The 51,597-nt window shown below is 55.7% G+C and carries 40 protein-coding genes, 4 tRNA genes, 1 pseudogene and 1 riboswitch; of the genes and pseudogenes, 16 read left to right on the forward strand and 29 right to left on the reverse strand.

The genetic code is table 11. The features are described from left to right. Positions 1 to 417: 417 nt before the first annotated feature. Positions 418 to 624, reverse strand: a complete 207-nt coding sequence (locus GIW79_RS20875; RefSeq protein ID WP_236455996.1) for a hypothetical protein — start codon at positions 622 to 624, stop codon at positions 418 to 420. A 13-nt stretch (positions 625 to 637) separates the two neighbouring features. Then, entirely contained in the window at positions 638 to 1,045 is a 408-nt protein-coding gene (locus GIW79_RS20880; protein ID WP_236455994.1) for a hypothetical protein, read from the reverse strand. A gap of 493 nt (positions 1,046 to 1,538) precedes the next feature. Here GIW79_RS20880 and GIW79_RS20885 point away from each other — a divergent pair. Beyond that, positions 1,539 to 1,734, forward strand: a pseudogene (locus GIW79_RS20885) (DUF7740 domain-containing protein). A 338-nt stretch (positions 1,735 to 2,072) separates the two neighbouring features. Next, a complete protein-coding gene (locus GIW79_RS20890) occupies positions 2,073 to 2,405 on the forward strand; it encodes a hypothetical protein (RefSeq protein WP_236455991.1) in 333 nt (110 codons plus the stop codon). A gap of 66 nt (positions 2,406 to 2,471) precedes the next feature. Here the strand turns inward: GIW79_RS20890 and GIW79_RS20895 are convergent, their stop codons facing one another. Next, on the reverse strand, positions 2,472 to 2,945 hold the full coding sequence (locus tag GIW79_RS20895) for a hypothetical protein (protein ID WP_236455981.1): 474 nt from the start codon (positions 2,943 to 2,945) through the stop codon (positions 2,472 to 2,474). 288 nt (positions 2,946 to 3,233) lie between these two features. Here GIW79_RS20895 and GIW79_RS20900 point away from each other — a divergent pair, with 288 nt between their 5' ends. The 7 genes from GIW79_RS20900 to GIW79_RS20930 all read left to right on the forward strand — a co-directional run bounded on the left by GIW79_RS20900 (position 3,234) and on the right by GIW79_RS20930 (position 17,126). Then, on the forward strand, positions 3,234 to 5,567 hold the full coding sequence (locus GIW79_RS20900; protein WP_236455980.1) for a type I restriction-modification system subunit M: 2,334 nt from the start codon (positions 3,234 to 3,236) through the stop codon (positions 5,565 to 5,567). Positions 5,568 to 5,722: 155 nt separating this feature from the next. Then, entirely contained in the window at positions 5,723 to 6,889 is a 1,167-nt protein-coding gene (locus tag GIW79_RS20905; RefSeq protein WP_236455978.1) for a restriction endonuclease subunit S, read from the forward strand. Beyond that, the gene (locus GIW79_RS20910) at positions 6,886 to 7,224 is read left to right on the forward strand and encodes a hypothetical protein (protein ID WP_236455968.1); all 339 of its coding nucleotides are present in this window, start codon (positions 6,886 to 6,888) and stop codon (positions 7,222 to 7,224) included. Before GIW79_RS20905 ends, GIW79_RS20910 begins: the two co-directional genes overlap by 4 nt. Then, a complete protein-coding gene (locus GIW79_RS20915; RefSeq protein ID WP_236455966.1) occupies positions 7,221 to 8,819 on the forward strand; it encodes a DUF262 domain-containing protein in 1,599 nt (532 codons plus the stop codon). Before GIW79_RS20910 ends, GIW79_RS20915 begins: the two co-directional genes overlap by 4 nt. Further along, complete coding sequence (locus GIW79_RS20920) at positions 8,812 to 10,902, forward strand: DUF262 domain-containing protein (protein WP_236455957.1); 2,091 nt, start codon at positions 8,812 to 8,814, stop codon at positions 10,900 to 10,902. The genes GIW79_RS20915 and GIW79_RS20920 overlap by 8 nt, the downstream gene beginning before the upstream one ends. Continuing rightward, positions 10,899 to 14,147 (forward strand): type I restriction endonuclease subunit R, encoded by a 3,249-nt coding sequence (locus tag GIW79_RS20925; protein WP_236455955.1) that lies wholly within the window; start codon positions 10,899 to 10,901, stop codon positions 14,145 to 14,147. The genes GIW79_RS20920 and GIW79_RS20925 overlap by 4 nt, the downstream gene beginning before the upstream one ends. A gap of 129 nt (positions 14,148 to 14,276) precedes the next feature. Continuing rightward, positions 14,277 to 17,126: a UvrD-helicase domain-containing protein gene (locus GIW79_RS20930; protein WP_236477410.1), complete on the forward strand. Its 2,850-nt coding sequence runs from the start codon at positions 14,277 to 14,279 to the stop codon at positions 17,124 to 17,126. 610 nt (positions 17,127 to 17,736) lie between these two features. Here the strand turns inward: GIW79_RS20930 and GIW79_RS20935 are convergent. The 3 genes from GIW79_RS20935 to GIW79_RS20945 all read right to left on the reverse strand — a co-directional run bounded on the left by GIW79_RS20935 (position 17,737) and on the right by GIW79_RS20945 (position 19,102). Next, positions 17,737 to 18,117, reverse strand: coding sequence for a hypothetical protein (locus GIW79_RS20935; protein ID WP_236454974.1), 381 nt, complete (start codon positions 18,115 to 18,117; stop codon positions 17,737 to 17,739). A gap of 88 nt (positions 18,118 to 18,205) precedes the next feature. Further along, positions 18,206 to 18,652: a hypothetical protein gene (locus GIW79_RS20940; protein ID WP_329605977.1), complete on the reverse strand. Its 447-nt coding sequence runs from the start codon at positions 18,650 to 18,652 to the stop codon at positions 18,206 to 18,208. Positions 18,653 to 18,706: 54 nt separating this feature from the next. Next, positions 18,707 to 19,102, reverse strand: a complete 396-nt coding sequence (locus GIW79_RS20945; protein WP_236454978.1) for a DUF6957 family protein — start codon at positions 19,100 to 19,102, stop codon at positions 18,707 to 18,709. A gap of 186 nt (positions 19,103 to 19,288) precedes the next feature. Here GIW79_RS20945 and GIW79_RS20950 point away from each other — a divergent pair, with 186 nt between their 5' ends. After that, positions 19,289 to 19,786, forward strand: a complete 498-nt coding sequence (locus GIW79_RS20950; protein ID WP_236454980.1) for a helix-turn-helix domain-containing protein — start codon at positions 19,289 to 19,291, stop codon at positions 19,784 to 19,786. A 339-nt stretch (positions 19,787 to 20,125) separates the two neighbouring features. Here GIW79_RS20950 and GIW79_RS20955 read toward each other — a convergent pair. Further along, a tRNA-Arg gene (locus GIW79_RS20955) sits at positions 20,126 to 20,197 on the reverse strand. A 547-nt stretch (positions 20,198 to 20,744) separates the two neighbouring features. Between GIW79_RS20955 and GIW79_RS20960 the strand changes: the two genes are divergently transcribed. Continuing rightward, positions 20,745 to 20,972 carry a hypothetical protein gene (locus tag GIW79_RS20960; RefSeq protein WP_236454981.1) on the forward strand — a complete coding sequence of 76 codons (228 nt, stop codon included), beginning with the start codon at positions 20,745 to 20,747 and terminating at the stop codon, positions 20,970 to 20,972. 10 nt (positions 20,973 to 20,982) lie between these two features. Then, the gene (locus GIW79_RS20965) at positions 20,983 to 21,162 is read left to right on the forward strand and encodes a PA3371 family protein (RefSeq protein WP_034128463.1); all 180 of its coding nucleotides are present in this window, start codon (positions 20,983 to 20,985) and stop codon (positions 21,160 to 21,162) included. Positions 21,163 to 21,283: 121 nt separating this feature from the next. Here the strand turns inward: GIW79_RS20965 and GIW79_RS20970 are convergent, their stop codons facing one another. Further along, positions 21,284 to 21,508: a hypothetical protein gene (locus GIW79_RS20970; RefSeq protein WP_106117681.1), complete on the reverse strand. Its 225-nt coding sequence runs from the start codon at positions 21,506 to 21,508 to the stop codon at positions 21,284 to 21,286. A gap of 49 nt (positions 21,509 to 21,557) precedes the next feature. Here GIW79_RS20970 and GIW79_RS20975 point away from each other — a divergent pair, with 49 nt between their 5' ends. Further along, complete coding sequence (locus tag GIW79_RS20975; RefSeq protein ID WP_003193592.1) at positions 21,558 to 21,884, forward strand: Arc family DNA-binding protein; 327 nt, start codon at positions 21,558 to 21,560, stop codon at positions 21,882 to 21,884. A 101-nt stretch (positions 21,885 to 21,985) separates the two neighbouring features. Here GIW79_RS20975 and mgtE read toward each other — a convergent pair whose 3' ends face one another. The 8 genes from mgtE to ltaE form a co-directional block, all read right to left on the reverse strand. After that, positions 21,986 to 23,428 carry a magnesium transporter gene (gene mgtE, locus GIW79_RS20980; protein WP_003193593.1) on the reverse strand — a complete coding sequence of 481 codons (1,443 nt, stop codon included), beginning with the start codon at positions 23,426 to 23,428 and terminating at the stop codon, positions 21,986 to 21,988. Between the two features lie 348 nt (positions 23,429 to 23,776). Beyond that, positions 23,777 to 23,853 (reverse strand) — tRNA-Arg (locus GIW79_RS20985). A gap of 72 nt (positions 23,854 to 23,925) precedes the next feature. Beyond that, positions 23,926 to 24,002, reverse strand: a tRNA-Arg gene (locus GIW79_RS20990). A 108-nt stretch (positions 24,003 to 24,110) separates the two neighbouring features. After that, a tRNA-Ser gene (locus GIW79_RS20995) sits at positions 24,111 to 24,201 on the reverse strand. A gap of 62 nt (positions 24,202 to 24,263) precedes the next feature. Next, a complete protein-coding gene (gene csrA, locus GIW79_RS21000) occupies positions 24,264 to 24,452 on the reverse strand; it encodes a carbon storage regulator CsrA (protein WP_003175645.1) in 189 nt (62 codons plus the stop codon). 174 nt (positions 24,453 to 24,626) lie between these two features. Then, complete coding sequence (locus GIW79_RS21005) at positions 24,627 to 25,868, reverse strand: aspartate kinase (RefSeq protein ID WP_236454982.1); 1,242 nt, start codon at positions 25,866 to 25,868, stop codon at positions 24,627 to 24,629. A gap of 99 nt (positions 25,869 to 25,967) precedes the next feature. Continuing rightward, a complete protein-coding gene (gene alaS, locus GIW79_RS21010; RefSeq protein ID WP_014719590.1) occupies positions 25,968 to 28,586 on the reverse strand; it encodes an alanine--tRNA ligase in 2,619 nt (872 codons plus the stop codon). A gap of 146 nt (positions 28,587 to 28,732) precedes the next feature. Then, a complete protein-coding gene (gene ltaE / locus GIW79_RS21015; protein WP_057975159.1) occupies positions 28,733 to 29,737 on the reverse strand; it encodes a low-specificity L-threonine aldolase in 1,005 nt (334 codons plus the stop codon). Between the two features lie 190 nt (positions 29,738 to 29,927). Beyond that, positions 29,928 to 30,097: riboswitch (FMN riboswitch) on the forward strand. A 97-nt stretch (positions 30,098 to 30,194) separates the two neighbouring features. On the opposite strand from ltaE, the gene GIW79_RS21020 reads away from it, so the two are divergent. Further along, positions 30,195 to 30,704 (forward strand): 6,7-dimethyl-8-ribityllumazine synthase, encoded by a 510-nt coding sequence (locus GIW79_RS21020; RefSeq protein ID WP_054922336.1) that lies wholly within the window; start codon positions 30,195 to 30,197, stop codon positions 30,702 to 30,704. A 138-nt stretch (positions 30,705 to 30,842) separates the two neighbouring features. Beyond that, a complete protein-coding gene (locus GIW79_RS21025) occupies positions 30,843 to 32,345 on the forward strand; it encodes a M91 family zinc metallopeptidase (protein WP_236454983.1) in 1,503 nt (500 codons plus the stop codon). Here the strand turns inward: GIW79_RS21025 and astE are convergent. From astE to GIW79_RS21060, 7 genes are all read right to left on the reverse strand, one after another. Then, on the reverse strand, positions 32,332 to 33,348 hold the full coding sequence (gene astE / locus GIW79_RS21030; protein ID WP_054922329.1) for a succinylglutamate desuccinylase: 1,017 nt from the start codon (positions 33,346 to 33,348) through the stop codon (positions 32,332 to 32,334). The genes GIW79_RS21025 and astE overlap by 14 nt on opposite strands. Positions 33,349 to 33,359: 11 nt before the next feature. Then, complete coding sequence (locus GIW79_RS21035; protein WP_003175651.1) at positions 33,360 to 33,647, reverse strand: hypothetical protein; 288 nt, start codon at positions 33,645 to 33,647, stop codon at positions 33,360 to 33,362. Positions 33,648 to 33,673: 26 nt separating this feature from the next. After that, the gene (gene astB, locus GIW79_RS21040) at positions 33,674 to 35,020 is read right to left on the reverse strand and encodes an N-succinylarginine dihydrolase (protein WP_034128466.1); all 1,347 of its coding nucleotides are present in this window, start codon (positions 35,018 to 35,020) and stop codon (positions 33,674 to 33,676) included. Positions 35,021 to 35,176: 156 nt separating this feature from the next. After that, entirely contained in the window at positions 35,177 to 36,646 is a 1,470-nt protein-coding gene (astD, locus tag GIW79_RS21045; protein WP_161793223.1) for a succinylglutamate-semialdehyde dehydrogenase, read from the reverse strand. After that, on the reverse strand, positions 36,643 to 37,668 hold the full coding sequence (gene astA, locus GIW79_RS21050) for an arginine N-succinyltransferase (RefSeq protein WP_003193612.1): 1,026 nt from the start codon (positions 37,666 to 37,668) through the stop codon (positions 36,643 to 36,645). Before astA ends, astD begins: the two co-directional genes overlap by 4 nt. Positions 37,669 to 37,719: 51 nt before the next feature. Next, entirely contained in the window at positions 37,720 to 38,739 is a 1,020-nt protein-coding gene (gene aruF / locus GIW79_RS21055) for an arginine/ornithine succinyltransferase subunit alpha (protein WP_015885475.1), read from the reverse strand. A 212-nt stretch (positions 38,740 to 38,951) separates the two neighbouring features. Then, on the reverse strand, positions 38,952 to 40,172 hold the full coding sequence (locus GIW79_RS21060; RefSeq protein ID WP_034128468.1) for an aspartate aminotransferase family protein: 1,221 nt from the start codon (positions 40,170 to 40,172) through the stop codon (positions 38,952 to 38,954). A gap of 388 nt (positions 40,173 to 40,560) precedes the next feature. Here GIW79_RS21060 and GIW79_RS21065 point away from each other — a divergent pair, with 388 nt between their 5' ends. Further along, complete coding sequence (locus GIW79_RS21065) at positions 40,561 to 45,588, forward strand: leucine-rich repeat domain-containing protein (RefSeq protein ID WP_236477411.1); 5,028 nt, start codon at positions 40,561 to 40,563, stop codon at positions 45,586 to 45,588. A gap of 8 nt (positions 45,589 to 45,596) precedes the next feature. On the opposite strand, the gene argR is transcribed toward GIW79_RS21065, so the two are convergent. The 6 genes from argR to GIW79_RS21100 all read right to left on the reverse strand — a co-directional run bounded on the left by argR (position 45,597) and on the right by GIW79_RS21100 (position 50,963). After that, positions 45,597 to 46,577: a transcriptional regulator ArgR gene (gene argR / locus GIW79_RS21070; protein WP_034128470.1), complete on the reverse strand. Its 981-nt coding sequence runs from the start codon at positions 46,575 to 46,577 to the stop codon at positions 45,597 to 45,599. Positions 46,578 to 46,795: 218 nt separating this feature from the next. After that, on the reverse strand, positions 46,796 to 47,560 hold the full coding sequence (locus tag GIW79_RS21080; protein WP_014719598.1) for an ABC transporter ATP-binding protein: 765 nt from the start codon (positions 47,558 to 47,560) through the stop codon (positions 46,796 to 46,798). Between the two features lie 27 nt (positions 47,561 to 47,587). Next, positions 47,588 to 48,700 carry a succinylglutamate desuccinylase/aspartoacylase family protein gene (locus tag GIW79_RS21085; protein ID WP_236454985.1) on the reverse strand — a complete coding sequence of 371 codons (1,113 nt, stop codon included), beginning with the start codon at positions 48,698 to 48,700 and terminating at the stop codon, positions 47,588 to 47,590. Position 48,701: 1 nt separating this feature from the next. Beyond that, positions 48,702 to 49,400 carry an ABC transporter permease gene (locus GIW79_RS21090; protein ID WP_003193625.1) on the reverse strand — a complete coding sequence of 233 codons (699 nt, stop codon included), beginning with the start codon at positions 49,398 to 49,400 and terminating at the stop codon, positions 48,702 to 48,704. Next, positions 49,397 to 50,086: an ABC transporter permease gene (locus GIW79_RS21095; protein ID WP_003193627.1), complete on the reverse strand. Its 690-nt coding sequence runs from the start codon at positions 50,084 to 50,086 to the stop codon at positions 49,397 to 49,399. The genes GIW79_RS21090 and GIW79_RS21095 overlap by 4 nt, the downstream gene beginning before the upstream one ends. Positions 50,087 to 50,177: 91 nt before the next feature. After that, positions 50,178 to 50,963 carry an ABC transporter substrate-binding protein gene (locus GIW79_RS21100; protein WP_034128472.1) on the reverse strand — a complete coding sequence of 262 codons (786 nt, stop codon included), beginning with the start codon at positions 50,961 to 50,963 and terminating at the stop codon, positions 50,178 to 50,180. Between the last annotated feature and the right edge of the window lie 634 nt (positions 50,964 to 51,597).

A 51,597-nucleotide genomic window follows, 5' to 3' on the forward strand; every position in this document is an offset into this window, starting at 1 on the left:
ATAGGAACCGAGTGTTGGCTGCATGAAATACCCGTTTAAAAGGCTAGATCTGGTGCTCACTTAAATTTGAGTGCACACGATGTCTTGGCTTTGCGGGGCTGGGTAGATGACATGGCCGGACGGTTACAATCAGGAGCGATAAAGTACGCGACAGCGCACGGTATTGCGCTTGTATCGATAATCGACGGTTTAGCTACCTATGAAACTCGCTCGGCGTATCCAGTTGCGCCGAAGCCTCCGACTTGGCTCAACCTTCCGAAATTTGCACTCTGGCACGTTGGCGAAAATGACGCTGGAAGCATCTCGATGAAGTCGCTAGGCCGTGCTGATACGGAAATCAACGAGATGTTCGGTGACTAGACCTATCTCGATCAAGGATTCTTGGGATGCAGAGCTCTGAAGGCTCTACTGATGTCCTTATTGGCACCAAGGGCCCCAAGATGGTGGATTCTCGATGATGTCAATGGATGTACTGAGTTCGTGCTGCATGTGCTGGAAGACCCTACCGAGACTTGGGTGAGCTTTCGACTCTCGCAGTGCGTTCACTAGCTCCAGCAGCTCTCGGCCTTGGGCCACCGGCATTTGAATGTCGCAGTACACAGTGTAATCGTCGTCTTCTGCCATGCCCGTCGACTCCTCAATCTGCTCCAGGTTTGTTTCTCACAGCCCTATGCTGCTCCAAGTGGCGCATCTCTGCTTCCCACCTGACCAGGAATTTATCCCAGTCCGTGGCGTAAGGCCCCTCGACCACCCGTGTCGAACCGATGCTCGCCTGCTGGAAACGCTCCCTCCATGGCTGAGGAATGGTTAGTTCCAAGACTATGTCGATTCCGCAGTTGTGATGCTGCACTGGGACAGAGTCACGAACCTCTTTCAGCTCGAGTGGTTCAGCGGTTGAGGGCATCCCGGTTCGCTCTTGGGCGTCGAGGTCGTCAAGGATGGCCAAGGTATCGGCTGCCTTTGGGTCACCTGGAAGGAGTCTGGCAATTTCCCAGAGGGCACTCCGTCTGGTGCGCTCAAGCTTTCGGAGTTCAACGTGGGTCATTCCAGCCTCTTTCAGGTTGGTTGAAGCTGGCCTACGGTCGTGGCGTGCCGCCGCTGGCGGAGGGCTGTCGTGAACCGAGCCGTAGCAAGTCAAGTCTCGGCCCTTCGGGCTGACATCCTGCACGCCCGCGCGCTTCGCTTGCTTGGTGCTCGCATGGACAGGGTAGTCTGGCGCAGCGAATTTGGATTCGCGCTGCGCTTTCTAGTGGGTGGGGCAAGCTGCACTCAGGTCGCAGGAAGCCCACTTTTGCTACAATCTGATGCGTTAGATCCAGTCTTCTTCACGTAGACACATGTGCTCTCTCCAGTGAACGCAGTCGTTGGTACTAACTTAGCGCAAGGGTGTGTCCCAATCCAGCCCTTGAAGGACTGCCAACACCATAACTGACGTAGTGTCGTCCGACGAGACGCGGTTGACGATCACAGGAATCATTCCGACGCATTCAGCAAGAGCGCGCGGATATACTGCGCTTTACGTTTGATAGGGCCATGTTATGAATCTGACTGATGCCTCGCTCGTACTGCTCCTCGCGGCACGCATCCATGGAACAGACGAAGCCATCAGAGCATCGGCGAAAAGTGTGGTAAAGAAATTGCCACGCGGTAAGCGTGACCTGATCTACAAGGTGATCGACAGCCGGACTCCGCTAGACTTGGTTAACTAATTTGGCGCAGCACCTGGATGACTGACCCAGAATCCACTGGTAGGTCGCCTGCCCTCTGCCACTCGTCGATAGTAGCTTGCGACAGGAGCGCTGAGAAACTCCTTTGCGTTCAGGGCGTGCCCCCTTGGGGTCGGCTGTCGTAAACCCAGCCCGAGCGGTGCCCGCTGCTGTCTGGGCCCTCCGGGCTTCCATCCTCACGCCTGCGCGCTCCGCTTGCTGGAGCAGCCTCACGAAGCGCACCTAGATTCCTGCTGCGCTCAGGTCTCAGCGACTTGGTGGCTGACGCCCCAGGTTTTCCACGCTCTCAAAGGACTGCTCGACTGTTAGAATTAGGTCAGCTCCACATCATCCACCGGAAATCGAATGAACCCAGAATTGAATGAAGAAGAGATGCGCCGAGCTCTCTTTGGCAACCCCACGCCAGTAGAACAGGTGAGCGTCACTCCGGTACAGGCACCTGTTCCGGAGATCGGGCCTGCTCAACCGGTGAAGCCCGCGCAGAAAAAGAAAATCGCAAAGGCGTTCACTCCGAGGCTGAGGGTGACGCTGCGGGTGGGCAATGAATTTGAAGGCAAAACGTACGAGCTGATTCATGAGGCCGACACGCTGAGCACTCTCCTGGCAGAGCAGGAAGCTGTTAAAGCAGCCAAGAAAAAATACAGGTATGTAGAAGTGGTTTCGGTCAATTCGATGTAGCGCAGCGAGCTTGTGACTGATCCATCGCCCCGGAACACATTGAACAAGGGCCATGTTCACTCGGCCTTACCAGTCCGGCTCCGGTTCTGTGCCTAAATGGATCGACTTCACCAGCCCTCTCCGATAATGCAACGGGGTCGCGTAAAGCTCCAGCGACAGAAGCCTTTCGGCTGCACCGATCAATGAGCTCATACGCCCACGGGGCACAGATACGAAGACAGCCAGCCGCTTCCCGCTTGCTGTCATGGATCCGATGCCTCTGGGAGCTTCGGCGTCTTTAAATAGACGCGCGTCAGCATAGAGCTGACACTCGGCCTCTGGGTATTTGAAATGCTCTGGGTACACCACTACGCCTTTGAAGGTGAGGATCATGTGCTCACTGAAATGGCCTTCATTTGCCCTGGAAAAGTCCGGACGCGCCAAGTTGAGCGACCAAGACATATCCCAACCCGATACCTTGATTTGATACAGCACCTGCTGCGACTCAAGCTTCGGACGGCCTCGTCGAGGTTTGGGCTTCGGCTTCGAGGTGTTGGTCATAGTGACCTCTATCTGAAATCGAGCTTTGCGCTGAACACCATCCCGGCTGACCTCAGACCGTAAACTTACAGTCGGGCGGTGCTGATTCAGCTCGCGCAGGCTTGTTGCGGTATGCCAAGCTCGTAGCGCCAGTTATTCCCTCTTTTTCACCAGGAGCCGCTCGGCTTTCATCGAATTTCAGCCTCCGACTCAGCGAAGCGCTGCCGTTGCAGCATAATGCCGCCAAATCTTTTCAATCGTGCGGGTACCGTCAAAACAACTGCACAGCATCGCAAGGAAATTCTACGAATGTCGCAAGCCTCCAACAACCTGGCAGCCTACATCTGGTCTTTAGCCGACTTACTCCGTGGTGACTTTAGGCAAAGCCAGTACGGTCGCATCATTTTGCCGTTCACCTTGTTGCGTCGCCTAGAGTGCGTGTTGGAGGCAAGCAAAGCGGCGGTGCTGGTGGAGCATGCACGCGTCCAGCAACTCAATATCTCCGAAGAAGCCCAGGAAAAACTACTCCTGCGCGCTAGCGGTGGTCTGTCGTTTTTCAATATCTCGAAAATGGATCTGTCCAAGCTCGGTGAATCCGGTATTAAGGCTAACCTTGAGTCGTATCTGCAAGGCTTTTCCAAAGACGCACGAGAAATCTTCGAACACTTCAAATTCACCGAGTTTCTCGGGCAACTGAACGATGCCAACCTGCTCTACAAGGTTGTGCAGAAGGTACAGAAGACGGACTTAAGCCCTGCGGCTGTTTCCAACCACGACATGGGCCTAGTGTTTGAAGAGTTGATTCGCCGATTTGCGGAAAGCTCGAATGACACCGCTGGGGAGCACTTTACCCCCCGCGACATCGTGCGCCTCACCACTTCCCTGGTGTTTATTGAAGACGATGATGCGCTGACCAAGCCCGGCATCATTCGCACCATTTACGACCCTACGGCCGGCACTGGCGGCTTTCTCTCATCGGGCATGGAATACGTGCATGAGTTGAACCCGCAGGCGGTGATGCGCGCCTATGGGCAGGAGCTTAACCCCGAGAGTTATGCAATCTGCAAAGCCGACATGCTGATCAAAGGCCAAGACGTCAGCAACATTAAGCTCGGAAACACCCTGTCGAACGATCAACTGTACGCCACTGAATTTGACTACATGCTTTCCAACCCACCCTTTGGCGTGGACTGGAAAAAGATCGAGCAAGACATCAACGATGAGCACACGCAAAAAGGCTTCAACGGCCGCTTTGGTGCTGGCTTGCCACGGGTTAGCGATGGCTCGTTATTGTTTCTGATGCACTTGATCAGCAAGCTCCGCGACGGCTCTCAGGGCGGCGGTCGAATCGGTATCATACTCAATGGTTCGCCATTGTTTACCGGTGGTGCTGGCTCTGGCGAATCAGAAATTCGCCGCCACATTCTAGAATCCGACTTACTCGAAGCCATCGTCGCGCTGCCCACCGATATGTTCTACAACACTGGTATCTCGACTTATGTCTGGGTGCTGTCGAACAAAAAGTCCGCAGAGCGCAAGGGCAAGGTACAGCTGATCAATGGCGTCAACATGTGCGGAAAAATGCGTAAATCCCTCGGCTCCAAGCGCAATGAAATGGATGAAAGCGATATCGCTACGGTAATCCGCGCCTTCGGTAGTTTTGCCGCCGTCGATGCCTATGAGCTAGACAAACAAGCCGTACAGAAAAGCAATCGCGGCCGCCAGGCTGCCAACCCCAAAGCCGAGGTCGCCAAGACCTTCGCCAGCAAGATCTTCAACAGCTATGAGTTTGGCTACCGCCGCATCAGCATCGAGCGCCCTTTACGGCAGTCCTACCAATTTAGTGACGCACGCATCGCTGAATGCCGCTACGCCTCCGGCGCCCTCAACAGTGCCATGAAATGGCTCTACCAAGAGTACAGCGCCGTAGAGGGTGAGGACTGGAGCGATGATGACACCTGTAAGCGTTACGGTGACCTGAGCGCACATGAAGACGCCATTCGCCGTTATTTCAAACTGCACTTCGCCGACCTGAAAGAGAAGCACATCAAGGATTTGCTCAACAGAACAACATGGCTGGATCAGAAGCGGCTTTTAGCCAAGGCACAAGGCCTGCAGGCCAGCATCGGCACTACCCAGCACGACGACATGAACACCTTTGATGACGCGATCAAGGCCGCCTGCAAGCAACAAGGTATTACTCTGGATGCCAAAGACAAAAAGCAGATTATCGATGCGGTGAGCTGGAAGAACCCATCCGCCGCCAAGGTCATCAAGAAAGTTCACAAAGCGAAAGCCAATCCCCTATATGGCTTGTTCGCCGTCGACGGCGAGGTGCTGGAGTACCAACCAGACAGTGAGCTGCGCGACAACGAGAATGTCGCGCTTGACCCGAGCAAGAGCGTTAACGCCATTAACGAGGCCTACTTCCTAAAGGAGGTGCAGCCGCACGTGCCTGATGCCTGGATCGATGCCAGCAAGAAAGACACGAAGGATCAGGAAGTCGGCATTGTCGGTTATGAAATCCCCTTTAATCGGCATTTCTACCAATATCAACCGCCAAGGGATTTGCTCGAGATTGATGCCGATCTAGATGCCGTGTCAGCAGAAATTATGCAGCTGCTGCAAGAGGTACATTCATAATGGCTGGGAGATATAAGCCGTATGCTGAGTATAAGGATTCGGGAGTTGAGTGGCTGGGGATTATTCCGAAAAGCTGGAGTTGCATCCGACTTAAATATAGCGTTGACTTAAATGGCAACAGAACTGAAGTAGGATCCATGCAGAGATATGTCGGCATGGAAAACATTGAGTCTGGAAATGGTAAGTACCTCGCTAAAGATGATATCGCTCCCGAAGGGCTTTCCTTATCCTTTTTAAAAGGAGATGTTCTTTTTGGAAAGCTTAGGCCGTACCTTGCCAAATCTTGGCTGGCTAACTTCTCGGGCACCTGCTCCTCTGAATTTATTGTTTTAACAGACAAGAAGACTTCTCCCGGCTTTTTGCACTACTACACACTGACTGACGAGTTTATCAATCAAGTTAACGCATCGACCTACGGGTCAAAAATGCCGAGGGCAAGTTGGGACTTCATTGGATTGATGGCTGTACCTATTCCGGCTAACGAATCGGAAAGCATTTCCAACTTCCTCGATCATGAAACCGCAAAAATCGACACTCTGATCGAAAAGCAACAACAGCTAATCCAACTGCTAAAAGAAAAACGTCAGGCCGTGATTAGCCATGCCGTTACCAAAGGTTTGAACCCACACGCCAAAATGCGTGATTCGGGGGTTGAGTGGTTGGGGGAAGTGCCAGAGGAGTGGGATGTATTGATGGTAGGAAAGGCTACAAGAGTTTACCGAGGAAAATTTACCCACCGCCCAAGAAATGATCCTAGATTCTATGATGGGGATTACCCATTTATTCAGACTGGGGACATCGCAAATTCCGAGGTAACAATCAAAGCATATACGCAAACTTTAAATGACGAAGGAATAAAAATAAGTCAAAAATTCCCAGCAGGAACTTTGATGATGGGAATAGTGGGAGCGAAGCTTGGCAGTACGGCGATACTTGAATTTGACAGCTACGGGCCAGACAGTATAGTGGGTTTCTATCCTTGCGCGGAATTAGATATTAATTATCTTCGCTACACTTTCTTAGCAGCCATTCAGGTTCTTGAAAGCACTGCAACTCAAAGTGCTCAGCCAAACTTAAATATTGAAAGAATTTCGGCCATGTACTTCTGCAGGCCAAGTTTTGAGGAGCAAAAAAGAATAGCTTCTTATTTGGCAGAAGTAGAAGGTAGTATAAATTTTGCGGAGAAGAAAATCATTGAAGCTATTTCTTTAATGCAGGAACGCCGCACAGCTCTAATCTCCGCCGCTGTCACCGGTAAAATCGACGTCAGAGGTTGGGTCGCACCAGAATCCAGCCTAACCGACAAGGAAGTAGCTGCATGAATGCATTGGGTGGCTGCAACGCTAACGAGCTAACCTTTCAGAACGATATGCTAAAGCATCTTGTTGCCAAGGGTTGGCTGCTGGGCAAGGCTGCACACTACAACCGTGATCAGACCTTGTCCCCCGAAGACCTGCAGGAGTTTGTGCAAGATATTCAGCCCGAGCAGTGGCAAAAAACCTGCGCGCTATACCCCTGCCCCCCAGAGCTGAACTTTCTCGATAGGGTCGCCAGCAAGCTGAAAAAAAAAGCCCCCAATGTCGGTAGCGTCATGCGAGCTTTTTGTAGTGTACCCGTACTTGACCACTGTGAGCCTGTAAAGGCGCTGACAGCGTGACTGGCCTGAACGCTGTAACAGTTGCCACACACAGGCTACGGGAGTTGGTCGAGCGACCTTTGGCCATCCCAGAGTACCAGCGCCGCTATTGCTGGGGGTCAGGGCAAGTGGCCTCGTTGTTGGCTGACATCGAGCAGCAGCTCCAGCCAGCCGAGACAACCTCCCCTCAAGCTCCACTGTTTCTCGGCACGATAATCCTGCACCAGGAGTCCGCAGAGATTACGGGCATTAAAGACCATCTCGTCGATGGCCAGCAACGCAGTTTGACCTTGGTGTTGTTGCTGCATGCACTGGGGATGAGTGAACCACTGGCAGTCAAACAATTGCTGCAGGCGGAATTCCCTGACAGCCAGTCGCAGCAGAACTTGGCGGCCAACTCTCAGCAAATTAAGCGCTATCTGGCTACTGAGCCAGGCATCAGGTTGCAGAGCAATAAGCTCGCACTGCTGGATAAACTCCAATTTGTGGTAATTAGCATCACCTCGATTGACCAAGCCTTTGCCTTTTTCGATAGTCAAAATACCTCTGGCAAGCGCCTCAGCGATTTTGACTTGCTCAAGGCCCGCCACCTTCGCGCCGTGGTCTCGGACGCCAGCGTGGGTATTGGCTGCTCTAACCTGTGGGAGGCGTATGAGAGGCAAAAGGTCGGTAACGGCCAGCGCCTAGCCTATTTCTTGACCGAACAGATTCTGGCACGCACGCGTCTTCGCCAGCGTGGTAGGAAGGTCGACGACTTGCAACTGGTGAAAGAGTTCGCCGTGCAGACACCGAAGCCCACAGCCGATAGCCCGAAGACCATACAGCTGTCCCCACCGACGGCGGTGAGCTTTTATCGCGACTGGAAGGTCAGCTATGAGGCTAGCCAGGCTGAGGCCGGTGCGTTCACATTCACCACGCAGGTCAATGTCCACGGCAAGCAGATTGCAATCGAAGAGCGCAGCCTCCCCCGCTTACCGTTACAGCTGAATCAGCCGCTATTGGGCGGCGAGCAGTTCTTTTTTTATATCGCCAAATACACCGAGCTGTATAAACAGCATTTCCCGCTGGACATTACGTCAGGCAATTCAACGCTCGTTGAACCAGAGCAGCAGAATGCAACCCTACACGGGCGTTTGCTGCAGCTCCATCGTGCGGTTGAGCAAGGGCAGGATGCCGGCTATTCACGGTTAATCGAAATATGGCTAGCGATGCTAGTGTTTTATCTGGATCGCTTTGCTGAGGATGAACGCTTTGCCTCCTTTGCGACCTTGGCAGATCAATACGTGTTCAGCCTGCGCATTACCGAAGGCTCGTTACGCCGCAGCACCGTAGAAAATCATTTTGCAAAAAATGAAATTTTTGCCGACCTGTTGCAATGCCCATCCTCACTGCAGGCCGTGGCTCTGATCGAAAAACTGAGTGGCAAACAGGCACAAGCGCTACTGAAATTTGAGCCAGCGCAGGTGGAAAAAACCAAAAAAAGGCCAGTGATACGACGTTATCTCAAGGCGTTCGTAAGCACCTACGCGGCGGGTAATAGCCCGCATTTGAATAGCCACACGTCTTTAGCGACTGTCTTGCACGCCAAGTTCTTCAAGGATGAGCAACATGCCTAATCGCCCCCATGAGCTTACGGCGAATAAATACAGTGCACAGCGTATGGTCAGCGGCAGTGAAGAGCACGCAGGACACATTCCTGCGCTGGACACACCCTTTCTGATTCCCATCTACCAGCGCCTGTACACGTGGGAGACGCAGCACGTCGAGTGCTTGCTCCAGGACGTCTGGGAGGCTTACCAGCAGCAGTCAGACACCGAATATTTTATCGGCGCGGTGGTCGTCAGCCCAATTGATGATGGCCGTCTTGAACTCATTGACGGCCAGCAGCGCATGACCACCTTATGGCTTATTGCCTCCGTGCTGGTGACTGCACCGCTAGGTTTAAGCCTTGACTCGTTACCCAAGTGGCGAAGCTTTATGGCTGTCGGCGCCAAGCAACCACCAGTCGCCCGGTTGGATTTCTCTGGTCGCGAGCAAGACAAGCAGGCATTGGCGGCTTTCATGCGCAACTGGGGCTGCGACTGTGGTTGCGCATCGAGCACTGAATGCAATGGCTGGTTAAAAAACGAAGCTATGGTTGTTGCCCGCAAAACGATAATCAACTTCTTCAACAGACTGGCCAACCAGCCTCAGCAAGAGGAAGGTATGACAGGCGCTGGTCGAGTGCAGGCATTCAGTGACTATCTATGGGCCAAGGCCACCTTCGTCGTTACCAAGCTGCATCAAGAGACCGATAAGAATCGATTTTTTGACAGCATGAATAGCCGTGGCGTGCAGCTCGAAAAACATGAAATTCTCAAGGCGCGATTGCTCAACCAACTGCCAGAGGTAGAGCGACGGGTTTATGCTTGGGCGTGGGATCTGTGCGCCGACATTGATGGATATGTTAAAAACAGCTTACAGGCCGAACTCGACTATGGGCGAAGCGCACACCACATTGGAACTCACTTGCTGAGTAAGGTAACTACCCGAAGTGAGGGTGGTACAGACTCTTTAGTAGAGGGTACACGGACATTAGCGCACATACTTAATACCCCAAATGCAAAAACAAACACTGTAGACACTGACGAAGAATTATCCACGAAGTATAAAAGCTTCGTTTCATTTCCAGTTTTTTTGCTGCATGTGTTGAGAGTGTTTGTTGGTGACTCCACACCTAGTAGTGACCATGCGGGTGTTTCGGTCGATCATAAAAAACTGCTTGCTGAGTTTGACAAGCATTTTCCGAGTAACCTCGAGCATCAGCACAAACCGTTTGGTGACAAGACGCAGTGCAAGGCGTTTATCCATTGTTTGCTGCGCTGTCGGCTACTCATGGACAATTTTATGATTAAAGGCCATGTTCATGAGAGCAGTCACGTGGCGACGCGCTGGGAGATTGCCTCACCATTAGCAGAACCTTCCAAAAACAATCAGCGAACTAAGCGTACCGGCCAACACTGGGACTCCATCAGCATGCTGCAAAGCATGATGTATTTCAGTCAAGACTTGACCCGTGTGCCTTGGTTGACGGAAGTGCTGAAAGCATTATATGAGCCAGGTGCCCAACTTGATGACGCCAAGAACGTGCTGAATGGGCTAACACAGCAAGATGCACGTTATGCGCGAACGGTCGCCAGAGGCAAAAGCCTGCAGGAGATTTTGGGCGTGGGTGATACCTTTGCACTGTGTGACGGCCTAGGCACAGATACTCCGCATTATTGGTTTTACAAGCTTGAGTATTTACTCTGGGAGTGCTGGTTCAATGCTGACGATCCCGACAATAAACCTGTGAGACCAGAGATTTTGAAGGGTAGCGCCACTATTTTTCGTATGCGCCATGTTACCTCAGTAGAACATGTCAGCCCTCAAAGTAAAAACACAGGTGAAATCACTCAGCTGGATCGCTTTGGTAATCTTGCGTTGTTGTCCGTTGGCGAGAACTCGACCTATAGCGATAAAGACCCCGTTGAGAAAAAAGGAATGTTCAGGGCGGGCCTTAACAAAGGCATAATTCAATCATTAAAATTGGCAGATATATTTTCTTCGATAAATGACGATATCGACTGGTGCGATACAGCCATGAAGAAGCACGAAACCGCCATGGCTGCGGTCTTGCTTGATGCACATCCAGAATTAGCGCAAGGAGCGACGCAATGAGCAAAGCCGGCGAACTGATGTTTCAAAACGACATGCTCAAGCATCTGGTCAGTACCGGCTGGTTGCTTGGCAAAGCCGAACACTACAACCGTGAACTGGCCTTGTACCCAGAAGACCTGCTGGGGTTTGTGCAAGATACCCAGCCCGAGCAGTGGCAAAGATTCTGCGCGCTATACCCCTCCCAACCTGGGCAGCACTTTCTTGAGCGGGTCGCCAGCCAGCTGAATAAAACCGACCCCAACGCCGCCAGTAAAGAGATGCGCACCTTCGGCACCTTAGGCGTGTTGCGCCACGAACTACGCCATCGTGGTACTCGTTTCAGCCTGTGCCAGTTCAAGCCTGAGCACGAGCTAAACCCTGACACCTTGATCCGTTATGCCAAGAACCGCTGCCGGGTGGTGCCGGAGCTGGTGTATTCACCTTGGGCCACACAAGAACACCTCGAACAAACCGGCAGCAAGGCCAAAGCCTGGCGAATCGACCTGGTGTTGTTTGTAAACGGTTTACCAGTAGCCACACTGGAGCTGAAATCCGAATTCAAGCAGGCCGTCCACAACGCCATTAAGCAATACAAAACCACCCGGCTTGCCACCGACCCGGTGACCAAAAAGCCCGAACCGCTGCTGACCTTCAAGCGAGGCGCCCTGGTGCATTTTGCCGTGAGCCAGTACGAGGTCTATATGACCACGCGACTGGAGGGGACAGACACCTTCTTCCTGCCGTTTAACAAAGGCACCTCGGTCGGCGGTGCTGGTAATGATGCGCCGGCAGACATTAACCAGTACGCCACTGATTACCTGTGGAACGAGGTGTTGCTACCCAGTAACTTGCTCGCGATTCTCGGGCACTTTGTGCACCTACAAATTGAAGAGAAGGAAGACTGGCAGGGCCATAAATACAAAAAAGAAAGCCTGATTTTCCCGCGTTATCACCAGTGGGATGTGGTGAATAAATTGGTCACTGACGCCCGCACTGAAGGCCCTGGGCATAAATATTTGATCCAGCACAGCGCCGGCTCCGGTAAGTCCAACTCGATTGCCTGGGTCGCGCATCAACTATCTGCGCTCTACGACGAGCAGGGCTGCAAGCAATTCAACTCAGTGATTGTGGTGACGGATCGCACCGTACTGGATGATCAGCTACAAGACACCATCAACCAGTTTGAACACGTCGATGGTGCCGTTGGCCGCATCAATAATCAGGAAGGTGACGGCTCCAAATCGGAGAAGCTCGCGGCCGCACTGGAAAACTCACAGCCGATTATTATCGTCACAATCCAGACCTTTCCTTATGTGCTGCGCGCCATCGAAAACAGCGTCAGCCTGAAAGAGCGCAGCTACGCGATCATTGCCGACGAAGCACACTCCTCGCAAACTGGCTCTACAGCGCGGCAGCTGAAAGAAGTGCTGATGATTGAGGCTGAGGCTGATGGTGAGGACGAGCTCAGCTCTGAGGACATTCTCGATGCCGCCGTGGCGTCACGCCGCGCGTCAAAAAACCTCAGTTATTTTGCGTTCACCGCCACGCCAAAAACCAAGACGCTGGAGCTGTTTGGCCGTTTGCCTAAACCCGCCGAACTACCCTCTAAAACCAACAAGCCTGAGGCCTACCATGTGTACAGCATGCGCCAGGCTATTGAAGAGGGCTTTATTCTCGATGTGCTGAAGAACTACACCAACTACAAGGTGGCCTACAACCTGGCGCAAAAAATCGACAAGGCGGATCAGGAGGTTGAAAGCAAAAAAGCCAAGGTCAAACTCAACCAGTGGGTGCGCCTGCACGAGTACAACATCGCGCAAAAGGTACAGGTAATCGTCGAGCACTTCCGTAGCAACGTAATGGGCCTATTGGGTGGACAAGCCAAGGCCATGGTAGTGACCAGCTCACGCAAAGAAGCCGTGCGCTATAAGCTGTGCTTTGACAAATACATCGTCGACAAGGGTTACCAAAAAATCCATGCCATGGTCGCGTTCTCCGGTGAGGTAGAGTTCAACGAGAAAGACCCGAACGCCGTGGCCCTAATCGGTAACAAATACACCGAGAGCAACATGAATCCCTTCCTCAAAGGCCGTGACATGCGCAAAGCCTTTGATAGCGATGATTATCAGGTGATGATCGTTGCCAACAAATTTCAGACCGGGTTCGACCAGCCCAAGCTCTGCGCCATGTACGTGGACAAAAAGCTCGGCGGCGTCGAGTGCGTACAGACCCTGTCACGCTTGAACCGGACGTATCCTGGCAAAGCAGCAGTAGGCACTTTTATCCTGGATTTCTTCAACGATCCACAAGACATCCTCGACTCGTTCCAGCCGTATTTTCAGACAGCAGAACTGGCCGACGTGTCCAATCCAGACTTGATCTTCGATCTGTTTGAAAAGCTCAATGCGGCGGGAATTTACAAGTCGAACGAGGTTGAGCAGTTCTGCGAAGCCTTCTTCGTCAAAAACAAAAGCAACGCGGCGATTGCCAACATTTGTAAGCCAGCAGTCGAGCGATGGACGAAAAGCTACAAGCTGGCGGTTGACGCCTACGCGCACTCGAAGGACATTTTTGAGCGAATTAAAAAGACGCAGGATGCAGTGTTGATCGCCAACGCTGAAAACGACCTGAAGGAATGCAAGCAAGCCAAGGATGCCTTGGACATCTTCAAAAAGGATCTCGGCACTTTCGTGCGCTTCTATGAGTTCATGTCGCAGATCGTCGACTACGATGACAAGCAGCTGGAAAAGCTCAGCCTATATGCGCGCAATCTAAGCCCAATGTTGCGCGAAACCGCTGTGGACGAGGATGATATTGACTTGGACAGTATCCTGCTCAGTCATTACCGGGTCTCAAAGATCAGCCAGCAAGACCTTAAGCTAATCGAGGACTCAGCAGACCATAAGCTTGTGCCTGGTGAGGGACTTGGTTCAGCTAAGGCGAAGGATAAAAAGGAAGAGCTGCTTTCTCAGATTCTAGACCGGCTCAACGAGCTATTTGTGACGGATCAGCTTACTGACAAAGACATGGTGAATTACGCCTACACCATCCGGGACAAGGTCAGTGAGAATCAGTTGGTGATGCAGCAACTGGCCAACAATACCGCCGAGCAAGCGTTACTGGGCAACTTTGCCAACGCGGTCGATGACGCAATTATGGACAGTGGAGAGGCTCACCAAAATCAAATGATGCAGTTGTTATCTGACCCAGCTAAGGCCAGTAAATTTGCCAAGGTTATATTTGACTTGCTTAACTTGAAGGCGTAAGCGGCCGCCTAAGAGTAATGAGTGAACTTAAACATGGATTACTACCATTTAACGCAGCACACCGAGGCAGCCTGCCAGCGTACACTTAGTCAAATCGCCCCCCACTTTATACCTAAAGAATAGATGCATATGCCTAAACTCAAAGCGGAGCTAAAATTTAACCTCATAGGCAGCATGCTAGGTAAAAGCTGTATATCCATACAAAAAAACTCACTTATATGTTTAAATAAAGACACCTCATTCGAGTCTCATTTAATTTTCGACAGCACCGAGTTCGCAATATTTAAAAAGGGCTTTTGGGGTTGCACACTAATAATTAACACTGGCATCTCCACTCTAAAATATCGCTTTCTTAAAAGCAACGGCTCCGATATATTTCTTGAAACGCTGAATACAATTATTGCTGAACACATAAGCGAACGCCTGGACAGGGTTTTCACCGAATTCAACACTTATGTAATTCGTGAGTATCCCAGGGACTCGCGAATAGACCTAATTTTCAACCTTTGCAAGACATTAAGCAGTCGTTACAGCGCTCAAGCTGATCTTTGGGACACCTTACTTAAACCAAACTATATAAGTAAGATCAAGGAGATAATTAGCTTTCACCCCGTCACTTCTGAGTTTCTTCGTCAGCACCACGAGAAAATTCAGTTGGAAAATCGAGCGGCGTTTTTTGATCTGGTTGAATCAAATCCTTTAACCCATGAGCAGCGCCTAGGTGTCTTACGCTCCAATGACAAGAATATGGTTCTGGCAGCTGCTGGAACTGGTAAAACCTCTGTCATGGTCGCTAAAGCACTAGATCTAATTGAACGTCAATTGGCGAAACCTTCGGAAATTTTGGTACTTGCATACAACCGATCTGCCGCTGAAGAGCTTAAAGAACGATTGAGTGATAAAGCTAATAAAAGCAATATTACGCTCGAGTCGCTTCCGCAAATATCAACTTTTCACGCGCTTGGAAGAAAGCTTCTTCGGGATTCAGGCATATCAACTCACATGAGCGCTTTCACTGAAGATGAAATAAAATTCAAGCAGTGGGTCACATCATGGCTGGAGACATATCTTAAGTCAGACAACTCAAGACTGCTTAACTTTGTTAACTTATTCCCTGAGCCAACGAACCCTTTCGATTTCAAGACTCAGGCTGAGTACGAGAGATATGTTAGGGACAATGAACTCAGAACACTTAACGGAGAGAGGGTTAAAGGCTATCAAGAGCTTTTAATTGCTAACTTTATGTACCTAAATGGAGTTGAATACACATACGAAGCACCTTACGTAAGTAAGCGACGTATAGAAATCGGCTTTGACTACCGCCCGGATTTTTACATCAAAGACACGAGCATCTACATAGAGCACTTCGGTGTAGATCGAAATGGTGGTACTCGACCCGACATTGATTCGGCAAAGTACAACGAGTCCATGCTTAGCAAGCGGGCACTGCATATCGAATGCGAAACAAATCTTATAGAGACGTTTCACTACGAGTGGATCGAAGGAACTTTGCTTGAAGGCTTGGAGGCAAGACTTACAGAGCACGGTATCGTTTGTAAGCCAAAGGATCCAGAAGAGATACTTAAAAAGCTTCGCGAGGAAGGGCGCATTGCAACCTGGAGTGACCTAATGACGAAGGCGCTGCAGGCAATTCGTGTGGAAAGGCTGACCAAAGAATCTATGATCGACAGATTCAACAAGGCAGGCATAGCCCAACCCAATCAAATCGCAGAAATATTAGATGCCATACACGCAGGATATATCCAGGAACTAAAAGATCAAAACGCTATCGATTTCGATGACATGATTATCCGTGCAATCCATTCTATCAATAGCGAACAATACATCCCCAAATGGAAGTATATTTTAGTAGACGAGTTTCAAGATATTTCAGTCGCGCGCATGGAGCTTATTACATCCCTTATCGAAAAAGGGCCACAACCGTCCCTGACCGTAGTAGGGGACGACTGGCAGTCTATCTATCGCTTCTCTGGCGGCAAATTAGAGCTGACCACTCGTTTTGGTGAGCTAGTCGGAGATTATACGGAGACAAAACTGCAAAAAACTTTCCGCTACAACAATAGCATCGCCAATACTGCAGGGCAGTTTATTATGGAGAACCCTGAGCAGTATAAGAAACATATCGAAACCCACATCAAGCTGACCCAGTCACAGGTATACTTACTTGACGACAAATCCACTGGAAAAGACGGCGTATACGAAAGAGTTAAAGAGGTGGTTCAAAAGATCAGAGCCAATGACACTAACGGCAGCATCGCAGTTATTGCTCGATATAACTATTTACTAGAATCCGCAAAATTAAATTTAACTAGCGCAAAACTCCAGGCAAATATTAGCTTCTGGAGCTTTCACAAGTCAAAAGGCCTTGAGGCCGATTACTGCGTACTGATTGGCTTCTTTCAAGGGCGCTTGGGATTCCCCAATGAAAACAAAGACGAAGCAATCATAGAGGCTCTACTCCCTTCGTTGGACTCGTTCCCTCATTCTGAGGAAAGGCGGCTACTGTATGTCGGAATTACGCGTGCCAAGAAGAAGGTGTACATAATTGCCGACCCACAAGCTCCTTCTGACTTTATTAGTGAGATGCTCAGCCCTAAGTACGAATTGAATATTGCATCCAACGCATTCCAAGATAAATACCGTAAAATCTTCAAATGTCCCAACTGTCAAGATGGATACTTCAGACTCAAAAATGGCGTGTACGGAGAATTCTACTTTTGTAGTACGGGCCGGGGTTGCCAGGTTGGAAAGGCAAGGGTTTGCTCTAATTGTCGCGCCCCCTCAGTTGACTCACGGAGTGCTAGCACCTGCAATAACGTAGCCTGTGGTCTCTCAATTAAAATATGTGAGAAGTGTGGGCGCCCCATGAAATTACGTAAAGGTGCATTTGGAGAGTTTTGGGGGTGCACGGGCTACGGAATTAAAGAAGACCAATGCAAACAAACGAGAAATCATTAGACTACAAGCTTCATAGTCTCATCGCCAACTAGACTCTTCGCCTTACAACTCCAACGAAAATTGAACATTTTGAACTTAAGGCAGGAGCACTGATTGGAGTACGGTAAGATATAGTGGATCCACCAGGCCCCTTTGAGTCCAGTCTTGCGCTACTCATAACATGGAACAAGTCCAGCCGACACAAGAACTTAGTATTCATCTAGGTGAGGATGCCTTACTGGACAACACTGTACTCAAACCCCGAACGGAAAAGACAGTTCACTGCCTCGGTCACAGCCTTGTCATCAGCCTGACGCCATTGCTTGGGTATGCGGTGAGCTACGCCGCCCTTCGCGTAACGCAAGCGGAGCGCGCAGGCCACAGGCCGAAGGCGTGCGGATGGAAGCCCGTTAGGGCCGAGGCCCGGCACGGGACTTGGTTCACGACAGCCAGCCCGCAGGGCACGCCAATAAACGCTGATGAAAGACAAACTCAATCCGCGAGAACCACGAGTACGGGGGCGACCGCTCAAAGGGGAAGTGTTCTCAAAGTGTCGTACTTCTCGAACCTAACACCGATATCCCCATAGATCGGAGGTAGGTTCTTCGACATGGCAACTCCCCTCCGAACATCACTGCAGTATCGGAGGTGTCTGATGAATCGCCTGAGAAAGACGAAGGTAATCGCGCAAGCTAGTACGTCCATTTTCCCGTTGGAAAGTAGCGAGCACGTACCGAGAATTTACGGTCGTCATCACCCAGAATCTCCCCTCGCGTTCGACTTTCAGAACATCAGAAGTACGGATCAAATGGCCGTCACCAAACCGCCCATACTGGTCTTTTCGCTTGTGGCCAAAAACTACACCGATACCTGATCGTGACCTGATGGAAACACCGCAGAGGTACGCGGTCACTGGCACTTCAAAGCCTTGTTCCTGGGCTTTGATTATTCGCTTGAGATCGAAATCTGTATGGCGCTTTCCATGAAAGTTTACATCTAAAGTGTCCAGCATCATTGCGCTCCGGTGGCAGTCCGTACGGCGTTAACAGAATTCCGCACGGAACCAGGCGCGCTAATACCGTGCAGGATTATTGGTAGCATCAATGTCCTTGAATCATGCTCAAGAGAAAGATGGGTCTCAGATTTGTCAGCGCTTCGACTTTGAAATCTGGCTGGTGCGAGGTGTGATACACCGCCCCCTCACCCACTTCCAGTAAGCAGACCTCAGAGCCCATACTGTCCTCACCTACGGTTACTCTGGTTAACCGCTCCATCTGCCAGCCTCCGGACTTATTCATCCAAGATGGCGTCACAGCCATAATCTCAGTGATAGCTAAATCCGCACCTTGGCTTACCAACATTTTTTGAAGCTGGTGGGTGTCGTCAATCATCACCGCGCACTCGCTGAGCCGACCCTCGTTTTCGACGCTAAGGGTTAAGTGATACCAAGGCGTTCGGAGCAGCCTTGAGACTCCACGCCAATGGGACACGCCTTCCCCGAACATTCCTGGAACGCCTATCAGGTCGTTGTCTAAGGTTCTGAACATGTGTCGCCTCAAGCTGCTGGAGCACGTCAGTTGCCCAGCAGAACCGGTTGGTAATCAGAAAAGGGAAAATATCGCTTCGATAGAAGCAGACTTACGATGCCCTGGGCCCAGCAGCACGTAGACGGAATTCCGAGTTTCGAACAGAAAACCGTCGTTGAACGCAGTACCCATACTCGACCTCACCCAATGGCCTGGCTCGAAACGCCTCTGCTCATCGTCAACAACTTTGTGGGCAAACATAAACATTGGTTGGCAGCCTGCGGCGGCTACTTTGGCTCGCTCTTCGTCGGTGACGATGGCGTCTAGGATGATCCACTCCTCGACGGCGCATAAGGGCATCCATTTATAGCGCTTTCTGGCTGCAGCCATCACGGCTTCGAGACCTAGGTCAGAACCCATCAGGCTGACACCGGGATCGCCCAGCAGACTGTCTTGAATGGGACTATCCACGTCCACCTCCCCGCTCACTGAATTTTTCATAAATTGTCAGACCCGTGTCGCTACCAACTCCCCCCAAATGGAGGCTTTGACCTTAGGAAGCGGGAGTGGAGTTGCCATGACATATACAATAATACCTCATATTGATGTTTATCGGAAACCCTGTGGTATGGCTATATCCTGACTTTTGGCCAACCCATGCACCTCAAAATTGCCCTAGCCGGCGCCCTAAGGGCTCTTAGGCTGAATCGCCGCTTTCGGTATGAAAAGCTTTCTGACGCCAGCGCGAGATCGAAAATCAGCGCTCTCGAGCGTGGAGAAACGAGTATTACGCTCGAAAAATTTGAAAGCTTGGCTGAAGCACTCGAGATTGATCCGCTTGCCCTGATGGCTTTGTGCATGTCTGCACGCCTTGGAACGCCCTACCCTCGCCTCATAGAAGAGGCACTAGAGCAGCTTCGAGCATTTGAAGCTGAGGGGGGTATAGGGCTGCTAGCAGAGCAATTCGCGGATGGAGCGCTGATTCAGCGTACGCGTGGAAAACCTCAGAAAATTGAAAACCTCGAGGCCGTCAGGAAGCTCAAGGCGGAAGGTATGACACAAGCGCAGATCGCTCAGGAATTGGGTTTCTCCCCTAGCGTTGTCAATCGTCACTGGAAGCGGATTTTGAGCCAGGAGCAGCAGGTCAATCGATAGGCGTGAAGGAGCGTCGCATTTTCGATCACCTACAACTAGCCTCTACCGGTCATACGCGCCCGGCATGGGTTGGCTCACTGGCTTAACGAATCTTGAGGCAACCTCTAACGCGAGCATGTCAATCAACTGTATCCATGGAGTCGAGCAAATGCTCATTTTCAGGAACCAGGGATCTGACGAGAGGCGAGTTAAGGAGAGGCTTTAGGCAATTCGGCTAGACCGCGAATCGTGTCATTACGCAAAAAAATAAATCACGGGCCGGCTTGACCAAGCCGTCGGAGGGGATGGCTCTTGTCTAAGAAAAACCATAAAAAACAGCTAGCTACTGAAGCGAGGATATGTCCCCTGCAGGAATCGAACCTGCACCTAGCCCTTAGGAGGGGCTCGTTCTATCCGTTGAACTAAGAGGACACGACAGCAGAATTTTCCTTCACATTTGCTTCAAAAACAAGATGAGCGGCAATGCTCACCAATGCGCAGCAAACTCAGACAGATCCTGACGGAACTAGGCTGAGCTCCCCCAGCAGCAGGGGCTGATGCTCTCTCTCCAATGTGCAGCAGATTTTTGTCCTGATAAGAACGGCCAACCTTCCCCTTAGGAGGGGGATGCTCTATCCAATTGAGCTACTGGGACAAATGCCAAATGCTTACCCGGAAGGGCTAGCGACAGACGGCGTGCATCTTAACGGCCGAGGCTGGTTTTGTCATGTCGTCCGTTGGCATTTTGAATGTAGGCCGATCCCTGCGAATGCATTCAAAGCCTCTCGCTGCAGTCCAAAGCCTTCAGATGTATCGTGCAAATTGCACTGCGCCAATATGCCATCATTGCAAACTGCAACCTCAAAACCCCACAAATCAAATCTAACTCTTTGTTTTTATTGGCCTAATAGGTTGGCACGACATCTGCAAAGTCATATATACACAACCAATCGTTTCAGGCACCGTGGAGACCATGACTATGAACAGCGCCCTTCTATTAGCACTGAACGCTGTGGCACTGGCCGCGGTGGTGACGTTTCATTTTCAGCCGACCAATACTGAAGACGGCGCGCAAATCAGCCAAGCCATTCCCCACCATCTGCAACAGCGCCCTCAACTCGCACTGATGACTGCCAACCCCCAGCCCCCCATCCGCCTGACCCAAGAAACCCAATCTGCCCCAGCGGCCGAGCATTGGATTTTCTGAGAAAATATTCATGTCCAAATCTGCCTGGTTATTTCTGTGCCTGACCCTCATGTCCGCCGCACTAGGCCTGGGAGCCACCTCACAACAAGCTCAAACCCTAGCCTTCGTCGCAAGCGCCGTGCTGGGCAGCCTACTGATAATTGCACTCATCAAGGGTCGCCGAATCAAATTCGATCCACTCCTTCGCTAGCCCTCCCCGCCGCCCCTTCTCCCTACCTTATGTCGCCTGACACTCGTAAATAGCCGAACAGCTACTAACCTTAAGCTTGCGGGCAAAAGGCCATACCCCTATAGAAAGGACACCCTTCGACTCAGATTCCGCGCTGGCCTGGACGAAGGTTGCCGAGCTTCGCTGCAGCTGCGGGAAATTTTTCCAACCAGTCCGCAAAAACGCAAATCAGTACTGGCATAAAGCCTTTAGGCGGTTCAATATTTGTCACAGAATTGACGCCAATGAAATGGCAAATCTGAGGCATGATGCGGCCTCTTTGCAATTCGCGTTGAACTTTGGTCGTGAGCCTTGTCTTAACACTCATCTTGCGGCCAATTCCAGAAACCGCTCCCCTGAACTAACCGGTTAAATATATGCGCCCATTGAAACAGGCAATTTATTCCAGCCGTACGGCTGACAAATTCGTCGTACGTCTGCCAGACGGAATGCGGGAACGCATTGCCGAGGTGGCTCGCAATCATCACCGCAGCATGAACTCCGAAATCATCGCACGCCTGGAACAAAGCCTTATTCAGGAAGGTGCCTTGGGTGAAGAGTTGAGCATGCGCCTGGACAGCCCCGAGCTGTCACTGCACGAACGCGAACTGCTGCAGCGTTTTCGTCAGCTCTCCCACCGCCAGCAAAATGCTCTCGTCTCGCTTATCGCGCACGACGTGGAGGCGGCCGCAGAAGCCAATTGATTGACACCTGAAAGCCGAAGCCAGCCCTGTGCTGGCTTTTTTTTGCGTCGAGTTTGGGAATAAGAAGCAAAGCGAGGGCAGGTTTGCCCCCGCGGGAAGGGTCAGAGCAGGAAGATCGTTGCCAGGCCCAGGAAGATGAAGAAACCACCACTGTCAGTCATGGCCGTGATCATCACACTGGCACCCATGGCGGGATCGCGACCTAGACGCGCCAAGGTCATGGGGATCAATACCCCCATCAAGGCCGCCAGCAACAGGTTAAGGGTCATGGCCGCAGTCATGACCACACCTAGGGACCAACTGCCGTAGAGCAAGTAGGCCACCACGCCAATCACGCCCCCCCACACCAATCCGTTTATGAGGCCTACAGCCAGTTCCTTGCGCAACAGCCGTGAGGAATTGGCGGTACTGACCTGGTCCAGCGCCATGGCGCGCACGATCATGGTGATGGTCTGGTTCCCGGAGTTGCCGCCAATGCCCGCCACAATCGGCATCAACGCCGCCAAGGCAACCAGCTTCTCGATGGAGCCTTCAAACAACCCGATCACGCGAGAAGCGATAAACGCGGTAATCAGATTGATAGCCAGCCAGGCCCAGCGGTTATGCAGTGAACGCCAGACCGACGCGAAAATATCTTCCTCTTCACGCAAACCCGCCATGTTGAGGACTTCGGTTTCACTTTCCTCACGGATCAAGTCGACGATTTCATCGATGGTCAGACGACCGATCAACTTGCCGTTCTTATCTACCACCGGAGCCGAGATCAAGTCGTAACGCTCGAATGCCTGGGCCGCGTCGTAGGCATCTTCGTCCGGGTGGAAGCTCACGGTATCGCTGGCCATCAGGTCAGCAACTTTTTTCTCCGGATCATTGACCAGCAGGCGCTTGATCGGCAAAACGCCCTTGAGGATGCCCTCATAGTCGACCACAAACAATTTGTCGGTGTGGCCGGGCAACTCTTTGAGGCGGCGCAGGTAACGCAGCACCACTTCCAGGCTGACGTCTTCGCGGATGGTGACCATCTCGAAGTCCATCAGGGCGCCGACCTGATCCTCGTCGTACGACAGCGCGGAACGCACACGCTCACGCTGCTGCGTGTCGAGCGCTTCCATCAACTCATGGACAACATCACGGGGCAGCTCAGGGGCCAGGTCAGCAAGCTCGTCCGCATCCATCTCCTTGGCGGCAGCCAGGAGTTCGTGGTCATCCATGTCGGCGATGAGCGTCTCACGCACCGAGTCCGATACTTCCAGAAGGATGTCACCGTCGCGATCAGCCTTCACCAACTGCCACAGGGTCAGTCGGTCATCCAACGGCAAGGCTTCAAGAATGTAGGCGACGTCGGCGGAGTGCAGGTCATCGAGCTTGCGTTGCAACTCGACGAGGTTTTGCCGGTGAACCAGGTTTTCGACGCGGTCGTGGTTCGGACCTTCCTGGCGGTGCGTGAGGTCTTCGACCACGCGCTGGCGCTGCAGCAGCTCGATAACTTGAGCCAGACGATCCTGCAGGCTTTCTTGTGTTTTCTTTACTTCTACTTCGGTCATAGGCGAACTCCACTCCCAGCAGCGGGGCACGCCGGAAGGATCAATCAGTCAATTCATGATTGGTAAAACGGGGTACTGAGTAACTACTGGGTAAGTCCATGGAGGTATTCCACAAGCCCCGGCGGGGCTGACGGGCGCATGATACACCGCCCGGACGTTTTAAACGTTAAAAAACTGGAAAGAACAAGCGCTTGCACGCCAAAGCTCAGTATTGGCTGCATCTATGAACTGCGACGACGCAGACGCATGGGAAAACACATGAGGAGGGAGAAAAAGGAGGACGCCGGATAAAGCCTATACAAACCCCAGACGGCAAAAAGCCCGCACTAGGCGGGCTTTTTGTTTGTATGGTGCACTCGACAGGATTCGAACCTGTGACCGCTCGGTTCGTAGCCGAGTACTCTATCCAGCTGAGCTACGAGTGCAGATTGTGTTTTTAGACCAGATCACAACTGGTTGAAGCCAAGCTACCTGCATCGCTGCAACTAACTCTTAAATGGTGCACTCGACAGGATTCGAACCTGTGACCGCTCGGTTCGTAGCCGAGTACTCTATCCAGCTGAGCTACGAGTGCATTTGTTGCCGCGCATTATAGGCCGTTCAATCTCTATGTAAAGCTATTTTTTCGAGTATTTTCAACAACTTACCGAAAAAACCAGATTGCAACGTACTAAGCAAATAATGGCGGAGAACGGGGGATTCGAACCCCCGACACCCTTTTGAGGTGTACTCCCTTAGCAGGGGAGCGCCTTCGGCCACTCGGCCAGCTCTCCGCAACACGGGGCGTATATTAACCACGTTCCTCCCCGTTTGCAAACATAAAAAACGATAAAAATTAAAGGCTTGGTTCTTCGTCCTTCTCTTTCTTGATCCGCAGGTAGATTTCCTCGCGGTGGACCGCCACCTCTTTCGGAGCGTTAACCCCAATACGTACTTGATTGCCTTTGACGCCGAGCACGGTCACAGTGATTTCGCCATCACCGATAATCAGGCTTTCTGCGCAACGACGAGTCAGAATCAGCATACCTTTCACCTCACGCATTTCAGTTCAGGAACAACAGTCTGCAAAAAAAAAGCATTCGACCTACAACCAAAAGGTCGTAGCCCTACTCGCTAAGTATTGTCGAGCCCATGCAAAAGACCATGTACCCCACAAAAAAATGAAAGGCGCGGTAAACCGCGCCTTCCTGGCAACGCATCACTCGCCCTGTCGGGCCGGAGCATCCAACTCAAAAGCCGTATGCAGCGCGCGTACAGCCAGCTCCAGGTACTTCTCTTCGAGCACTACCGAGACTTTGATTTCCGAGGTGGAAATCATCTGGATGTTGATACCTTCTTTGGCAAGAGCCCCGAACATACGGCTGGCAACGCCAGCATGGGAACGCATGCCCACCCCGACGATCGACACCTTGGCAATCTTGGTATCGCCGACCACTTCACGGGCGCCAATCTCGCTCGCAGTGTTCTGCAGGATTTTCAATGCTGCATCGTATTCATTGCGATGCACGGTGAAGGTGAAATCGGTGGTGTTGTCGTGCGAAACGTTCTGCACGATCATGTCGACTTCAACATTCGCATCGCTGACAGGCCCCAGAATCTTGAAAGCCACGCCTGGGGTGTCTGGCACGCCACGGATCGTCAGCTTGGCTTCATCGCGATTGAAAGCGATGCCGGAAATGATCGGCTGTTCCATGGATTCCTCTTCATCAATAGTAATGAGGGTGCCCGGACCCTCCTTGAAGCTGTGCAATACGCGCAGCGGAACGTTGTACTTGCCGGCGAACTCCACCGCACGAATCTGCAACACCTTGGAACCAAGGCTGGCCATTTCCAGCATTTCTTCAAAGGTGATCTTGTCCAGCCGTTGGGCCACTGGCACGACGCGTGGGTCAGTGGTGTAGACGCCATCCACATCGGTATAGATCTGGCATTCGTCAGCCTTGAGCGCTGCCGCCAGGGCCACACCGGTGGTGTCCGAACCGCCACGACCCAGCGTGGTGATGTTGCCGTGCTCATCCACGCCCTGGAAACCCGCTACAACTACCACACGGCCTGCTTTCAGATCAGTGCGAATTTTCTGATCATCAATCTGCAGGATCCTCGCCTTGGTATGTGCGCTGTCTGTAAGAATGCGCACCTGACTACCAGTGTAGGACACCGCTGGCACGCCACGCTTGTTCAGCGCAATGGCCAACAGCGCAATGGTTACCTGCTCGCCCGTGGAGACAATCACATCCAGCTCGCGCGGCAGCGGCTGTTGATCACCGCTGATGGCCTTGGCCAGATCGATCAGGCGATTGGTCTCGCCACTCATGGCCGACAGCACCACTACCAGATCATCGCCAGCATCGCGGAACTTCTTAACCTTGTCGGCGACCTGCTCGATTCTTTCGACAGAACCGACCGAGGTGCCTCCAAATTTCTGTACGATCAAAGCCATTTCCAAGCCGCCTCAGCCCGTAAAGGGGCGCCTAATTTCCAATCCACCCGCACTGAACAAGCCCGTGACTAGACAGACCACGGGCCGGTTAACAGTGCTTTAAATACCTGCCTCGACAAATGGCACGGTCAAGGCCAGGGCCGCGTCCAGAGCTGCGGCATCGACACCACCGCCTTGCGCCATGTCCGGACGACCACCGCCCTTGCCGCCCACTGTCGCAGCGGCTTGCTTCATCAAATCACCGGCTTTGAGTTGGCCAGTCAGGTCCTTGGTTACACCAGCAACCAGAACGACCTTATCCTCATGGACACTGCCGAGCAGGATCACTGCGCGGCCGAGCTTGTTCTTCAACTGATCGACCAAGGCCAACAGCGCCTTGCCATCCTGGCCGTCCAGGCGCGCAGCCAGGACTTTTACGTCCTTGACGTCAACCGCCGCGGCCGACAGGTCATCGCCCGCAGCGCTCGCCGCCTTGGCCTGCAACTGCTCCAGCTGTTTCTCCAACGCACGGTTGCGCTCCAGCACGGCGGACAGCTTGTCGATCAGGTTGTCGCGGCTGCCCTTGACCAGGCCGGCCGCTTCCTTGAGTTGTTCTTCGGCTGCATTGAGGTAAGCCAGGGCCGCAGCACCGGTTACCGCTTCAATACGACGTACGCCCGAGGCCACACCACCTTCGCTGATGATCTTCAGCAAGCCGATATCGCCGGTGCGGTTGGCGTGGATGCCACCACAGAGTTCTACCGAGAAGCTGCCGCCCATGCTCAGTACGCGGACTTCGTCGCCGTACTTCTCGCCAAACAGCGCCATGGCGCCTTTATTCCTGGCGGTCTCGATATCGGTTTCTTCGGTTTCAACCGGGGTGTTCTTGCGAATCTCGGCGTTGACGATGTCTTCCAGCGCCTTGATCTGCTCAGGCTTGATCGCTTCAAAGTGGCTGAAGTCAAAACGCAGGCGCTGGCTGTCCACCAACGAACCTTTTTGCTGCACGTGCTCGCCCAGTACCTGGCGCAGCGCGGCGTGCAGCAAGTGAGTGGCCGAGTGGTTCAACGCCGTGGCATGCCGTACGTCGGCATCCACCTGGGTGTCTACCGGTGCGCCCACGGTCAAGTTGCCCAGCACCAGCACACCGTGATGCAGGAAAGCCCCGCCGGTCTTGGTGGTGTCGCGCACATCAAAACGACCGGATGTCGAGCTCAGGAAACCGCAATCGCCAATCTGGCCACCCGACTCGGCATAGAAAGGCGTCTGGTCCAGTACCACAACCGCCTCTTCACCTTCGCTCAACACGTCGACCGACTTACCGTCTTTATAGATGGCGACGATCTTGGCCGAGCCCGCAGTCGCCTTGTAGCCGGTGAACTCGGTCGGTACGTCAACCTTGACCAGGGTGTTGTAGTCCAGGCCAAAGGAGCTGGCCGAACGGGCCCGCACGCGCTGGGCTTCCATCTCACGCTCGAAACCGGCTTCGTCGACGGTCAACTCACGCTCGCGGGCGATGTCGGCAGTCAGGTCCATCGGGAAACCATAGGTGTCGTACAGCTTGAACACCACATCACCCGGCACCACGGTGCCTTTGAGTTCAGCCAGGTCCTGTTCCAGAATTTTCAGGCCGTGCTCCAGGGTCTTGGAGAACTGCTCTTCTTCAGCCTTGAGCACCCGCTCGATGTTGCTTTGCTGTTGCTTGAGTTCCGGGAAGGCATCGCCCATCTCGGCAACCAGCGCGGCCACGATCTTGTAGAAGAAGCTGCCGGTAGCGCCCAGCTTGTTACCGTGGCGGCACGCACGACGGATGATGCGACGCAGCACGTAGCCACGGCCTTCGTTGGACGGCAGCACGCCGTCGGCGATAAGAAAACCGCAGGAACGGATGTGGTCCGACACCACCTTGAGCGAAGACTGGCCTTCATTGGCGCAGCCAATGGCCGCCGCCGAGGCGCTCAGCAGGTTGGTGAACAGGTCGATTTCGTAGTTGGAGTGAACGTGCTGCATCACCGCACTGATCCGCTCCAGGCCCATGCCGGTGTCCACCGACGGTGCCGGCAGCGGATGCAACACGCCATCGGCGGTGCGGTTGAACTGCATGAACACGTTGTTCCAGATCTCGATGTAACGGTCGCCGTCTTCTTCCGGCGAACCTGGCGGGCCACCCCAGATATCGTCGCCGTGATCGTAGAAAATCTCGGTGCACGGGCCGCACGGGCCGGTATCGCCCATGGTCCAGAAGTTATCGGACGCGTAGGGCGCGCCTTTGTTGTCACCGATACGGATCATGCGCTCGGCAGGTACACCGATTTCCTGGGTCCAGATGTCATACGCTTCATCGTCCGTCGCGTACACGGTGACCCAGAGCTTTTCCTTGGGCAGCTTCAGCACGCCGGTGAGGAAGGTCCAGGCGAACGTGATCGCATCTTTCTTGAAATAGTCGCCGAAGCTGAAGTTACCCAGCATCTCGAAAAAGGTGTGGTGACGGGCGGTGTAGCCGACGTTTTCCAGGTCACTGTTCTTGCCGCCGGCGCGTACGCACTTCTGGCTGCTGGTAGCGCGGGTGTAGGCGCGCTTTTCCTGGCCCAGGAAGCAGTCCTTGAACTGGTTCATCCCCGCGTTAGTGAACAGCAGGGTTGGGTCATTGCCTGGGATCAAGGAGCTGGAGGCTACACGGGTGTGACCTTGCTCTTCGAAGAAGCGAAGGAAGGCTTCACGGATTTCTGCGCTTTTCATTAGGTTCTTCCACGGAGGCTGCGGCCAAAGGCCAGTGCGCAACATCATCAGACGGAGCGACGGCAAAGGGCCGCATTATATCGGCCCTTTGCCGGTGGTACAGCGTGTTTATGTGATAGAAACAGTCAATTAGACGGCCTGCACTGTCATTTCTGCGAAAACGCGACGAATGTCTGCAGCACTTGCTCGATCTGCGCCCGGCTGACGTCCAGATGGGTGACCATGCGCAGGCGCGGCGCGGCACTCAACTTGACCCCACGCTCGGCCGCAAAGGCCTTCAGCGCCTGCGCCTGATCGCCTACCTGCACATACACCATATTGGTCTGCACCGGCTCGACGCTGTAGCCGGCCTTGCGTAACTCATCGCCCAGCCATTGCGCGTTGGCATGGTCGTCAGCCAGGCGCTGCACCTGATGATCCAGAGCATACAACCCCGCCGCCGCCAGTGAGCCGGCCTGGCGCATGCCGCCGCCGACCATCTTGCGCAAGCGCCGAGCCTTGGCGATCAGCGCCACCGAGCCACACAGCACCGAGCCGACCGGCGCACCGAGGCCCTTGGACAGGCACACCGACACCGAATCGAAATGCTGGGCGATTTCTCGCGCATCCACCCCCAGCTTGACTGCCGCGTTGTAAAGGCGGGCGCCATCCAGGTGCAGGGCCAAGCCGTGCTCGTGGGTAAATGCCCGGGCCTTGGCCAGATAATCCAGCGGCAGCACTTTGCCCTGCATGGTGTTTTCCAGCGCCAGCAGGCGCGTGCGCGCGAAGTGGAAGTCGTCGGGCTTGATGGCTGCAAGCACCTGGTTCAGATCAAGGGAGCCATCAGCTTGCACTTCCAGGGGCTGCGGCTGGATCGACCCCAGCACCGCCGCACCGCCACCTTCGTATTTGTAGGTGTGGGCCTGCTGGCCGACGATGTATTCCTCGCCGCGCTCACAGTGAGCCATCAACGCCAGGAGGTTGCTCATGGTGCCGGTGGGTACGAACAGCGCCGCGGCAAAGCCCAGGCGCTTGGCCAACTCGGCCTCCAAGCGGTTGACGCTGGGGTCTTCACCATAAACATCATCGCCGCTGACGGCGCTGGCCATTGCGTCGAGCATGCCGGGAGTAGGTTGGGTCACTGTGTCGCTGCGCAGGTCGATCACGGTCATGAAGGGGGCCTCTAACGGAGTGGATAAGTCCTTTTGTGTGTGATTACTGCGGGCAAAGCCACGGAATATCAAGCCCCTATTGCATTCATTCGAATACCAACCAATCAAACCGATATAAGTTATCGAGACGGCAGCCGTGCAGTTTTCGAAAAACCATGTTAAAAACTCTGCGCCGCCAGGGTTCTGGTGGCAACGTTCTCAGGGCGGGGTGCAATTCCCCACCGGCGGTAATTGCACGCAATGTGCATAGCCCGCGAGCGCTTGGCGCCTCGAACTGCTCAGGCAGGACGGCGACGAGGTCAGCAGACCCGGTGTGATCCCGGGGCCGACGGTCATAGTCCGGATGAAGAGAGAACGGGATTGGCACCTAAGGGCCGCGCGCCTGTTTGCGCATGCGTACCCTTAAATCCCATTCGATTCATAACGCCCTGTTTTTTTCTTAAACAGGAGTCAGAACATGCAACCCACCGCAATCGACAGCAAAAGCAAAAACCATCACGGCGAGCGCGTCGCGTTTATCCAGGCCTGCTGGCACAAGGATATTGTCGACCAGTCGCGCAAAGGCTTCCTCGCCGAAATGATCGCCCAGGGTTATCAGGAATCGGACATCGACTTCTTCGAAGTCGGCGGCGCCTTTGAAATGCCCCTACACGCCAAGTTGCTGGCCAAGACCGGCCGTTACGCCGGGATCGTCGCTGCCGCGCTGGTGGTGGACGGCGGCATCTACCGTCACGAATTCGTCGCGCAATCAGTGGTCAGCGGCCTGATGCAGGTGCAGTTGGAAACTGAAGTGCCGGTGTTCTCGGTGTCCCTGACGCCGCACCACTTCCATGCCGGCAGCGAGCACACCACGTTCTTCTATGAGCACTTCGTGCACAAGGGTCAGGAAGCTGCGCGTACCTGCGCCGATACACTGCACAAAGTGCGGGCGATCTATCAAAGCGAGCCGCAAAAGCGCGTTAGCTGATTGCATCCGAGCCCTGTCCAGCCGAGAGTCCTTGGATCGACAGGGCATATATATAAGTAAAACCAGTGATTGATGTACCGACGATGTAATGGTTTTGAGGTTTACCTCAAAAGAGTTCCCATCATCAACGGAGTCAGCATGTCTGAGATTACCCTTCCAAGCGCTCCGCGCGCTCCCGATAACGTCTGGATGATTGACGGACGAATCAGCGAACCCATCAACCGCACCAAAAACCTCCAAAGGGGCCCGCACGCGCAACTGCCGTTAGCGTTCATCACGCTGCATGCCGATAATACCGTGCTTGTCGAGCGCGAATTGGCCGACGAGCTGCACGATTACCTTGTGTTCACAACCACCGATAAAGCCGACCGAATCTGCGTCGACCTCCCCGCGCAAGGCGAAGGCGAAGGCGAAGGCCTCAGCGTCATAGTCAATACGCAACGTTTCCATGTCACCCTGAACGGGCTCAATCAGTTCGTGGTGTTCCGGACACAGGGCGGTGATGACCTAATTAATGTTGCCGACGATGCCACCCACCCCATCCTGATCGACGCCGGTGAAGGCAGTGATCGCATCTGGGCCGGAGGCGGCTACTCGCGCATTTTCGCCGGCCCCGGCGAAGATATGATCCTGACTCGGCGAGGCGCCTGCTATATCGAGGCAGGTGATGGAAACGACAAGGTTGTTGCCCTCGCCGACGGTGACATGACGGTCTACTCCGGCGCGGGGGACGATACCGTCATTGGCGCCCAAGGGCAGGCCTTTATCAATGGCGGAGAGGGCCATGATCATCTGACAGGGGGAGGCAAGCACAACATCCTGGTGGGTGGGCCAGGCGATGATATTTTACAGGCAGGCCCGCACAGCAATGTGATGTATGCCGGACACGGCATGGATCTGGCACTTCAGCTCAAGCCGAGGGACATAGTCTTCAAAGACTCCAACACCATCCTTGTTGCTGCGCAGCAGTTCAGCGTGCCCGCTTCCACATCAGGGAACAGCTCGCCAATAGATGTCCAGCAAGCGCGGGTGACCGATATCAATTACTACCCTCTGATCCACAGCGGCGTTCGAGTAGTCGGTAGCCTCCAGTTTCAACAACGAGTAAACGATGACCTCTCGCTGCTGGCCCAATCGCCGAACGGGCAACAATTGCTGCAGGCGCTGTACGCCGCGCAATTGATAGGCGGCACCCCAATCAATATCTATGAGTTGCAAGATGAGAGCAACGGGCTGTTTGCGCCGAGCAACGAATCGGAACCCAGGTCATTCATTGAGAATAATCAACGGGGCATACCGGCCTACGGTGGTTCGATCTACTACAATCCGACGTTCATCGGCAATCGAATGACCAACATACCGTTGCTTTATCACGAGCTGTGCCATGCGTACAACGCGGTCACCGGAACCACCCTGCCAGGATACAGCGAGGACGGTGTCGACGGCGACAAGGCCCGTCCGCTCATCCGCAACAGCGAACTGCAGGCGGTGGGCCTGCCTACAGACGCCCCCCCTTTCGACTTCGACAACGACCCGTCGACTCCACCCACCAATTCCAACCCGGTGTCATTCAGTGAGAATGGTATCCGCGAAGAACTGAACATGCCGCCGCGCAAACAGTATTCCTTTAACCCTGTTTAAGCTCCGCGGCGTCTTCTGAGGTCGGCACAATTAATATCCCCGCCCGTAGGCCATTCTTGACCTTCGGGTTGGGGAAAATGATATGCGCGCCCTCCTCCTCGATCACCCAACGGGTCTTGGCCACGTCTTCGGCCAACAGGTAGCCCTTGGCCAACGGCGAGAAGTTTTCCACATCCGCCGGCAGGTGCAACAGGAACGCGTCGCTGTGCTTGATCACTTCACGGGACACGGCAAACAGCTGCAGGCCGTCCAGGCTCTCGGTCACAGGCTCGGTGCCTTCGATGATCTGCGTGAGGCGAGCCTCCAGGAGACGCACGTCTACACCCTCGTTGTGCCCGAATGGTCGCGCCTTGCCCAATTCAAGGGTGAAGGCCTCGGCGCCCAACTGTTCATAGGTAAACGCGGTGAAGGTGATCGAGGTTTTATTCTGCAGCAACACCGCTTGTATACCGGCAGCGCGCAGGCGTGCCAGCTCGTGGCGCGAATGCTGGCGCCCTTCCTTCCAGGGATACAGCGCGAATTGTTCGATCTTCGAGCCACGAATCGCGGTATGCAGGTCGTAATGCAGGCGCGAGCGGCCAGGCAGGCTGAAAAAGCTGCGGGCCAATTGCTCAAGCTCGGCGGCGCGCATGGCTTCGGGGCCGATGTTTTGTTCATGACGGCCATTGAACAGCCGGTTGACGTCCAGCTCGAGGTAACGCTCACCGCGGCGCATGGCCTCGGTATTACCGAACAGGAACAGAATACGGGTGCGGGGTTTGATCTCCCCGCGGGCAATGCCATGCAACAGGCGGTCGAGCAATTCGATCGGCGCGGTTTCGTTGCCATGGATGCCGGACGACAGCAGCAAGTCGCTGCCGTTGTCCAGAGCTTCAGGAGGACGCACTTCAAGCGCGCCTTCGCTGAGCCAGCGCATCTGCACGCCGTCGACAGTCAGTTGAATTTTTTGCGCCGGTTCACGACCGGCGAGGGTCAGTTCAAGCAGTTTGCCGAGGGCGAGCATAAGCAGCTTCCTTAGTGGTTGCAGCCTGGGCCATGGACGTGATCGTCGTCGTCACCTTCAACGTCGGCCGGTTCCATTTCCAGCTGCAGGCTCATCAGGTTGGTGGCCAATGGGCGCATCAGCAGGTTGGCGTACTCGGCGTCGCCCTCCTCTACGTCTACGCCAATCAGCAGTTGGCCGCGGCCATCGTGCTGGATCCAGATCTCCTTGCCCTGCCAGACCACGGCGACGCGGGTGCAGGAGGTTTCCAGCTGGGTGCCGTCGGTGTCTTCAAGGATGAGTTTCAGGGTGTCGGTCATAAATAAAATATCTCAGCCGTGTGGCATTAATTGATCTGGAAAGGATAAACCGAGCCCAGTTTAAGGATCTGCGTCAGTTCATCCAGTGCCGTCCGGCACTCAAGCAGCAACTGCGGGTCAGCCAGGTCGGTTTCGCGCAGGCTGTCACGGTAGTGCTTGCCCACCCATTGGGTCAGGGTTTCGTACAACGGCGCAGTCATGATAACCCCTGGGTTCACGGCCGCCAGCTCGGTTTCGTTCAACGCCACACGCAGGCGCAGGCACGCCGGCCCACCGCCATTCTGCATGCTTTGCTTGAGGTCGAAGACCTTGACCTCGCGAATCAGCCCGCCGGAAGCGGTCAGGCCTTGCAGGTACTGCCACACGCGCTCATTGGCGCGGCACTCTTCCGGCACGATCAGCAGCATCGAACCGTCAGGACGAGTCAGCAACTGGCTGTTGAACAGGTAGGAACGCACCGCGTCCTCGACACTGACCAACGCGCGAGGCACACACACCGACTGGAAGTTGCCGCCCAACTTGCCCAACTTGCCGTGCAGCTCGGCAAGCATCTGTTCGGTGTTGAGGAACGCATCCTCGTGATAGAACAGCACCTCGCCGTTGCCCACCGCGATCACATCGTTGTGGAACACACCCGCGTCGATCACCGCCGGGTTCTGCTGGGCGTAGACCACACCGTCATCCTTCAAGCCATGCAGGCGCGCAACGGCCTGGGAGGCTTCGAGGGTCTGGCGCGCCGGGTACTTCTGCGGGGCCGGGTAACGGGGGTCGAAAGCACTACGGCCGAAGACGAAAAACTCCACGCCCGCCTCGCCGTACTCACGACAGAAACGCGTGTGGTTGGCCGCGCCTTCATCGCCAAACTGCGCCACGGCCGGCAAGGCGGCGTGGTGAGCGAAATGCTTGCCATCGGCGAACATCGCCCCCAGCACGCGACTGGTGGTGGGGTGCTCGATGCTGCGGTGGTATTTGCAATTGAGGTTGGCAGCGGTGAAATGCACACGGCCGTCTGCGGTGTCGGCACTTGGGCTGACGGTGGCGGCGTTGGCTACCCACATGCTGGATGCCGAGCAGCTCGCTACCAGCAAAGGCATGGCCTGCCTGGCAGCCTGCTCGATCACCTGAGCGTCGGTGCCGCTGAAACCCAAGCTGCGCAAGGCGGCTACATCCGGGCGCTCCTGGGGCGCCAATACACCTTGCACAAAGCCCATGTCCATCAGGGCTTTCATTTTCTGCAGGCCCTGCAACGCCGCTTCCTTCGGGTTGGAAGACTGCTGGCTGTTGCTTTGGGACGCGACGTTGCCGAAGGACAAACCGCCGTAGTTATGGGTCGGCCCCACTAGACCGTCAAAATTGACTTCACAGGATTTCATCGGCGAGGCTCCACAAACATCTGTTTTTATAGGCATCAAATCACTTGAATACACCACAGATCCATTGTGGGAGCGGGCTTGCTCGCGAAAGCGGTGGTTCAGTCACTTCAAATATTGAATGAAACACCGCATTCGCGAGCAAGCCCGCTCCCACATTTAGATCAGCGTTATACCTGGCGTGAGCGTTGCCGGGACTATCAGGCTTGGCGTTTCCAACGACGCCACCGGGTACGCGCAATAATCCGCCGCGTAATAGGCACTGGCGCGATGATTGCCCGACGCCCCGACACCACCGAACGGCGCGGTACTGGCAGCGCCGGTCAACTGCTTGTTCCAGTTGACGATACCGGCGCGGCTTTCCAGCCAGAACTGCTGGTAACGCGCTTCGGAGTCCGACAACAGGCCAGCGGCCAGGCCGTACTGGGTGTTGTTGGCCTCAGCGATGGCACCGGCAAAATCCGCATAGCGGATCACCTGCAGCAGCGGGCCGAACAGCTCTTCGTCTTCACGTTCCGTCACCCCGGTTACGTCGATGATTCCAGGGGTCAACAATGCGGCCTGAGCCTGAGGCTGGGTCATCTCCAGCAGTGCCACGGCGCCATTGGCCAACATCAGTTCCTGGGCTTGCATCAAGGCTTTGGCCGCAGCCAGGGAGATCACCGACCCCATGAACGGCGCCGGTTGCTGATCGAAAGCGCCCACTTCAATGCTCGCACTCACCGCCACCAGGCGCGCCAGCAAGGCATCGCCCCAGGCACCTTGCGGCACCAGCAAGCGGCGCGCGCAGGTGCAACGCTGGCCCGCCGAGATAAACGCCGACTGGATGATGGTGTACACCGCCGCATCCACGTCGGCGACTTCGTCCACGACCAACGGGTTATTACCGCCCATTTCCAAGGCCAGGATCTTGTCGGGCCGCCCTGAGAATTGCTGGTGCAAGTGGTTGCCGGTGCGGCTGGAGCCGGTAAAGAACAGGCCGTCGATGCCTGGGTTGGCCGCCAGGGCGATGCCGGTTTCCCGCGCGCCTTGCAGCAGGTTGAGCACGCCCGCCGGCAAACCGGCTTCGATCCAGCACTGTACGGTCAGCTCGGCGACCTTGGGGGTCAGCTCGCTCGGCTTGAACAGCACGGTATTGCCCGCCAGCAACGCCGGGACGATGTGCCCATTGGGCAAGTGCCCAGGGAAGTTGTAAGGGCCGAATACCGCCACCACACCGTGGGGTTTATGGCGCAACACAGCGGTGGCGTCGCCCAGGGGGCCGCTCTTCTCGCCGGTACGCTCGCGGTAGCTTTGCACCGAGATCGCAATCTTGTTGGCCATGCTGGTGACTTCAGTGGCCGACTCCCACAGTGGCTTGCCGGTTTCTTCGCCAATGCAGCGGGCGATTTCATCGGCACGGCTTTTAAGCGTAGCGGCGAAGGTTTCCAGCACGCTGATGCGTTCTTCGAGCGGGCGCTTGGCCCATGCCGGGAATGCCTGACGCGCAGCCTGCACGGCGGATTCGACCTGTTCAGCACTGGCACCATTGCCAGCCCACAGCACTTGCTGAGTCACCGGGTTGCGCGATTCAAACAGCTCACCCTGGCCAGCCAGCCAGCTACCTGCGATATACAGCGAATTCATTATTTGGACTCCCGAGCAGCAGACAACGCAACAGCACGTACTTGATCACCCACCACCAATTGCAGGCGCTTGGCGGTCTGTGGATCGACCACCAGCGTACCTGCCGCCAGACGGGCCGGAGCGGCGGTGATACGGCATTCTTCGCGCTTGCGGTTATGGATCAGGAACGGCGTGGCGTCGTCCCCCGGCGTGCCGATGGCCAACACCAGTGACTGGCTGTCGCGCACCGCACGGATCTTGCTGGTTTCACATTCCACCGCCGGGCCGGCGTCGAAAATATCCACATAGCCCTGGTAGCTGAAGCCTTCGCTCTTGAGCATGCTCAGCGCCGGCTCGGTGTCCGGGTGGACCTTGCCGATCACATTGCGCGCGTCTTCGGAGAGAAAGCAGCTGTACAGCGGGAACTTGGGCATCAGCTCGGCGATAAACGCCTTGTTGCCCACGCCCGTGAGGTAGTCGGCCTGGCTGAACTCCATCTTGAAGAAGTGCCGGCCCAGGCTTTCCCAGAACGGCGAACGCCCGGCGTCGTTGGACACACCGCGCATCTCGGCAATGATCTTGTTGCCGAACAGTTGCGGGAACTCGGCGATAAACAACATGCGCGCCTTGGCCAGCATGCGACCGTTGAGGCCGTTGCGGTAATCGGCATGCAAAAACAACGAGCACAATTCGGAATTACCGGTGAGGTCGTTGGCCAGGAACAGAGTCGGTATCTCACGGTAGATATTCAGTTCCTGGGAAGCGCTGACAGTCAGCCCAACCCGGAAGTTGTACCACGGCTCGCGCAGGCCAACGGCGCCAGCGATGGCGGAGATTCCCACCACGCGGCCTTCGTCGTTTTCCAGCACGAACAGGTAGTCGGCATCGCCGCGCCCGGCTTCGCCGCGAAAGGTTTTTTCCGCCCAGCCAACCCGGTGGGTCAGGCGCTCTTCGTTGGCCGGCAAGGTGGTGAGGCCGGTGCCGGTGCTGCGCGCCAGATCAATCAGGGCCGGTAAATCGCTGCTGCGTACGGGACGAACGATCATGCTATCTCCTCGAACGGGCCGCTGTTGTCAGCCACCCGCGAAACTCTGTTTTTATACCGCAACCAAACGCACGCTCGCGCCTTCGCCAACGCCCAGGGCTTCGGCGGCCGCCAGGTCCAGGGTCACTGGCTTGCCGGGCGCGTAGTCCAGCTCCAGCATCACCGCACGGTAATCCTGCAACTGCGCGTTGCTCACCAGGTACTGACGACCGACGCCCTTGACCATCTCGCCGATCTTCACCGGCACCACGCGGCTCTGGGCAATCGAGCGAATGCCCGACACCCGTGCGTGCAGCGTCGGGCCACCGTCGAAGATGTCGATGTAATGGTCAGTTTCGAAACCTTCACGCATGAGGATGTCGAAGGTGATTTGCGCACGCGGGTGCACCTGGCCCATGGCTTCTTGCGCTTCGTCCGGCAGCAGCGGCACGTAGATCGGATAGTGCGGCATCAGCTCGGCGAGGAAGGTACGGCTTTTCAGCCCGCACAGGCGCTCGGCGGCGGCGTAGTTGAGGTCGAAGAAGTTGCGGCCAATGGCATCCCAGAACGGCGAGTCACCGTTCTCGTCGCTGTAGCCGACAATCTCGGTCACCACCGAGTCGGCAAAGCGCTCGGGATGGCTGGCGACAAACAGCAGTCGGCCACGGGAATTGAGTTCCGACCACGGCGAACCGACCAGCGCAGGCTTCACGTAGAAACTGGTGAGCAGGCTGTTGCCGGTAAGGTCGTGGCACTGGGAAAGCACGTGGATCTTGTTGTGGATCTTCAGCTCGCGGGAGGCGTGCACGAAGGTCTCGTTACGAAAGCTATAGAACGGCTCGGAGTAACCGGCCGAGGCCACGATGGCCGAGCAGCCGGCGAGCTTGCCGGTCTCGGTGTCTTCCAGCACGAAGAAATAGCTCTCTTCACCGTTGAAACTCACCTCGGCCGCAAAAGAAGCTTCGCTGGCCGCGATCTTGTCGCTCAGGCGTTCCACATCATCCGGCAAGGAGGTGACACCAATCGGGCTGTCCGCAGCCAGACGCTGTACCTCGCCCAGATCAGCCATTTGCGCGGGGCGCATCACCAGCATGGTGTCACTCCTTAACTCGAAAACTCACAGAGGAAAAAATGCCGGACACAGGCCCTGGATACACATCGGTCTCAATGTGTCAGCAGATCCATGTGGGAGCTGGCTTGCCGGCGATACAGGCAACTCGGTATATCAATGTCACCGAGGTGATGCTATCGCAGGCAAGCCAGCTCCCACATGTGTTCAGGTCCGGCCAATAAAATGTGTCGCTATCAGGCTTGCGTCAACGTCTTCACAGCACGCTCAAAACGATCCAGGCCTTCATTGATGTCCGCCTCTTCCACCACCAGGCTCGGCGCAAAACGCACCACGTCGGGGCCGGCTTGCAGGATCATCAGGTTTTCTTTCTCGGCCGCGTTGAACACGTCCTTGGCCTTGCCTTTGAAGGCATCGCTGAGTACGCAACCGATCAACAAGCCCATGCCACGCACTTGGGTGAAGATGCCGTACTGCTTGCCGATCTGCTCCAGGCGCGCCTTGAACAGGTCGTGCTTGGCATTCACACCCGCCAGCACTTCTGGGGTGTTGATCACGTCGATCACCGCTTCCGCTACCGCGCACGCCAGCGGGTTGCCGCCGTAGGTGGTGCCGTGGGTGCCGACTACCAGGTGCTTGGCCAGGTCTTCACGGGTCAGCATCGCCGCAATCGGGAAGCCGCCGCCCAGGCTCTTGGCGCTGGTGAGGATGTCCGGGGTCACGCCGTAATGCTGGTAGGCAAACAGGTGTCCGCTGCGGCCCATGCCGGTTTGCACTTCGTCGAACACCAGCAGCGCGTCGTTCGCGTCGCACAGTTCGCGGGCGCCTTGCAGGTAAGCCAGTTCGGCTGGCAGTACGCCGCCTTCACCTTGGATCGGCTCCAGCACCACGGCGCAGGTCTTGTCCGACACCGCGGCTTTCAATGCGGCCAGGTCGTTATAAGGAACGTGGGTGATGCCGGTGATTTTAGGCCCGAAACCATCGGAGTACTTCGACTGGCCACCGACGTTGACGGTGAACAGGGTACGGCCGTGGAAGCTGTTCAGCGCGGCGATGATCTCGTACTTCTCGCTGCCAAAACGGTCGAACGCCACGCGACGGGCCAGCTTGAAGGCGGCCTCGTTGGCTTCGGCGCCGGAGTTGCAGAAGAACACGCGCTCGGCAAAGGTGGCGTCGATCAGCTTGTGGGCCAGGCGCAGCGCCGGCTCATTGGTGAACACGTTGGAGACGTGCCAGAGTTTGTTGGCCTGTTCGGTCAAGGCACCGACCAGTGCCGGATGGGCGTGGCCTAGAACGTTAACCGCGATGCCGCCGGCAAAGTCGATCAGCTCTCGACCGGCCTGGTCCCACACGCGCGAACCTTGGCCACGCACAGGAATAAAGGCAGCAGGTGCGTAGTTGGGCACCATCACCTGGTCGAAATCGGCACGTTGCACCGGGGCTTGCTCAACGGACATCGGAGTCTCCTGAAGAGGAACGCCTGCCTGGAACTGGCGGGCGATGCAGGGATTGTAAGGACAGTTTTCAGTGGGGCCTTGTCGCCAAGCGACAACTTCTTATAGCGCCAACCCGTGTTTTTCGCGGGTTTACGCCAATGCGACAAATAGCGTCGCAATGGCGCAGTTTAAACGCTGCGGCAGGTTTACGTCAGGATCATGCAGCGAAAGGGTTGGCGCGCCCTGACGATCTAACCGCGCCTACCTGAGTTCCGGGCAGCACGGCCTGATAAGCAAGGGAGACAAGCGCAAGATCTGCAGATTTCGTTGCGGGCATCACTATATATGCTCCCGCCCTGCATCAAAGTTGGTGTGATGTCGCTGCCTCAACTCAATGAAGATCCAGCCCATGCCCACCCCAACTCAAACCTCGCTCTCCCAACACCTCGCACAAGTCGCAGCCGTAGTGCCCGCCGAGGTCAACCCCCGCCTACCGAAATGGCTAGGGAACGCCTCAAGTGCCCGGCGCCAGGCCCTGAAAAACAGCCCAATTGAATTCGCCGATTGGTATGGCGATGCCAACCGCACCCAGCAAGCTCCCGCCAAGAAGGCCCTGGAGAACAGTTGGAAGGCACAAAACCAAGTCGACAGCGCCCTATCCACGCTCCAATCCCCGCAGGCATTTGCCGCCCCCTTGCTGCAGCAGGCACTCAAGCAGCAGTACGACGCCGACTGCGACGTCAGCGCTATTTACCTGCGCTTGTATATCCCACAGACCACACCGCTGCTTCCCATAGAAACTGGCGCCAAAACCTGGACCGTTTCACTGGTGGAGGCGGCATTGCACAACTTTGATGCGGACGAAAGCAAGCCGACGGCATATGCCCCAGAGTCGACATTCATTACTCAGCCCTCCGCCACCGGGCAATTCAACACGCTGCCCCAATTACGCGAGAAAATCAGCATCGCGCAATTCATTGGGTTATGCCGCACGCTGGATGTCGGCAAGCAATACCAGCGCTACCTCAAGAACCTTTTGGGCTTCAATGACGCGGCGATCAAGGCTCAACTGCGCCAAAAGGTCATCAACAGCCTGAAAGCCGACGCCCAAGCCAGCTTGTATATGGCGCAGCTGAAAAAAGATGTATCGCCCCAAGCGTTCAATGCACTTCGCAGCTTTCTCAAAAACCTGATCGGCGACCTGAACGGCAGGCCGTTGCTGTGCCATGACCTTAGCCTGATGAACGCCCCCTTGACCGGCATCGTGCTGTTCGCCGCCGACCTGGAGTCCAATCGCAGCGCCGTCCCGATGGTGGCCTACATTCCGGGCGACCCGCAATCGCCGCTCAAGTATTACGCCAACGGTCAGGCTTTCATGCAGGACCTGGCGAACAAACTGCGCAGCGCCGACTATCAGGCGTTTTTCAGCCGTTTCGTCAGGCATGAACAGCGTGGCTACTTCTTTGCCGATCTCAACAGCCGCTTATCACAGGTCGTCTGGCACGAGCATGTTTCGGGCGACCCCCGCCCTGTCTGGCGTGACGAACCCGTGGCCAAAACCAACCTGCAATTCTATGCGACGAAAATCACCAACGACCTGTACGAGCACCTGTATGAGAACAAGCTTGATAAGTTGCTCAACGATGCTCGCGTAACGGCCATTCCCACCGCCGACGCTGACAGAAATGCTCGCTGGCGGCGCTGGGAGGTTGTGCAGAAAATCGGAGAAGCCATTCTCGAAATCGCCGCCTTCATCGCAACACCCTTTGTCCCGCCGCTGGGCTTACTGATGCTCGGCTATACCGCCTATCAACTACTCGACGATGTGTTCGAAGGCGTGCTCGACTGGGCCGAAGGGCTCAAGCGCCAGGCATTCGGGCACCTGATGTCAATCCTTGAGCAAATGGTCCAACTGGGGATGTTCGCGGTCGGCGCACCGATCGCCGAAAACCTGTTGCGACAGACGCTACCGAAGGCGCTATGGGACTTCTTTGACAGACTCACTGCGGTGACCACCGACCGTAAAACCCGTCTGTGGAACCCCGACCTGGCGCCCTACGCCCACGACATTCAATTGGTTCCAGGGTCGCGCCCCGGCCCGCAGGGATTACATGCCCATCAACAAAAGCAGATCCTGGCGCTGGACGGGCAATATTTCTCCATCAAACAACCCTCGGGCAACGCTAGCCTTGAACACCCTACGCGCCCCCACGCCTACCGCCCACGCGTACTGAGCAATGGCAAGGGCGCCTGGTTGACGCCCGTGGATCGCCCGTTGACCTGGAATCGCACCACCTTGCTGCGCCGGCTCGGCCCATCTGCCGAAGGTATCAGCGAAGCCGGTCTTGAAAGAGCCAGTCGCATCAGCGAGACCAATGATGACGTCCTGCGCAAACTGTACGTGGACCACCAACCGCCGCCGCCGCTGTTGGCCGACACACTCAAGCGCATCCGGATCGATGAGCAGCTGCAAACTTTCATCGACCAGATGAACAGCGATGACCCTGCGATGTATCAGAAGGCTGATACCCAAACGCAACTGTGGCTGCTGAGCCAGACGGGCCTATGGCCCGAATCCAAGACCCTGCGGTTTCTCAACGCCAAAGGTGAAACCGTCTGGGAGCACAAAGGCCATAAAAACGCCGCCGTGGCACAGATACACGAAGCCCAGATGAACAAGGGCGATTTGCTGACGATCGTGCTGGAAACCTTGAACGAGTCGGAACGCAAAACCTTGCTTGAAGAGCCGTTCGGCCCCACGCCCACCCTGCCTGCACGCACCGCCAAACTGCGCAAACAACTGGCACGCGCAGCTCAGAAAAGCCGCGCCTCGCTGTTCGACTCGCGTTATCGCGGGCTGGAGATAACCGCTGACGCACGCCTGCAAACCATCATCGACGCCGCGCCCGGCCTGCCAACGAGCGCCGCCGAAGATGTATTACGCTGCTCCACCGGCCAGCAGTTGCTGGACATCGACCAAGGCAAGGTACCCGCACCGGTACTTGAGCGAGCACGCTGGGCCGCTCATCACGTTCGAATCAGCCGGGCGCATGAAGGGTTGTACATGACCGCTCTGGAAAACAGCGACACCCACCGCCTCGCCCTGCACTCGCTGGAAAACCTGCCGGGCTGGTCGCCGTCTGTGCGCCTGGAAGTGCGCGATTTCAAGCAAACCGGCAAGCTGCACGATGCGATCGGCGCTCCTGAAGCACCGATCAAACGCACCCTGGTGCGTACCATCGACGGCGAGTACATCCCCGAAGACGAAAAAGGCATGGTGCTTGCCGAAACGGATTTTTACACTGCCGTCCTGCAGGCCCTGCCTGACACTCAGCGCGATGCGCTGGGCATTCATATCGGCCAGGGTCCGTTGTTGCGGCAAACCTTGAGCCAGCGCCCCCTGACACGTGAAGCGCTCGGCGCGTTGTTGGCCCAGGATCCAGTGCGCAAACCTGCCTACGACCCGAGGCTGATGCGCCTGCCCGGCGGCATGGAAGGCTACCCCGCCACACCGCCAGAGGCCGGCAACACCCCCGAATTGGCGTTGTTACACGAGCTGTACCCTGGCCTGAGCCCGCAAGAGCTGACTCAGACACTGGACATTTTGAACAGCTATCCCAGCACTCCCTTACAGACGCTCCGCTACCTGAAAAACGAGCTTTTACGACTGAAAACCGATCTGATGGCCTGGCGCTCGAGCCTCTTGCAGGCCTCTCTCAACACCGATGCCCCGCTACCCCCTTCCACCGTCGCCGAAGCGGAACTGCACCGCTGGATATGGACACAAGAACTGCTCCGCGGCTGGCGCCATGAAACGCCGATCGATACTGACCACGCAATCGGACGCACACTGAACCTTGGCTACCCCATACACGGCGAACTGCCTGTACTCAATGCAAACTTCGATCACATTTCCAGTTTGACGCTAAAGGGTTACTCCACTACCCGGGGAGCGCCAGGTTTCCTCACCCACTTCCCCAACCTACGTACGTTGCATCTGAGCGACGTTGCCCTCAACACAATTCCTCCCGAGGTCATCGCACTTTCTCACCTTGACAGACTGACGCTGCGCAACTGCAACCTGACCCTGCAAAACCGCGCAGACCTAGATCCCTTCACAGGACTCAAAAGCCTGGACCTGTCCAACAACAATCAGCTGTCACGGTCTCCCAACCTTGGGCACATGCCCGAACTACAGACGCTGAACCTGAGCGGAACCCATATCTCCCTGTTTCCCGAGAACTTGCTCAATCGCCCCCAACTAGTCAGCGCCGATCTGAGCAACAACTATTTGAGTCGGCTGCCTGATTTGATCTTCCAGCTGCCAGGCAATGCCGCCAAAGCCTTTAACCTGTCAGGCAACGGGTTCTCACGCGCCACGCTGCAGAGGATCAAAGCCTATTGCCAGATAACCGGCGAACATTTTGGTGCTGATGCCAACCCCGCGCAGCGGCTTATGGTGCAAGCGCTTTACCCCAAGTACAGCGTCGACCAGGCGAATAACTTCATCTTCAGGCTGCCCGGCGGCCTGGACGACTCAATGGCACACTTGGTGCGCTTGAAAGCGGACTACGAGCGTCTTCAAGCCGATTTGCAGGAATGGATAGTGAGTGTGCCGGCGCAGCATCCGCGTACGAGGGCACCACTGGACGAGCAAGCCCAGGCTCAGCAGCAGTTGGTGCGAGACGAACTCAAAACAGTGCTGGAAGCAGCCTGGCGACGGGAAACCGCTCTGGACTCCGACCAAGAGCCGCCCGCCGCCTCCCATGAAATGGAAGTGACGCTGGCGCCGCTAGGCGATCTACCGTCATTGAATATCGATTTCGAGCACATTTCGAAGCTGGAATTGAGAGCAGAGGAAACTACGTCGATTCCCCAGGGATTTCTCGAGCACTTTCCCAACCTGGAAAGCCTGCTGATCTACCGCTATGCCTTGAACGACATTCCTGGCGCCGTGTTCAATCTACCCAAACTCAAGTCACTGAGCCTTGCAAACAGCCATATTCGCTTGACCACCACCAGCGCCGACGCCCTGAGCGACCTGCAGAACCTTGAGTACCTGGACCTGAGTCATAACCCGCTGGGCGTCGCGCCCGACATCAGCAAAATGTCGGGACTGACAGGTTTGATGATCGAAGAAGCCGGCCTCACGCAAGTGCCGAACGGAATATTCAACCTGCCATCGCTTGATCAAGTGAGCTTGCGCAACAACCAGATTAGCGAGCTACCCAGCGACCTCCTTGAAATGGATGCAGACAGAGCCCAGGGCTTCGACCTCAGCGGCAACCCCTTCTCGCCCGCGGCGATCGCCATGCTGCGCAGTTATTACAACCGCACGGCGGTAAGTTTCGATGTACCGGAAGCTTTACAACCCCCGCCGATCAATCCCAACCAGGACTCCGTCAGCGGTGGACCCGACACAGAGGGCGATGAATAGCCCGCCGCTCAACCGCGCTCGGAGGGCACCGACGACAACTCGAACGGGCTGCTGCTGCGCCGTTGGTTGCGGTCTTCACGGGGAGTAGCGCCGAAGAAGTTACGGTAGGCGCTGGAGAAATGCGGCCCCGAGGAGAAGCCGCACGACAGGCCGATCTGGATGATCGACTTGCTGGTTTGCATCAACATCTGGCGCGCCTTGTTCAGGCGCAGTTCCAGGTAATACTGGCTGGGAACGCGGTTAAGGTACTGCTTGAAGATGCGCTCCAGCTGTCGTCGTGACACGCACACGTGCTGGGCAATTTCATCGGTGGTCAGCGGCTCTTCAATATTGGCTTCCATCAACAACACCGCCTGGGTCAGCTTCGGATGGCTGGAGCCCAGGCGGTTTTGCAACGGAATGCGCTGGCGCTCGCCGCCCTCACGGATGCGCTCCACCACCAATTCTTCAGACACGGCACCGGCCAACTCGGCGCCATGGTCACGGGCCAGTACCGCCAACAGCAGGTCAAGTACCGACATGCCGCCGCAAGCGGTCAGGCGATCACGGTCCCAGTCAAACAGGTGGCTGGTGGCGATGACCTTGGGGAAACGCTCGGCGAAATCGTCCTGCCAGCGCCAATGCACGGCAGCACGATAACCATCCAGCAAACCAAGCTGGGCCAATGGGTACACGCCCGCCGATAACCCGCCGATCACGCAACCAGCCCGAACCAGCTGCTTGAGCGCTGTGCTGAGCTGCGAGGCGATGGCGGCAGGCGGCTCATCCGCCAGCAGGAACAGTTTCTGAAAACCTTCCAGCTTGCCGGCCCACGGCTCGCCCGGCAGTTGCCAGGCCCCCTCGGTTTGCGGCTCGGCCTGCAGAAACGACAATTCGTAGACCACATCCGGATGCACCCGCTGAGCAACGCGCAAGGCCTCCTCAGCCAGCGCAAGCGTGAGTGCTTTTGTGCTGGGCCAAATCAGGAAACCAATTTTGTGGGCGGTCATGGAGTGCTATCCGGAGCGAAAACGGTGAAAGAAGCTGTGGGCCAATGCTAGCCCGTAAACCAACACAAATCTCAAAAACAATGAAGCCCTGCCCTCCTGTAGGAGCGAGCTTGCTCGCGAAAAACCTGAGAACGCCACGGGGTATCAGGCTTCCCGCGTTATCGTTGACGATCTTCGCGAGCAAGCTCGCTCCTACAGGGGATGGGTGGCAACCTTGACTATTTCAAGCTGCCGGACAGGAATTGCTGAAGGCGCTCGGACTGCGGGTTCACCAGCACTTCCCTCGGATTGCCACGCTCTTCAACAATGCCTTTGTGCAAAAACACCAACTGGTTCGACACTTCCCGGGCAAAGCCCATTTCGTGGGTCACCACCACCATGGTGCGGCCTTCCTGGGCCAGGTCCTGCATGACCTTGAGCACTTCGCCCACCAACTCCGGATCCAGCGCCGAAGTAGGTTCGTCGAACAGCATCACCTCAGGTTCCATCGCCAGCGCACGAGCAATCGCTACGCGCTGCTGCTCGCCACCGGACATGTGGCCCGGGAACGCATCCTTACGATGGCCCACGCCGACTTTGGCCAGGTAATGCTCGGCCTTTTCACGGGCCTCTTTCTTCGATATGCCCAACACGTGCACCGGGGCTTCCATCACGTTTTCAATCGCGGTCATGTGCGACCACAGGTTGAAATGCTGGAACACCATGGACAGGCGTGAACGCATACGTTGCAGTTGCTTGGGGTCGGCAGCCTTCATGGCGCCGTCCTTGTTGGCCACCAGTTTCAGCTCTTCGTTATTGAGCAGAATCTTGCCGGCGTGGGGCTGCTCCAGCAGGTTGATGCAGCGCAAAAAGGTACTTTTGCCCGAACCGCTGGAACCGATGATGCTGATCACATCACCGGCGGCGGCGGCCAGGGACACACCCTTGAGCACTTCATGACTGCCATAGCGTTTATGCAGGTCTTGGACTTCAAGCTTGTACATGCGGTCGGTTCTCACAAAAACAGGTGGTCAGTCGTTGAGCAAGCGCCCGTGACGCAGCGCTTCGCGCCCCGCCACCTTGGCCAGCCAGAAACCCGCTTGGGCATAACGTAGCCGTTCAACGGCAAACAACACCCCCGAGGTGCCCGCGCAAATAGTGCTTACGCGGTCAGTCAGGGGGTCAATCACTTCAAAAATCTCGTCGCCGGTTTCTATCCAGTCGCCCGCTTTACGCAGGTAACTGATCACCCCGGCATGGGGCGCGAACAGCAGTTCGGTGCCCTCGAAAGGCACACCTTCGCAAGGTTCGTGTTGCGGCGCGGGCCACTCGCCCTTGATCAAGCCTTGTTCGGCGAGGAACGCAAGGATGCCTTCGGCGTGGAAGATGGCTTCATCACGGCCGGTGTCGGCCTGGCCGCCCAACTCCAACGTCGTTGCCAGGCAGGCCAGCGGAATCTGCGCCTGCGGGAACATGCGCGACAAACGCAGCCACGGCAACGAGCACGCCTCGTCAAACGAACTGCCGCCGGAATCTTCCGCCAGCAGGCCGACCTTCACATTCAGATGTGCCGACAGCGACCGCCACTGCGGCCAGTGTTGGGGCAGCGCGTACATGTGCAGTGCGGCTTCGGCGTCGCAATGCAAGTCCAGCACCACATCAGCGGTGCACGCATGGCTCAGCAGGATACGCTGCATGCCTTGCAACTGGCTGCTCGGCTCGGGCAAGGCGGCCAGCGTATCGCTCATGGCCTGGCGAATCATGCGCACATTGGCGTGCGGGTCATCACCCAGTTTGCCTTGCAACAATGCACCGACCGGCTCGCTCAGCTCAACGAAGTCGCGATTGAAGTTCTTGCCGCTGCCCACTTCGAAACGCCCCTGGTGGCTGCCTTGCAACAGCTGGCCAAGGCCCATCGGGTTAGCCACCGGCACCAGCTCGATCACGCCGTTGAGGGCGCCCTGCTGCTCCAGCTTTGTGAGGCGTTTTTTCAGTTCCCACGCGGCACGCATACCCGGCAACTCATCGGCGTGCAGGCTGGCCTGGATATAGGCCTTGCGCTCGCCGCTGCCAAAGCGGAACACGCTCAGTTGGCGCTCGCAGCCCAAATGCCCCCAGGGCAGCAGATGATCGATACGTTCCATATCAGTGCTTCCGTGGAGCCAGGTAGCTCAGCCAGCGGCGCTCGGCCAACTTGAACAGGCGCACCAGGATGAAGGTCAGGCACAGGTAGAACACGCCAGCGGTGATATAGGCTTCGAACGGCAGGTAATACTGGGCATTGACCGTACGCGCGGCACCGGTGATGTCGATCAGGGTAACGATGGACGCCAGGCTGGTGGTCTGCAGCATCATGATCACTTCGTTGCTGTACTGCGGCAGCGCACGGCGCAGGGCCGACGGCAACAGGATGCGGCGGTACAGTTTGTAGCGCGACATGCCCATGGCCTTGGCCGCTTCGATCTCACCGTTAGGCGTGGCCTTGAGGCTACCGGCGATAATTTCGGCGGTGTAGGCGCTGGTATTGATCGCAAACGCCAGGCACGCACAGAACGTTGCGCTGGACAGCAGCGGCCACAGGAAGCTTTCGCGCACCACCTCGAACTGTGCCAGGCCGTAGTAGATCAAAAACAGCTGCACCAGCATCGGCGTGCCGCGGATCACGTAGGTGTAAAGCCAGGCCACGCCGTTGACGATCGGCTGCTTGGACACGCGCATCAAGCCCAGGGGCAAGGCCGCGAGCAGGCCGAAGAACAGCGAGATAGCGAGCAGTTTCAGGGTGGTCAGCAAGCCGCCAAGGTACAGCGGCATGGCCTCCCAGATGACGTTGTAGTCGAAGATCATAGATCAGCCGCCCTTACGCCTACCGAGTAGCGCTTCTCAAGGTAACGCAAGGCCAGCAACGACACGCTGGTGATCACCAGGTACATCGCCGCCACTGCGAGGAAGAAGGTAAAAGGCTCGCGGGTGGCGTCTGCCGCCTGCTTGGCCTTGAACATCATGTCTTGCAGACCTACCACCGAAATCAGCGCGGTGGCCTTGGTCAATACCAGCCAGTTGTTGGTAAACCCGGGGATCGCCAGCCGAATCATCTGCGGCACCATCACCCGGAAAAACACCTGGAAGCTGCTCATGCCATACGCCAGGCCGGCTTCGGCCTGGCCCTTGGGAATGGCCATGAAGGCGCCACGGAAGGTTTCCGAGAGGTAAGCGCCAAAGATGAAACCCAGGGTGCCGATACCGGCGGCCAGGGGGTTCAAGTCGATATAGTCGTCAAAGCCCAATAGCGGCGCGACGCGGTTAAGCAAGTCCTGACCGCCGTAGAAAATCAGCAGGATCAGCACCAGGTCGGGGATCCCGCGGATCACCGTGGAGTACAAGTCGCCCAGCCAAGCCAGCCAACGTACCGGCGACAGGCGTAGCGCGACCCCGATCAGACCCAGAACAATGGCCAAGGCCATGGACGACAAGGCGAGCTGAAGCGTCAACCAAGCGCCATCGAGGATAACGGCCCCGTAGCCTTTCAACATGATTCAGGTCCTCGAAAAGGGGGATGAAAAAATGGCGCAAACTTCAGGATGACTGTTGCTTGCGCCATTTCGGACAGACAGCTGCGATGAGTTACTTGGCGTCAGCGCCGTAAATATCGAAGTCGAAGTACTTGTCCTGGATTTTCTTGTATTCGCCGTTGGCACGGATTGCAGCGATGGCCGCATTGATGCGCTCAAGGTTTTCCTTGTCGCCTTTGCGCACTGCGATGCCGATACCGTCGCCGAAGTATTTGGCTTCGGTGAACGATGGGCCTACAAACGCGTAGCCTTTGCCGGCGTCGGTTTTCAGGAAACCATCTTGCAGCAGGGTGGCGTCAGCCACGGTACCGTCGAGACGACCGGCAGCCACGTCCAGGTAGATTTCGTTCTGGGTACTGTAACCCTTGATATCCGCACCTTTTGGCGCCAGGACTTCACGGGCGAAACGATCGTGGATCGAACCGCGCTGCACACCGATCTTCTTGCCTTTGAGTTCATCCAGGCTGTCGCTGACGGTGGTGCCTTCCTTCATCACCAGACGCGCTGGGGACAGGTAGTAGCGGGTGGTGAAGTCCACGGATTTCTTGCGGTCTTCAGTGATGGACATGGACGACAGGATCGCGTCGATCTTGCGCACTTTCAACGCCGGGATCAGGCCATCGAATTCCTGCTCGACCCAGGTGCACTTGACGTCCATCTGCTTGCACAGCGCATTGCCGATGTCGTAGTCAAAACCGACGATGCTGCCATCCGGTGCCTTGGAGGCAAACGGAGGGTAAGCCGCTTCGATACCAATTTTCAGCGGCTTGCCTTCGGCGAAAGCCTGCATGGACAGCACGGACAGCGCCAGGGCGCCCAACAGCACGAGTTTCTTCATCTTGGGACTCCATCGGTATAGGGCAAAAACAGCAGTATGAGCCATGGCCCACGATGCGGCGAAGGTGTAACCGAATAGCGGTGCTGCGTCCTGCGCGGGCGACACCTGCGACGACGAGCGAGTGATCGGCATTCTAACGACAGGCCGGAAGCCGATATTTCCTCAATGCGACAACAATTTACAGAAGCACTGAGAAAGCGGTTCCAACACATTGACAGCCTCTGAATTTTATGCAGAGACAAAAGATATTAAACCTGATGATGCTGCAAATTGCGGGCCTATTATTCGCAAACCCTTCTAGCACGGCAAGTCTGGCGTTTAATCTTATTTTTGGGGGTGTCTAGAACGCGGTTTTTCGGGGCGGGGGCGTGGTCCATTGCCCCAGCTTTGTGCGGGTGGTTACACATTTGAGCGGGCCGGTAACATTCAGAAACGTCCTACCGGGAAAACCGATATTTATTGGCTTGGTCGTGATGCGGCTCTGTCAGACCGCCACCCACACCCCTTTATGAAATGCGATCTGAACTGTGGGAGCTGGCTTGCCTGCGATAACGGTGTATCAGCCAAAGATGGGCTAACTGATAAATAGCTATCGCAGGCAAGCCAGCTCCCACACTGCATCTCGGTGTTACAT

This window comes from Pseudomonas sp. PA-7-1E, from assembly GCF_021605325.1.
Taxonomy (GTDB): domain Bacteria; phylum Pseudomonadota; class Gammaproteobacteria; order Pseudomonadales; family Pseudomonadaceae; genus Aquipseudomonas; species Aquipseudomonas fluorescens_BV.

What these genes read in the sequence shown, in the direction of transcription:
- GIW79_RS20875 (WP_236455996.1), bottom strand. Translation starts at nt 624, where the DNA reads ATGGCAGAAGACGACGATTACACTGTGTACTGCGACATTCAAATGCCG.
- GIW79_RS20880 (WP_236455994.1), bottom strand. Translation starts at nt 1,045, where the DNA reads ATGACCCACGTTGAACTCCGAAAGCTTGAGCGCACCAGACGGAGTGCC.
- GIW79_RS20890 (WP_236455991.1), top strand. Translation starts at nt 2,073, where the DNA reads ATGAACCCAGAATTGAATGAAGAAGAGATGCGCCGAGCTCTCTTTGGC.
- GIW79_RS20895 (WP_236455981.1), bottom strand. Translation starts at nt 2,945, where the DNA reads ATGACCAACACCTCGAAGCCGAAGCCCAAACCTCGACGAGGCCGTCCG.
- GIW79_RS20900 (WP_236455980.1), top strand. Translation starts at nt 3,234, where the DNA reads ATGTCGCAAGCCTCCAACAACCTGGCAGCCTACATCTGGTCTTTAGCC.
- GIW79_RS20905 (WP_236455978.1), top strand. Translation starts at nt 5,723, where the DNA reads ATGGAAAACATTGAGTCTGGAAATGGTAAGTACCTCGCTAAAGATGAT.
- GIW79_RS20910 (WP_236455968.1), top strand. Translation starts at nt 6,886, where the DNA reads ATGAATGCATTGGGTGGCTGCAACGCTAACGAGCTAACCTTTCAGAAC.
- GIW79_RS20920 (WP_236455957.1), top strand. Translation starts at nt 8,812, where the DNA reads ATGCCTAATCGCCCCCATGAGCTTACGGCGAATAAATACAGTGCACAG.
- GIW79_RS20925 (WP_236455955.1), top strand. Translation starts at nt 10,899, where the DNA reads ATGAGCAAAGCCGGCGAACTGATGTTTCAAAACGACATGCTCAAGCAT.
- GIW79_RS20930 (WP_236477410.1), top strand. Translation starts at nt 14,277, where the DNA reads ATGCCTAAACTCAAAGCGGAGCTAAAATTTAACCTCATAGGCAGCATG.
- GIW79_RS20935 (WP_236454974.1), bottom strand. Translation starts at nt 18,117, where the DNA reads ATGCTGGACACTTTAGATGTAAACTTTCATGGAAAGCGCCATACAGAT.
- GIW79_RS20940 (WP_329605977.1), bottom strand. Translation starts at nt 18,652, where the DNA reads ATGTTCAGAACCTTAGACAACGACCTGATAGGCGTTCCAGGAATGTTC.
- GIW79_RS20950 (WP_236454980.1), top strand. Translation starts at nt 19,289, where the DNA reads ATGCACCTCAAAATTGCCCTAGCCGGCGCCCTAAGGGCTCTTAGGCTG.
- GIW79_RS20960 (WP_236454981.1), top strand. Translation starts at nt 20,745, where the DNA reads ATGAACAGCGCCCTTCTATTAGCACTGAACGCTGTGGCACTGGCCGCG.
- GIW79_RS20965 (WP_034128463.1), top strand. Translation starts at nt 20,983, where the DNA reads ATGTCCAAATCTGCCTGGTTATTTCTGTGCCTGACCCTCATGTCCGCC.
- GIW79_RS20970 (WP_106117681.1), bottom strand. Translation starts at nt 21,508, where the DNA reads ATGAGTGTTAAGACAAGGCTCACGACCAAAGTTCAACGCGAATTGCAA.
- GIW79_RS20975 (WP_003193592.1), top strand. Translation starts at nt 21,558, where the DNA reads ATGCGCCCATTGAAACAGGCAATTTATTCCAGCCGTACGGCTGACAAA.
- mgtE (WP_003193593.1), bottom strand. Translation starts at nt 23,428, where the DNA reads ATGACCGAAGTAGAAGTAAAGAAAACACAAGAAAGCCTGCAGGATCGT.
- csrA (WP_003175645.1), bottom strand. Translation starts at nt 24,452, where the DNA reads ATGCTGATTCTGACTCGTCGTTGCGCAGAAAGCCTGATTATCGGTGAT.
- GIW79_RS21005 (WP_236454982.1), bottom strand. Translation starts at nt 25,868, where the DNA reads ATGGCTTTGATCGTACAGAAATTTGGAGGCACCTCGGTCGGTTCTGTC.
- alaS (WP_014719590.1), bottom strand. Translation starts at nt 28,586, where the DNA reads ATGAAAAGCGCAGAAATCCGTGAAGCCTTCCTTCGCTTCTTCGAAGAG.
- ltaE (WP_057975159.1), bottom strand. Translation starts at nt 29,737, where the DNA reads ATGACCGTGATCGACCTGCGCAGCGACACAGTGACCCAACCTACTCCC.
- GIW79_RS21020 (WP_054922336.1), top strand. Translation starts at nt 30,195, where the DNA reads ATGCAACCCACCGCAATCGACAGCAAAAGCAAAAACCATCACGGCGAG.
- GIW79_RS21025 (WP_236454983.1), top strand. Translation starts at nt 30,843, where the DNA reads ATGTCTGAGATTACCCTTCCAAGCGCTCCGCGCGCTCCCGATAACGTC.
- astE (WP_054922329.1), bottom strand. Translation starts at nt 33,348, where the DNA reads ATGCTCGCCCTCGGCAAACTGCTTGAACTGACCCTCGCCGGTCGTGAA.
- GIW79_RS21035 (WP_003175651.1), bottom strand. Translation starts at nt 33,647, where the DNA reads ATGACCGACACCCTGAAACTCATCCTTGAAGACACCGACGGCACCCAG.
- astB (WP_034128466.1), bottom strand. Translation starts at nt 35,020, where the DNA reads ATGAAATCCTGTGAAGTCAATTTTGACGGTCTAGTGGGGCCGACCCAT.
- astA (WP_003193612.1), bottom strand. Translation starts at nt 37,668, where the DNA reads ATGATCGTTCGTCCCGTACGCAGCAGCGATTTACCGGCCCTGATTGAT.
- aruF (WP_015885475.1), bottom strand. Translation starts at nt 38,739, where the DNA reads ATGCTGGTGATGCGCCCCGCGCAAATGGCTGATCTGGGCGAGGTACAG.
- GIW79_RS21060 (WP_034128468.1), bottom strand. Translation starts at nt 40,172, where the DNA reads ATGTCCGTTGAGCAAGCCCCGGTGCAACGTGCCGATTTCGACCAGGTG.
- GIW79_RS21065 (WP_236477411.1), top strand. Translation starts at nt 40,561, where the DNA reads ATGCCCACCCCAACTCAAACCTCGCTCTCCCAACACCTCGCACAAGTC.
- argR (WP_034128470.1), bottom strand. Translation starts at nt 46,577, where the DNA reads ATGACCGCCCACAAAATTGGTTTCCTGATTTGGCCCAGCACAAAAGCA.
- GIW79_RS21080 (WP_014719598.1), bottom strand. Translation starts at nt 47,560, where the DNA reads ATGTACAAGCTTGAAGTCCAAGACCTGCATAAACGCTATGGCAGTCAT.
- GIW79_RS21085 (WP_236454985.1), bottom strand. Translation starts at nt 48,700, where the DNA reads ATGGAACGTATCGATCATCTGCTGCCCTGGGGGCATTTGGGCTGCGAG.
- GIW79_RS21090 (WP_003193625.1), bottom strand. Translation starts at nt 49,400, where the DNA reads ATGATCTTCGACTACAACGTCATCTGGGAGGCCATGCCGCTGTACCTT.
- GIW79_RS21095 (WP_003193627.1), bottom strand. Translation starts at nt 50,086, where the DNA reads ATGTTGAAAGGCTACGGGGCCGTTATCCTCGATGGCGCTTGGTTGACG.
- GIW79_RS21100 (WP_034128472.1), bottom strand. Translation starts at nt 50,963, where the DNA reads ATGAAGAAACTCGTGCTGTTGGGCGCCCTGGCGCTGTCCGTGCTGTCC.